A 44,801-nucleotide genomic window follows, 5' to 3' on the forward strand; every position below is an offset into this window, starting at 1 on the left:
TCCAACCTAAAGCGTTCGCTGGACGGTGCCTATCACGCCTTCAAATTCGCCAAATACGCCCAGCGCTACCTGGCAGAGACGATGTGGCGGTTCAACCGCCGTTTCGATCTGACCCGGCTGGTGCCCAGCTTGCTGCCCGCCGCAGCCGCCAGCAAGCCGTGGTCCGAGCGGGCCCTGCGTGATGTCACCATGTTCACCGCTGAAAGTGCGTGCTAATCAGGTGGTGAATTGAGCGCGGCGGTGCTTCTGGCCGAGCGATGCGCCACCTAGTGTCGCGTTCCGTTGATACACGTTGGATATCGCGTACATGGCGCGCCCGGGTGCCGAAGAGATCCAGCTCGACCTGATTCTGGATTGCCGCAGCAATGTGGCAGCGTACCCCGCATTTCAAGCGTATTTTCGGACTTATCAGCCGCCGTTGCTGGCCGTGTGGGGCCAGCACGACCCAGCCTTTATCCCGGCTGGCGCGCAGGCCTACCGCAGGGATCTGCCAAAGGCCGAAGTGCACCTGCTGGACACAGGGCACTTTGCACTGGAGACGCATGCGGTGCAGATTGCCGACTACATCAGTGATGTTCTCTCGCGTACGCTCAGAGCAGCGGGATAACGCGGTCAGTTTGTATCCGCAATGCGGATGCAGCGGCAGGGATGCGTGCAGGCGCAGATTGCAGGGCAATCGGGCATGCTAACCTACTGGGATAACCGCCGAGATATGCCGATGATCGCCTCGCACCGATGGACAGCGTTGTTCGTGCTCGTCATCCTGATGCCGTTGCCTGCGTTTGCAGGGACGCCGGAGGGCGGTTACCGGCAGCCGCCAGAGCCGCTGCTGAGCGTGATGCGCGCGCCGCTCAATCCATCGCCGCGGCCGGATCCTACCGGCAGGACCTTGTTGCTGGTGCAGCGCACCCAGTATCCGCCGATCGCACGGGTGGCCGAGCCCTATCTCAAGCTGGCCGGCGTGCGCGTGGAGCCGCGCACGCATAGTCGCCACGACATGTCCAACGGATACGGCATTCGTTCCTGCCTGGAGGGCTTCAGCCTGGTGGATATCGCCAGCGGCAAGCAGACGGCCGTGAGCTTGCCGGCCGGCGCCTGTCCGGCATTGCCGGTGTGGTCGCCGGATGGGCGCCGGTTCGCCTTCAACAATACGGCGGCCGACCATGTCGAACTCTGGGTGGGAGACGTTGCGACCGGGCAGGTACGCAAGATCGACGGTGTGCAGCTCAATCCTGTGCTTGGCGGCGAGATCCAATGGCTGGGCGGCAGCAGCACCCTGCTGTTGAAGACCGTGCCGCAGGATCTGGGTCCCGCACCGCGCAAGGCGGCGGTGCCGCCAGGCCCGGAGGTCAAGGAAACCATCCAGGGCAAGGGCGAAAGCAGCACCTATGAGGCCCGCGATACGCTGTCCAGTCCGCAGGACGAGGCGTTGTTCACCTATTACGCCACCGCGCAACTGCTCACGGTAGATGCGGCAACCGGCAGTCAGCGCAAGCTCGGGACGCCTGCGGTCTACAGCAACGTCGATGGCGCGCCCGATGGTCGCCACGTGCTGGTAGAACGGTTGAAGCCGCCGTATTCCTACGTCACCACCTATGCGCGGTTTGCCCACGATGTGGCGGTGTTGGACCTGGAAACTGGCAACGAGCGTGTGCTTGCCAATCTGCCGGTCGCGGACCGGGTGCCGGTGCAGGGCGTGCCAACCGGTCCACGCGCCTACGCCTGGCGTGCCAATCAACCAGCCACGCTGGTCTGGGCCGAGGCGCTGGACGGCGGCGACTGGAAAACCAGCGTGCCCGCTCGCGATACGTTGATGACGCTGGCGGCACCGTTCACCGCCAAACCGCGCGCGCTTGCGCGCGTGCAGCAGCGGTATGCAGGCCTGTCGTGGTTTGCAGAAGGCGGGCAAGCCTTGCTGGACGAGTACGACGAGAATCGCCATTGGCGGCGCACCACGCTCGTGGATGCCGACCGCCCCGGCGCTGGCGAGCGCGTGTTGTTCGACCTGTCCACCGACGATCTGTATGCCGATCCCGGCTTGCCCGAAATGCGCGTGCTCGCCAACGGCCAAGCCGTGCTGCGCGAGGCGCAAGGTGCGTTGTTCCTGAGTGGGCAAGGCGCCTCGCCCGCGGGCGACCGGCCGTTTCTGGATCGCTACACGCTTGCCACCGGCAAGAGCCAGCGGCTGTTTCGCAGCGACGCGCATGTGGACGAGGTGTTCTTCGGATTTGCAGGCGACGAGACGTCGCGCCTGCTGACCTGGCATCAGTCGCTGACCGACCCGCCTAACGTGTATGTGCGGACCTTGGGCGAACCGCTACCGGCGCCGGCTGCGGGCGAAGCCGCCTTTGCGTCCACTGCCACGCCGGTGACGCATTTCGCGGACCCGACCCCGCTGGTGAGGCAGATCAAGAAGCGTTTGGTGAGCTACAAGCGCAAGGACGGCGTGGACTTGTCGTTCACCCTGTACACACCGCCCGGCTACAAGGAAGGCACGCGCGTGCCGGCCATCCTGTACGCCTACCCGCTCGACTATGCCGATCCCTCCAAAGCTGGCCAGGTCAGCGGCGCCAGCGAGCGCGATTTCACTCGTCTCAATTACTACCAGCTGCTGCTATTGGCCGGCTACGCCATTATCGACGATGCCGCTTTCCCTATCGTGGGCGACCCCAAGACCGCCTACGACACCTACCTGCAGCAACTGGTCGATGACGCCACCGCCGCGGTGGACAAGGCCGTGGAGTTGGGCGTGGTCGACCGTCAGCGCATCGGCGTCACCGGCCATAGCCACGGCGCGTTGATGACGGCCAATCTGTTGGCGCATACAGATCTGTTTCGCGCCGGTGCCGCCACCAGCGGCAGCTACAACAAGACCTTGACGCCATTCGGATTCCAGAGCGAACGTCGGTCGTTCTGGAAAGCGCCGGACGTCTATGCGCAAGCGTCGGCATTCTTCCACGCCGATAAAATCAACGAACCGTTGTTGATCGTGCATGGCATGGACGATGCAAACCCCGGTACCGAAACCACCCAGGCACCGCGCTTGTTTCAGGCCATTCGGGGCAACGGTGGCACCGCACGCCTGGTGCTCTTGCCCTTCGAACCGCACTGGTACAGCGCACGCGAATCCAATGAAGACCTGGTGGCCGAAATGCTGGAATGGTTCGACCGTTACGTCAAAAACGCACCGCCGCGCGACGCGCAGCACGCCAACGATGTGAGATGACGCGCAACGCACACCAAGGCGGCACTTGCCGGGCTAAAGCGGCTAACAAAACGTCGCGAGCGCTCGTCAGGTGGGCGTGGACGGCGCGCTCAGAACCGCAGTGTACGCATATGGTACATGCCGTTCCGAGCACCGGCCGCGCCCGCCTGACGGCTGCGCAGTCATTTTTCAGCTGCTCTTAGTCTGCCGACAGCGACCCAAGGGTGAAGCCAGACACCGCATTTACCTTGCCGCGCCACAGCACACCGCGGTTGCTGGGCAGTGGCTGGCCGCCGGGCGAGAAGCAACGCGATTCGATCAGGTGGATGAACTGCGGCGGCGTGCTGCCCTGCTGCGCATCGTCTTCGAAGTCGTAGATGCTGGCGTGGCTGGCGAACGCGCGACGGATCTCTTCTTTTTCATCGGCCGGGCCGGGATAGGCAGCAGAGAACTCCTGCGCGAATGCTTCGAAATACCGCTTGCCGCTGACCAACTGGCCGGAAATGACGATGCCTTCGAGAAATAGCGTGACGCCAAACTGCACGTTCGACGTGTTGGCAATGCCGACCAACTTCTGCAGATACCAATCCACGCTCTGCCCATCGAACGCCAGCTTGACGTCTTCCAGCGACGGTTGATTTTGATCTTGGTCTGTCATGTTGCACTCCCTGAGTAGATTCGACGACGCGTTAGACGCAACGCACATGTGGATGGATCGCCATTGGCGTGCCTAAGCATCGCACACCGATCGCCGAAGTTGCCGCGGTTGGGTTCGCTAAGTGTCCTCATGTACGGCCGTCTTGCGACATATGGACGCTTTCATCTGATGCGCGGGCCATGGTGCGGCGCTATGCGCCACCTTTTCCCGGCGGGAGAAGGAAATGGTAGCCCCTCTCACTACGGAGCGAGGCGGCACGGCTTGCGCGGCACTGGCGCGCGTGCCCTGGAGCGCCTGCGCCGCGGAGCGGGGGTGGGGTGAGGGGACGGCGCGAGCCACCCGAGCCACCCGACCCAAGCAGGCATGCAAACCGCCACGCTCGTTACACTTACCCGGCTCACTCCCACACGACACACGCAACATGCAATTGATCGATATCGGCGCCAACCTCACCCACGACTCGTTCGACCGTGATCGCGATGCGGTGCTGCAGCGCGCACGCGATGCCGGCGTGGGGCAGCTGGTGATCACCGGCGCTAGCCGCGAGCATTCGCCACTGGCCTTGCAACTGGCGCAGCAACACCCCGGATTCCTGTACGCCACCGCCGGTGTGCACCCGCACCATGCGGTGGAATGCACCGCCGAATGCGAAGCGGAAATGCGGACGCTGCAGGCGCATTCGCAGGTGGTGGCCGTGGGTGAGTGCGGGCTGGATTACTTCCGCGATTTCGCGCCGCGCCCGGCGCAGCACAAGGCGTTCGAACGCCAGCTGCAGTTGGCTGCCGATAACGGCAAGCCGCTGTTCCTGCACCAGCGCGACGCGCATGAAGATTTCCTCGCCATCATGCGCAGCTTCGAAGGCCGCCTGGGTGCCGCGGTGGTGCATTGCTTCACCGGCACGCGCGAGGAACTGTTTGCGTATCTGGACCGCGATTACTACATCGGCATCACCGGCTGGCTCTGCGACGAACGCCGCGGCGCGCATCTGCGCGAGCTGGTGCGCAACATTCCGGCCAACCGCTTGATGATCGAGACCGATGCGCCGTACCTGCTGCCGCGCACGCTCAAGCCGATGCCCAAGGACCGCCGCAACGAGCCGATGTTCCTGTCGCATATCGTGGAAGAACTGGCACGCGATCGTGGCGAAGATGTGGCCGTGACCGCTGCCAACAGCACGGCAGCGGCACGTGCCTTCTTCCGCTTGCCGGAGCCTGCCGGCGCGAAGGGCAGCTGACAAAATGTAGCGAGCAGTCGTCAGGTGGGTGCGGCCGGCACGCAGGGATTGCAGCGCTCGCGTGCTACATGCCGCACCGAGCACCGGCCACGTCCGACTGGCAGTGGGTGTCATCGTCGTGCCAGCCGTTCCAGACGTGTTGGCGGCCTTGTGCATCGCTCAGCAGGGTGGCGCGTGCGCCGATCCACTGCGCAGCCGCCTGCAAGCGCGACGGTGCCACGTTGAAGGCCAGAGCACGCTGCCCACCGGACGCTGCGCCTGCACGCATTCCAGCGTGGACCAGCCGATGCGGACGGCGTTGCCATGCACGGGCAACGCCAACACATCGCGGTAGAAACGTAGCGTCAGGCCAGGGTCTAGGCAGGGCAGCAGCAGATGACGGAGATGCATGGCAATAAAATTGGTGGAAAGCCGGCATTGAACGACCTCAATCGCGGTTGAGGTCAAGCCGATGTTGCACGTATTTTTGAAAATAGCGCGCCATCATCAGGCTAGGCGAACAGCGCAGAGAACCGCAGCATGCGCGTAAGAGCGGCTAGACAACCGTAGCGAGCGGTCGTGAGGTGGACGCACCCGGCGACCAGGAGCCGCACTCTACGCGTGTGATGCCGATTTCGAGTACCGGCCGCACCCACCTGATGCCTGCACAGTCGTTCCGGTAGCCCAAGCAGTCACGTGACCGACGCCGATCCCAGGTTACGACATCCGCTTGGCAGCGTTGCACTGACCTCGATTCGCTGACCTTGCCCGGTGCAGCAGCATGCGCATGCACGAAATGACCCAGCCATGTGCCAAACCGCTGCGATGACGCCATTGCGCGAAGCGGAAGCAAGCGCCACTGAGCGTTCGTCCGCTACCGCCAAGCACGCTCAGATCAACTCCGCCAACGCCCATAAATGCCGCACCAATGGTGTGGTCTCCAATGCAGCCGGCGCGACGGCCAGGGCCAGGCGCGCCAGCGGCATATGGCCTTCGATATCCAGATAGCGCACGCCGGGGCGCTGCAGCTGTGCAGTGGAGGCAGGCACCACCGAGACGCCCAGTTCGGCGGCCACCAGATTGATGATCGACGACATCTGCGGCGCTTCCTGGGTGATGCGCAGGGTCACGCCGGATTCGCGGCAGGCGGCCAGGATTTCGTCGTACAGGCTGGAGCCGAAGCTGCGCGGAAACAGGATGAAAGGCTCGCCGGCCAGTGCCGCCAACGGGGCGCTGTTGCGCGTGGCCAGGGGGTGCGCGGCGGGGACGGCGATCTTCATCGGCTCGTCGGTAAAGCGCAGCAACTGCAGATCCGCTGGCGTGCTCAGACCGTAGCGCACGAACGCCGCATCCAGCCTGCCTTCGGCCAACCCCACCAGCAGGCTGGCGGTATTGGTCTCGTCCAGCAGCAATTCGACTTGCGGCCACGTGCGGCGGAAATCGCGAATCAACCGCGGCACCACCGGGCTGAAGGCGGCCGAGGCGGTGAAGCCCAGGCGCAACCGCCCGGATTCGCCACGCGCCACCCGGCGTGCGGTTTCGGCAGCGCGTTCCACATCGGCGAGCACGCGGCGCACTTCACCCAGGAATGCCTCGCCGGCCAGGGTGAGCTCGGCCCCGCTGTGGGTGCGCCGAAACAACGGCGTGCCCAGCTCGCGTTCCAGCGTCTGGATCTGCTGGCTCAGCGGCGGCTGGCCGATGCCCACCCGCGCGGCAGCACGGGTGAAGTTGCCTTCTTCGGCGACCGCCAGGAAGTAACGCAGGTGGCGCAGTTCCATCCATCTTTTCCAGATATGACAACTGCCGGAATCATATATTGGACAGGGGGTGGCGGCGGGCGAATACTCGCCATCCTACGTCTCAAGTGCGCGCTTGTGCCTTCCTCCGATCGCCGTCCGGGTCCGCTGCTCCACCCATCCCCCAGTACCGTCGCCGGCGCCGGCGCCGACGCACTCGCAGCGCTGCGCATCCGCCTGGCACTGTTCCTGGCCGGCTTTGCCACCTTCTCGCTGCTGTACAGCGTGCAGCCGGTGCTGCCCGAATTCGCGCGCGCCTTCCAGGTGGACGCAGCGACCGCCTCGCTGCCGTTGTCGCTGGCCACCGGTGCACTGGCCCTGGCGATCTTTTGCGCTGGCGCAGTGTCGGAAAACCTCGGTCGGCGTGGGCTGATGTTCGCGTCCATCGCCATCGCGGCGGTGCTCAACCTGATCGCGGCATTCCTGCCGCACTGGGGCGCCTTGGTCGTGATACGCACCTTGTCCGGCATCGCGCTGGGCGGGGTGCCGGCGGTGGCGATGGTGTACCTGGGGGAAGAATTGCCGGCCAACAAGATGGGTGCGGCCACCGGCCTGTACGTGGCCGGGAATGCCTTCGGCGGCATGAGCGGGCGCATCGTGATGAGCGTGCTGACCGACCACACCGATTGGCGCACCGCATTGGCGGTGTTGAGCGGGTTCGATCTGCTGTGTGCGCTGGCGTTCTTCTGGTTGCTGCCGCCGTCGCGCAACTTCGTGCGCCGGCACGGCATCAACCTGCGCTTCCATCTGAGCGCCTGGGCCGGGCATCTGCGCGACCGCAATCTGCCGTTTCTGTTCGCGCTGCCGTTCCTGTTGATGGGTGTATTCGTGTGCCTGTACAACTACGCCGGCTTCCGCCTGGGTGGGCCGGAATTCGGCTTGAGCCAGAGCCAGATCGGCATGATCTTCAGCGCCTATGTGTTCGGTATCGTCAGCTCGTCGGTGGCCGGTGCAGCGTCGGACCGGTTCGGGCGCGGGCCGGTGGTCACCGCCGGCATCGTGTTGTGCGTGCTCGGCGTGACGCTGACCCTGGCGCGTGTGTTGGCGGTGGTGGTGGCTGGCATCGTGCTGCTGACGATCGGGTTTTTCATCGCGCATTCGGCGGCCAGCGCGTGGGTCAGCCGGCTCGGTGGCGCGCATCGCAGCCATGCCGCGTCGCTGTATCTGCTGGCCTACTACGCCGGCGCCAGCACGATCGGCGCGCTCGGCGGCTGGTTCTGGCAGCACGGTGGCTGGGGCGCGTTGGTCGGTATGTGGCTGACGCTGTTGGCGATCGCTTTTGCGGCGGCCTACATCCTGCGCCAACGCGCCGACGACGCGCGTCCCTACGGGCGCTTTGCGCCACATCCTGTGCGGGGCGAGTGAGGCAGATCGACCGACGCTTCTGGCGTGCCCGCTTGCGGGTGGTTTGCGATGCATAAGACGTGGCAGCCGCCGCACCTTGTGCCAAGGTTGCCAACAGACGCGCACGCCGCCGCTCCAGGTCGGCCAGCTGACGCTCGATCAATTGCAGGCGCGCGCGATGCGTGTGTGCGGTTTCCGGGCACATCTGCGCGCCTTCCACCAGGCGCATGCAATCGGGGAAACCGCGACTGTCGTCCAGACTGAAGCCGGTGGCGATCAGCCGCTGAATCTGCCCCGCACCTGTGCAACGCACGCTGCAGGGAAGACCCGATAGCCATTGGCGCTGCGCGAGGACGTCAGCCATCCATGCGCATCGTAGTGACGAATCGCACGCACGCCGGCGCCGGTCTGCAGCGTCAGCGCGCCAATCCTCAGCAAGGGTTTGGAAGACGCGGCCATGCGGCAAGCATACGTTGCACGCAAGGCTTGACCCTCACCCTGGTGTGAGGCCGGAGGATGGCGGCGCTTCTGGTCTGGAGCTCACCGGATGTCGGTCCGTTCTTCTGCCATCCGCATGCTGCCGGTGCGCTATCTGCTGGTTTGCCTGCTGCTGTGAGGATCTGCTGCAGTTTGTCGAGCAGAGACGCGCCGCACATTGAACGCTGTCGGCAACTCCCCGGCCGGCAGCCCGGGCGGATTGCGATCAGCTGCGCGGCCCTGGTGTGATGCTGTACCGTCTCCAGGCTTGCATCCAGTGCGATGCGTTGCGCGTCACGTGCGCATCGTCACTCCGCCGACGGCGGTGTGATGCTGTGCTATTGCGCGCGCGCCGATCCGGCCGCCGACGTTGCGTCGTAGCGGGCGAACGACGCGCTGCCGGTGCACAGTGCTCCCATCGTTTCCGGAATTGCCAGATGACTGCTGTCCCCGCCCACGACGACCACGCGCTGCAGGACTTCATCGAGCGCCATCAGCGCCTGTTCGTGCTCACCGGTGCCGGTTGCAGCACCGATTCGGGCATTCCCGATTATCGGGATCTGCAAGGCGGCTGGAAGCGTCCGCAGCCGGTGACGTTTCAGGCCTTTATGGGCGAGCTGTCCACGCGGCAGCGCTATTGGGCGCGCAGCCTGGTCGGTTGGCCGCGGTTCGGCCTGGCGCAACCCAACGCCACCCATCACGCGCTCGCTGCGCTGGAAGCGCGCGGCCAGTTGGAAGTGCTGCTCACCCAGAACGTGGATCGCCTGCATCAGGCCGCCGGCAGCCAGGCGGTGATCGATCTGCATGGGCGGCTGGATGTGGTGCGCTGCATGGGCTGCGAACGCCGCATGCCACGTACCGAATTTCAACTGTTGCTCGAGCAGGCCAATCCGGGCTGGGCAGCGCGTGAGGCCGCGCAAGCGCCCGATGGCGATGCCGATCTGGACGATGTGGCCTTCGAGCATTTCGTGGTGCCGCCGTGCCCGGTGTGCGGTGGCGTGCTCAAGCCGGACGTGGTGTTTTTCGGCGAGAACGTGCCGCGCGAGCGGGTGGAGCGCGCATTCGCGCACCTGCAGGCGGCCGATGCGGTGCTGGTGGTGGGGTCGTCGCTGATGGTGTATTCCGGCTTCCGGTTCGTGCAGACCGCCGCGCGCAATGGCTTGCCGATTGCCGCGCTCAACGTCGGGCACACGCGTGCGGACGAACTGCTGACGTTGAAGGTGGAGCAGTCGTGCGCGCAGGCGCTGGCGTTCCTGCACGGGTCGACGGACCTGCTGCGTGCACGTCGCGTCAATGACGCCAGTGCGCGTTCTGCATGACGCAGCGATCCATCGCAGCGGTTGTGCCGGCGCGCGCAGCGCAGTGCAATAGGCACCCATGTCAGCTGTGGATGCCGCTTTGAGCCAGTTGTTCTCTCCCATCACCTTCGGTCCGCTCGCGCTCGCCAACCGGATTGTCATTGCGCCGATGTGCCAGTACTCGGCACAGGACGGCTGCGCCACCGATTGGCATCGCATCCACCTGGGCACGTTGTCGCAATCCGGCGCCGGATTGCTGATTCTCGAAGCGGCTGCGGTGGTGCCGGAAGGGCGCATCAGTTACGCCGATCTTGGTTTGTACGACGATGCGACCGAGCAGGCCCTGGCCGAGGTACTGCAATCGGTACGACGCTGGTCGCCGATGCCGATTGGCATCCAGCTGGCGCATGCCGGCCGCAAGGCGTCGACCGATCTGCCGTGGAAAGGCAGCGAGGCCATCGCACCCGATCATGCGCATGGCTGGCAGACCGTGTCCGCATCGGCGATGCCGTTTCGCGCAGGGCAGCCGGCGCCACAGGCGCTGGATCAGGCGGGGATCGATGCTGTGGTTGACGCCTTCGTCGCATCGGCACAACGTGCCGAGCGCCTGGGCCTGGAGTTGATCGAATTGCATGCCGCGCATGGCTATTTGATGCATCAATTCCTGTCGCCCTTGAGCAACCAGCGCAGCGATGCGTATGGCGGGTCGCTGGAAAATCGCATGCGGTTGACGCTGCGCATCTTCGATGCGGTGCGTGCGGCAGTCTCCGAAAAAATCGCCATTGGCGTGCGCATCTCGGCCACCGACTGGGTCGAAGGCGGGTGGGATGTGCAGCAGAGCATCGCCTTGTCGCAGGCGCTGGATGCACGCGGTGCGCACTACATCCATGTCTCCAGCGGCGGGCTCGATCCACGCCAGCAGATTCCGCTGCAGGCGGGCTATCAGATTCCGTTCGCGCAGGAGATTCGCGCGCAGGTGAGCAGGCCGGTGATCGGCGTAGGCTTGATCACCGAGCCAGCGCAGGCCGAAGCGATTGTGCAGGAAGGCCAGGCCGATGCGATCGCGCTGGCGCGTGGCATCCTGTACGACCCACGCTGGCCGTGGCATGCCGCCGCGGCACTGGGCGCGTCGGTCACGCCGGCACCGCAATACCTGCGCTGCGAACCGCGCGACGCGCGCGGCGTGTTCGCCAACTGATCCGTACCCCCGACGTCATACCGAACAAGGACAACGCATGCCGATAGGATTTCTGGGCTTGGGCACGATGGGCCTGCCGATGGCGCACAACCTGCTGCGTGGCGGGTTCGAACTGAGCGTTTGGAACCGTTCGCCCGAACGCGCCCAGCCGCTACGCGACGCTGGCGCCACGGTGGTGGAGCAACCGTGCGGCGCGGCGCACGGCCCGTTGTTGTTTTCGATGCTGGCCGACGACGACGCAGTGCGCCAGACCCTGTTGGAGCGCGGCGTGCTGGACGCGCTGCCGGCGGGCAGCGTGCACGTCAACATGGCCACCATTTCGGTGGCGCTGGCGCATGCGTTGACCGCGCTGCATGCCGAGCGCGGTGTGGCCTATGTGGCCGCGCCGGTGCTTGGGCGCGTGGATGTGGCCGAGGCCGGCAAGCTCAATATTCTGGCCGGCGGCGATGACGTCGCAGTGGCACGCGTGCAGCCGATGTTCGATGCATTGGGGCAAAAGACCTGGCATATCGGTCGCGCACCGGAGCAGGCCAATGCGGCGAAGCTGGCCGCCAACGTCTGCCTGGCCAGCGCCATCGGTGCCATGGCCGAAGCCAGCGCACTGGCACGTGGTCACGGCGTGGATACCACGCAGTTTCTGGGCATGCTGACCAGCACCTTGTTCGCAGCGCCCGCCTACCAGGGCTATGGCCGCCTGATCATGCAACGCGCGTACTTGCCGGCAGGCTTCACTGCCACGCTCGGTCGCAAGGATGTGGACCTGGCCATCCAGGCCGGCGCCGACAAACAGGTACCGATGCCGTTGGGCGAAGTGTTGCGCGCCGGCCTGGACGAGGCCATCGCGCATGGCGACGGCCATGCAGACTGGGCGGTACTGGCGGAAGTCTCGGCGCGGCGGGCAGGGCAGGTGGCCTGATCACCGCACAGCGGATTTACAGCGGCTAACACAACGTAGCCAGCAGTCGTCAGGTCCGTGTGGACGGCGCGGAGAAATCGCAATGTACGAGCGGGACATGTCGCACCGAGCACCGTCCGCGCCCATCTGACAGCTGCTCGCTACGTTGTGTTGGTCGCCCTCAGCCCTGCGCAAGGCACTTCGCTTCAAAGCACGGCGGCCCACCGCTTGCTCACCTGAACATGCAGCAGACTTTCTAAAATGCCGGTTCACGACAGCCGCCGCTCCAGGGAGGATGCGATGCGACACCTGCATATCACGCTCGGTCCGACCGCACGCACCGCGCGCACTGGCTTGCGCCGGTGGTTCACGATGACCGACGCTCCGGCCATCGCCCAAGGTCCGGTAGGCCCGGACCATCCCGAGCACCCGGACCATTCTCTGTTCGCACAGATCCGCGAAGCGGTGAGCGTGCTGGATGCCGAGTTGGGCAAGCCCTTCGACGAGGCGAGCGAGCGCATGGCTGCGCGTGAGCTGCCGCTGGCCACGCAGCATGGCGTCGATCAGGTGGATCATGTGGTGCTCAGCCGCCAGCTGGGTGAAGTCGGCGAGCATGTGTTTTTGGTGCGTGGCGAGCTGTCCGACCCTGCGCATCTGCGTGCGCACATCACCACGCAGGAAGCCATGGAGACATCGGTGGATGCGTCGCTTGCGCAGCTGGATGAGATCAACCGGCGGCTGATGCTGCGTTTGCCGCCGCGCTGCGTAGGTGTACGGAATCGCGCATGCGGTTGCGCTGCGTGATCGACTACGGCACCACGTCTGAGCGAAGAGTACCTCGTGCAGCACGGAAGTCAGGCGGCAACGAAACTCAGGTCGAACGCTGTCGCGTTGCATACCAGGCGTTGGTGTCCGTTCGCGCCAAAAAGTTACCGATGCAAGCACTGCGTCGGTGATGTCACGCATTGGCTATCATTGCGCCGATGCGCTCCGACTACATCCTCACCCTGTCATGTCCCGACCGCACCGGTATCGTCTATCGCGTGACCGGGCTGCTGTTCGATCTGGCCTGCAACATTCTCGACGCACAGCAATTTGGCGACGACGAAAGCGGCCGGTTCTTTCTGCGCGTGCATTTCCACAAGCCGGCAAAGACCGACATTGCCGCCCTCCAACAGCGCTTCGCGGCGCTGGCCGATGAATTCCAGATGGACTGGCAACTGCACGACGCCCGTCGTCGCGCGCGCCTGCTGGTGTTGGTGAGCAAGCAGGGGCATTGCCTCAACGATCTGCTGTTCCGCATGCACAGCCGCCAGCTGCCGGTGGAGATTGCCGCGGTGGTCTCCAACCACACCGACTTCGCCGCGTTGGCGGCGTCGTACGGCATCGCCTTCCACCATCTACCGGTGAGCGCCGCCACGCGCGCCGCACAGGAAGCGCAGTTGCTCACGTTGGTCGACGAGCTGCAGACCGATCTGGTGGTGCTGGCGCGTTACATGCAGATCCTGTCGCCGCACGTGTGCCGTGCACTGGCCGGGCGCGCGATCAATATTCATCACAGCTTCCTGCCCAGTTTCAAGGGCGCGCAGCCGTATCACCAGGCGCACGCACGCGGGGTCAAGATCATTGGCGCCACCGCGCATTACGTCACCGAAGATCTGGACGAAGGCCCGATCATCGAGCAAGACGTCGCCCGTGTGGACCACGCCATGACCCCGCGCGACCTGGTCCGCGTGGGCAGCGACACCGAATCGCAGGTGCTGGCGCGTGCGGTGCGCTGCCACGTCGAACATCGCATCGTGCTCAACGGACATCGCACGGTGGTGTTTCGTTGAGGCGGGGATTGGGCATTCGGGGTCCGGGATTGGTACAAGCGGCTTGACCGACTACCGTTGCAGTCGTGGGGCTGCGGCTCATACGAATCTCCAATCCCGAATCCCGAATGACGGCTCAACGCGATACCCCGCGCCAGACACCGAGCGGACCCAGTCCTCGCCGTCGGCGAGCTTGCGGCGCAGGTTCTTGACGTGGCTGTCGACAGTGCGGTCGGTGACGCTGCGGTGGTCGGCGGAGAGCCGGCCCATCCGGTGCTCGCGCGAGCACACACGCCCCGGGGCGGCGGCGAGGGTGCGCAGCAGGCGGAACGCAACCTGGGTCAGGTCCAGGGCGCGGCCGTCCACGCTGGCGCGACAGGCGTCCTCGTCGATATGCAGGCCCGGTGCCGGTGCGCCGTAGGGATCGTGGCGATGGCGGGGCAACACCGCCTGGACGCGCGCCGCCACTTCGCGCGGGCTGAATGGCTTGCAGATGTAATCGTCGGCGCCGATCTCCACACCCCGCAGGCGGTCGATCTCTTCCACACGCGCGGTGACCATGATGACCGGCACCGCGCTTTCCTTGCGCAGGTCGCGGCAGATTTCCAGACCGTCGCGGTTGGGCAGCATCAGGTCCAGCAGCACCAGATCCGGCTTCTTCGCGCGGAACGCGCCCAGCGCCTGCGCGCCATCGGCGATCCAGTCGTGCGAATGGCCGCCCGCGTGCAGGTACGCGCCCACCACCGCGGCCAGGCGCGGTTCGTCCTCGACGATCAGCACGTGCCCGATCGGGGGCAGGCTGCTCATGCCGTCAGCGCCGGCAGGCGCAGCACCATGCGTCAACCGCCCAGTGCGCAGGCCTGCGCGTTGATCGCACCGCCATGCGCCTCGGCGATGTTGCGGCAGATCGCCAGGCCCAGACCGCTGCCGCCGCTGGCGCGATTGCGCGAGGCCTCGGTGCGGTGGAAGCGTTCCAACAGGCGCGCGTGCTTGTCCGCCTCCACGCCTGGCGCGCTGTCTTCGACCACCCATTCCAGCAGCGCGCCGCGGCGGACGCAGCGCAGCTGTTCGGTGCCGCCGGCGTCGGTGTAGCGCAGCGTGTTTTCCAGCAGGTTGCCGAGCAGCTGCTGCAGGCGGCGTTCATCGCCATCCACCTGCAGCGGGCCGGCCTCGATCTGCGCCTGCACCTGCAGCTGCGCGCTGACAAAGCGCGCACGCATGCCGTCCAGCATGGTGCGCAGGATCACCGCCAGATCGACCGGTGTGCGCCGACGTCGGTCAGCGACACGTCGTACAGGTCTTCGATCAGTTGGCCGACCTGCTGGTGCAGCGACCCCAGTGAGTTAGGTGTCATCGGCCCGACGCTGTCCTGCAGCGCTTCCAGTTCGGCGCGCAGCACCGCCAGCGGTGTGCGCAGCGCGTGCGAGATGTCTGCCATAAACGCGCCCAGTGCGCGTTCGTTGTGCTCCAGCGTTGGCACACGGACAGGTTTGCTGTCAGGCCTGATCCGCGTGCACGGAACTCATGCGATCTTGCGACGAAGCACGCGAGCGATACTGCGCCATCCACGCCACAGACTGGCCGATACCGCCGAACGGAAAGACGTGCAGGCGGATATCTCCATGCGCGTCCGTCAGGCGGCTGGCGAGGCGATCAACAAAGCGATCCGGCCCTGCGTTGCCGAATAACTTGCCAATCGAGATGCCATAGTTCGATAGCACCGACGCGCAGGCGCCGACACCGCAGCTTGCCGCATAGCGTGCGAGTACGGCGACACTGGCAGGCCCAGGCACGCCCACACGCACCGGATGGGGGATGCCACGCGCGCGCAGCGCTTCCACCCATGTCACCACCATGTCCGCGTCGAACCCGAACTGCGTCACGATCAGGGGCGCCATACCGCGCTCTTGGATGCGGCGGCACTTGCGTTCCAGGACGTCCCATTGCTCTGCCGTGCGCATGATCGGATGTCCCTCCGGGTGGCCCGCTACGCCGATGGTACGAATGCCTGAGCGTTCAAACACGCCCGTCTCGATCAGCGACAAGCTGTCGGCAAACGGTCCCTTCGGAGTGGACGGATCTCCTGCGATCACGAAGCAGCGTGTGACGCCAGCCTCATCGACCAGGCGCGCGACGAATGCCTGCAGTTCCTCAGGCGCGCCGATACGACGCGCGGAAAGATGTGGCATGGGTTCGAAGCCGAGGCTGCGCACCAGTTGTGCTGCGGCCAGCCGCGCAGCGTCGTGTTGGCCTGGCAGGTAGGGAATGAACATGCTGGAGCCAGGCAGGAGCCGCGGCGCCGCTTTGGTCAGCGCACCGATGTCCTTGACGCTGACCTCCAGCGAATAAGCATCGGTGATGGCACGAGTGTGGCTGGGCATGTCGATGGAAATCACGGGTCTTGCGGTCTTTTCATGATGATGGGGTGGCATCGGCGCGGCGCGATGATCAAACGGGAAGGGAAGCTGAAATCCAGCTATGGTCGCCGCTAGCTGACGGAAGGCTTAGAGCAGCTGACAAAACGACTGTGCTCACCGCCAGGCGGCCGCGGCCGATGCTCGGAATCGGCATGTACCACGCGGACACTGCGGTTCTGAGCACGCCGTCCGCGCCCACCTGACGACTGCTCGCTACGTTTTGTTAGCCGCTCTCAGTCGTCCTGCGCGTCATTGCCATAGAACTGCACGCCGAGTTGAATGCGCTTGCGACCGCTGTCCACACGGTGGCGATTGGTATCGCGCAGGGAGTACACGCAGCCGCAGTATTCCTGCTGATAGAAGTTTTCGCGCTTGCTGATCTCGATCATGCGCGAGGCACCACCGCCCTTGCGCCAGTTGTACTCCCAGTAGATCAGGCCGGGATACTTGGCCGCTGCGCGGACACCGCAGTCGTTGATTTGCTGCATGTTTTTCCAGCGCGAGATGCCCAGCGAACTGGTGATCACCGGAAAGCCATGTTCGTGGGCATACAGCGCGGTACGTTCAAAGCGCATGTCGAAGCACATCGTGCAACGCACGCCGCGCTCAGGTTCGTTCTCCATCCCGCGCGCCCGCTCGAACCAGTTGTCCCGATCGTAGTCGGCATCGATGAAGGGCACGCCGAACTGTTCGGCAAAACGCACGTTTTCGTCCTTGCGCAACTCGTATTCCTTGCGCGGATGAATGTTGGGGTTGTAGAAAAAGATGGTGTAGTCGATGCCGGAGGCGAGCATGGCCTCCATGACCTCGCCAGAGCACGGCGCGCAGCACGAGTGCAGCAATACCTTGGTATGGCCGTCAGGCAGTGGAAGTGGCGTGCGCTCGGTAGTGGCGTTCATCAGTTGGGTCCTTGTGTGTAGGCGCTGGCACTGGCTGGCGCGCGCGCCAGTTCGATAAAGGCGCGCAGGTAATCGATCGCGATGTCCGTCGCGCGTGCGCCCAGATAGATCTGCTTGGGGATGCCGCGCGCGCCCAGCCGCACCGGCGCCACGTCCATCCGGGCGGCATATTCCTCCACCAGCCAGCGCGGCATGGCCGCCACACCGCGGCCACTGGCGACCATCTGCATCATGATATCGGTGGTTTCGATGGCCTTGTGGCGCCGCGGCGTGACGCCGGCCGGCAACAGGAACTGGCTGTAGATATCCAGACGTTCGAGATCCACCGGATAGCTGATGAGCACCTCGCGGGTCAGCTGCTGCGGCTTGACGTAGGTCGCCGATGCCAGCGCGTGGCTCTTGGCCACGACCAGCACCTGCTCGTAGTCGAACACCGGCTCGAATGTGAGCCCTGGCTTGAACAGCGGGTCGGGCGTGACCAGCAGATCGATCTCGTAGCCGAACAGCGCGCCAATGCCACCGAACTGAAATTTCTGCTTCACATCCACATCCACGTCCGGCCACGTGGCCAGGTACGGCGCCACCAACTTGAGCAGCCACTGGTAGCAGGGATGACACTCCATCCCGATGCGCAGCGCACCGCGCTCGCCCTGCGCAAACTGCCCCAGCCGCTCTTCGGCCAGATCCAGTTGCGGCAGCACCCGGCTCGCCACTGCCAGCAAATACTGGCCGGCCTGGGTCAGGCGCAGGCTGCGTCCCTCGCGCAACCAGATGTCGGTGCCCAGCTGCTGTTCCAGCTTTTTCATGCTGTGGCTCAGCGCCGACTGGGTCAGATTCAGCACGCCTGCGGCGGCGGTCAGCGAGCCTTGTTGCTCGACCTGCTGGACGATGGTGAGGTGGATACGCTCAAGCACTCAAATGATCCGAATTCATGGATTGTTGAAATAACACCATTTTACTTCATCGAATGTGGGCCCTAGCATCAGGACACATTGTTCAGGCGCTGCCGTGACGACCGGACTCGGACCCAGACATGACCGATCGATTCGGGCCTAAACGTTACCAGCGTACTGCACGACTTCCCAACTGCTCAGGTTGATCCGCATGACTGTCAAAGTGCCACACCCACTTCGCGTCGTTGCAGTCTCCGGCGGGATGCAACGCCCTTCCAAGTCTGTCGCCCTGGCAGAGCATCTGCTGGCGTTGATCGCCGAGCAGCTGCCGTGCGAACGCCATTTGGTCGAAATTGGGGCCTTGGCACCGCAGTTCGCTGGCGCGCCCTGGCGCTCACACCTGCCCGGCTCCGTGGAGCAGGCGCTTGCCCTGGTGGAGCAGGCCGACGTGCTGGTGGTGGCGACACCGGTCTACCGCGGTTCCTTCACCGGGCTGTTCAAGCATTTCTTCGATTTCATCGATCAGGATGCCTTGGTCGACACGCCCGTGCTGCTCGCCGCAACCGGTGGCAGCGACCGCCATGCCTTGATGATCGATCACCAGCTTCGGCCGCTTTTCAGTTTTTTCCAGGCACGCACCTTGCCGCTGGGCGTCTACGCGACCGACCGGGACTTCCTGGACTACCGCGTGCACAGCCAGGCGCTGGCCGAGCGGGCCAGTCTGGCAGTGCAGCGGGCATTGCCGCTGATCGAACTGACGCGGCATGCACGTTCCATCACCGCACAGAACGTGGCCGCAGCCTGAGGGCCAGCTCGCGGTGGCCAGGCCGGCAGATCCGTCGGCGAGCGGGCACCGATCCAACTGCCCGGTCTGCATGCCGCCGGCATTACCACCTGCGCAGCGACAGACGCGCATTCCCATCCTAGACACCAGGCATCAGCTCGCAATGACTCAAGACTTGAACTTCACCATCAAGAGCCTGCGCTTCGATGAGGATTACCGCCCCTCGGCCACGACGCGCAACACGACGAACTTCGCCAACCTGGCCAGGGGCCAGCGGCGTCAGGACAATTTGCGTAACACGCTAGCGATGATCAACAACCGCTTCAACGATCTGGCGCATTGGGATAACGCCAAGCGCGACCGTTATGCGCTGGAGCTGGACATCATCTCGGTCGAAATGAACATCGGTGAGCGCGCGCCGGACGATGCCTTTCCGTTGATCGAGATATTGAAGCCCACCATCGTCGATCAACACACCGGTGCGCGCATCGAGGGCATTGCCGGCAATAACTTTTCTTCCTATGTGCGCGACTACGATTTCAGCGTGCTGCTGCCAGCGCACAACCAAGACGCGTCGGGCTTCAACATCCCGGATGATTTTGGCGACCTGCACGGCAAGCTGTTCAAGCATTTCGTGCACTCGGCCGCCTACACCGCGCGCTTCCAGAAGCCGCCGGTCATCTGCATCAGCGTCTCCACCAGCCGGACCTACCACCGCACCGGAAACCGGCATCCCATCCTGGGCATCGAATACCGGCAGGACGCGTTTTCGTTGACCGATCAGTATTTCGAAAAGATGGGCCTGCAAGTGCGCTATTTCATGCCGCCCAACAGCGTTGCGCCCTTGGCGTTTTACTTCTTCGGCGACCTGCTCGGCGACTACACCAATCTGGAGCTGATCGGCACCATCGCCACGATGGAGACGTTCCAGAAGATTTACCGGCCAGAAATCTACAACGCCAATTCCGCAGCAGGGGCGATCTATCAGCCGAGCCTGAAGCATCAGGATTATTCGTCCACCCAGATCGTCTACGACCGCGAAGAGCGCAGCCAGCTCGCGGTGACGCAGGGCAAATTCACCGAAGAGCATTTCATCCGGCCCTACGGCAACCTTCTTGCGCAGTGGGCGTCCAGCCACGCTTCCTAATCAACCAGAACGCAAGACATCCCCATCATGACAAAGCTGCTCCCCACCTCCACCGCCGGTAGCCTGCCCAAGCCGTCCTGGCTTGCCCAGCCCGAAACGCTCTGGTCGCCCTGGAAATTGCAGGACACCGAATTGAGCGAAGGCAAACAGGACGCGTTGCTGCTGGCGCTGCAGGAACAGCAGCACGCCGGCATCGACATCGTGAGCGACGGCGAACAGACCCGCCAACATTTCGTCACCACCTTCATCGAGCACCTCAGCGGCGTCGATTTCGACAAGCGCGAGACGGTCAGGATTCGCGATCGTTACGACGCCAGCGTGCCGACGGTGGTTGGCGCGGTGAGCCGCCCGCGGTCCGTCTTCGTGGACGATGCCAAATTTCTGCGTCAGCAAACCCGTCAGCCGATCAAGTGGGCACTGCCGGGCCCGATGACGATGATCGACACGCTCTACGATGCGCACTACAAAAGCCGCGAAAAACTGGCATGGGAATTTGCCAAGATCCTGAATCAGGAAGCCAGGGAACTGGAAGCCGCCGGCGTGGACATCATCCAGTTCGACGAGCCCGCCTTCAATGTCTTCTTCGACGAGGTCAACGACTGGGGGGTCGCCACCCTGGAGCGCGCAGTGGAAGGACTCACCTGCGAGACCGCCGTCCACATCTGCTATGGCTACGGCATCAAGGCCAATACCGACTGGAAGCAGACCCTGGGATCGGAGTGGCGCCAGTACGAAGAGTCGTTTCCCAAGCTGCAGACGTCCTCGCTCGACATCATCTCGCTGGAATGCCACAACTCGCACGTACCGATCGATTTGATCGAACTGGTACGCGGCAAGAAGGTGATGGTCGGCGCTATCGACGTGGCAAGCACCACAATCGAAACGCCGCAGGAAGTGGCAGAGACACTGCGGAAAGCACTGCGCTTCGTCGATGCCGACAAGCTTTATCCCGCCACCAACTGCGGCATGGCACCGCTTGCCCGGCATGTCGCGCGCGGCAAGCTCCATGCGCTCAGTGCAGGTGCGCAGATCGTGCGTGGAGAGCTGTCGGCTTAGAGCAGCTGACGCAGCGTTGCGCGAAACGCTGCACGGGCGGGGCACAGGCACGGAATCGGTATGTGCCGTTTGCGCACGTTGTTCCAGCTGATCGTCAGCGGCTGTGCGCAGCCCTTGCGCGAAGTGCTATCGCGCCATCGCCATGCATGGCGCACCGCTGCAGGCCAACGCCTCCCGGCGCACCGCGCATGACACGCGCAACGACCTTAGCCAATGCGCTGCCGGCTCCGGCCTGCCTGCAACGCAGTCAGCAACGGCACCAACACCGAGGTGACGATCACCGCACTGGCCACCAGCGCAGTGGCCGCCGGCGCGGCCGGTGCGAACTGCGGCGCCATGCCGGCAATCAACGCTGGGGTAGCCACTGCGGCACCCGCGGTGCTCGAGGCGGCGACTCCGGCGGTGCCGTCGCCGCCGCCGAGCCAGCGGTCGGCCAGCAGCAAGGGCAGCCCGGTGATCACGATGACCGCCACGCCCAGCAGCACTCCGCTCGCGCCGGTGTGAACAATTGTCGACAGATCCAAGGTGTTGCCCAGCGCGAAGCCGAAGAAAGGCACCAGCGTCTGGGTCGCCTGCGCGAAGAACTGGCGCAATTGCGCATCGAGATTGCCGAGCGCAAAGCCGAGCAACAGCGGCAGCACTGCGCCGACGAACAGCTGTGGTTCGAACGTGGCCAGGCCGCTGGCGCCCAGGATCAGCATGGAGATCAGCGGGCCGGATTCCAGCGACATCAGCACCACGGCACCCGCATCTTCACTGCTGCCGTATTGCTGCATCAACGCTGCATAGAGTCCGCCGTTGGTCATGTCCATCGCCGCGACCAGCGCCAGGACCGACAGACCGGTCAACGGCCCGCTCGGGATACCGCCGATGGGGAGCAGCGGCGCGCACACGACGGCGACCAGCCAGGCCACCGCGATCTTGGTCAGCACCAGGCTGCCGGAACGGCGCAGCACGCGGCCGGATGCGCGCAGCTGGATGGTTGCCCCCATGCAGAAGAACCACACCGCCAGGATCGGGACGGTGCCGCTGATCAAGCCGTTGCTGAAAGATCCCAATGTGCTGCCGGCCTGTGGCCAGAGCGTGTGGCACAGCGCTCCGAGGAGCAGGGGGACCAACATCATCCCGCCAGGAAGTCGCTCTACCGTGGCCTTGATACGCATGCGCGATCCAGTGAGCGCGTAACGCCGCGCGGGGCGGGCAGCATTGCGCAGGCGCCAGCGCGCATGCAGATCCCGGCGCGAACGCATGCGGCCGCATGCGAAAGCGCCAGTGATGGCAGCAGCCATCACCGGCGTTTACTCACGTTGCTCAGTCATTGACCTGCAACTGCAACCGCAGCAAATCGCCTTCCACCACCGGATACGGGGCGGTGCTGACGTCGGTGCGCTTCATCTTCGAAGAGGCGAACACCAGTTCCAGCGCATCCATCGGCTGCCATTCGACGCCGGCTTCCACTTCGTCCAGACGCATGCGCGGGGCATTGGTGTCGAACGTGGAACCGCCGCGGTAGCTCTGCCATTTCACGTACGGCAACAAGGTGCCGTAGGTGACGTCGTGCTTGAACATGGCCTGCACATAGCCGCCGCTCAGCGAACGGGTGCGGATGCGGCGCTGGGCCACATCCAGTTCCGGGCCACGGCCCACCGTCCATTCAGCCTGCAGGCCGAACGGCTGCGGGTAGTAGATGATGTGCGCGGCCACGCGCTGGTCGGTGTAGCCAGTGGGGGCGGTGATGGCCGGAGTGAAACTGAGGCCGCCGATGTTCACTGCCGCCGCCGTCGGCACGAAGCGGCCGGCGTAGGCGTCTGCACCCACTTCCAGATACTGGCCGTTGGCGAACTTGAACGGGTAGGTGGCGTGCACCACCGCGTGCATGCTGTCGTTACGCTCGGCGCGGTTGGCGCCCTGGCCATTGTACACACCGGCACCGATCACGCCGTAATCGCCCGAACCCTTCGATCCCGCTTGACCAGGTCCTGGAACCGGCCCTTGGCCACGGTGGGGCTGTAAAGAACACTGCACCGATATCGCGTTCGTCGCGCAGGCCGGAGTTGAGTGCGTCGGCGCGATCCAGCGAGAGGCGGTTTTGGCTGGATTGCAGGTTTTCCCAGCCGTACGGCATTTTCGACTGGCCCACACGCACGCGGTATTCGCGCTTCTTGTTGAAGAAGATATCGGCGTAGGCATCGCGCAGCTGCGCGAAGTTGGAGGTGGTCGAACCGGTCGGCGTGCTCGCGAAATCCGGCTGGAAATACAGCGACACGTGCTCGTTGAGATCGCCGCTGAGCACCAGACGCGCACGCCGGATACCCAGGCTCTGGTCGTCGCCGATAAAGCGGTCGCCGGGTGCGCGCAGATCTTGTGCATCACCGCCGATGCCCTGCTTGTAGCGAATCTGGGTGTAGCCGCGCAGGCAGAGTTTGTCGTACCACTTCTTGGCAGTGTCGCCGGACTTGGCCGGCGCTGGCGCTGCGACCGGGGTAGCAGCAGCCGGCGTGGCCTGAGCGATGGCGGTGTCGGCGGGCGTGGCGGCGCCTGGCGCAGGCGGCAGCGGTCGTGCAGGCGCGGCCGGCATCGCCGATGCCGGCAGCTTGCCGTTTTCGTCCACCTGCACGAAGGTGCCCAGCTTGTCGCGGCCCGGCGCCGGCTCGGCGAAGATCTGCTTGGTCTTGCGGTCGACGTATAGTTCCAGCTCGGCGGCGAGCGTGCTGCCGCTGGCGCTGAGTGCGCACAGCGTAGTGGCGAGATTGCGTTTTTTCATTGGTCCGGCTCGTGCAGGGGAAACGCGTCGGCGGCTACGTCGATCCGGTGCTGTCAGAGAGCGGCTGCACGGCGTGCAAGCGCCTGCCAGGGCGCCGGTCGTCCGGACGTAGCAGCCATGGCAGCAGTTATATTTCGATTTGAAGTCAGTTCGGTGACGTCGGCGGACGTCCCTGTCGCGGCGATGGCAGTTATGCGACCAGTGTGAGGCGAGCCCAGCTGCGCGCCGCGCGGCGGAGGTGGTCCAGTCGAACTGCATGCGGGGACGCGTGGTCGTGGCATGGCGCAGATCGCGCACCGCCATTCGCGCTTTCGACATTGCGCATCGCCGATGGCTGCGCGGCATTACGCGCAGGATTCGCCAGGGTGTGTGGATGCGGCGGTGTGGGCCTGCGCCACCATCGTGTTTCGGCAAGCCCGCGCGTAGTGACAGCGCAGCTGCACGTTCACGTTGCCATATGCGGCGCCGGGAGTGCGTCGCACAGTGTCCAGGCTGCCCGAGCGTCCAGCGCTATCAGCAAACCAGTGCTTCATCGGCTCGATCACAGCGCCACGCGCAGGCCAACCGAGCTGTGCGCGTTCGTCGATTGGCTGCTATCAAGGCGCCACCGCCGATCGCCTCGCCCGATGCACTTGGCACAGCGTGCTGACGATGATCGCGACACACGCAGCCACGCCGGCCGACTGATCATCGCTGTCGGTCGCAGGCGGTGGCGCACGATCAAGTTCGCCGTGATCGCAAACGGTCACGGCAAACCTTCTCAACGACGAGCGAAGCACTGCGTGCCAAACGGCGCGCCAGCGCAGTGGTACCGGCCGCGACTCAGCCCGCTGCGAGCGCTGCAGCCACTGCATCACGCAGCGGGGTGGTGGAGCGACCACTCAGCCGGCTCAGCGTGTGGCTGTCATCGAACAGGTCGCCGCCGCGCGAGGCCGCCGAGCACTGCGCCAACACCTGTGCGAAGCCAGCCGGCAGGCCGATCTGCACCAGCGCTGCCGCGTAATCGGCTTCCGGCAGATCCTGATAGGCCACCGGCTTGCCCGACTGCTGCGCCACTTCGGCGGCGTACTCGGCCATCGTGAAAGCGGTATCGCCAGCCAGCTCGTAGACCTGGCCGGCCTGCGGGGCATCGGCGGCCAGCACTGCTGCAGCGGCCGCGGCATAGTCGGCGCGCGTGGCGGCGCTGATCCTGCCTTCGCCGGAACTGCCGATCACCGCGCCGTGGGCGACTTCGGCGGCGATCGAGCCGGTGTAGTTCTCGGTGTACCAGCCATTGCGCAGCAACGCGTGCGGCACGCCGCTGTCGCGCAGCAGCGCCTCGGTGGCCACATGCTCGGCGGCCAGCGACAGCGTACTGGTATCGGCATGCAGGATGCTCGTATACGCCAGCAGCTCCACCCCGGCGCGCTTGGCCGCCTCGATCACGTTGCGGTGTTGCGGCACGCGCTGGCCCACCGCATTGGACGACACCAGCAACACCCGGCCCACGCCAGCGAAGGCCGTGTGCAGGCTGTGCGGGATAGCGTAGTCCGCCTGACGCACCGCGATGTCGCGTTTTGCGAACTCAACCAGTGACGCGGTGTCCCGAGCCGTTGCTACGATGCGGCCCGCAGGCACATGCCCGAGCAGCGCTTCGACAACCAGCGCACCCAACTGACCGCTGGCGCCGGTGACAAGAATCAAAGGTGAAGCAGATGTCATGACGCGTTCCTTTAGGTTCTTATAAGAGATTTGATCTACTATCTAGACCTCTGTGTCCGCCAGCATGATGTCAGCGCCGCTCGGACCTCCGCAAGGAGGCAATTTTGCTCCCCCTGGTTACCGTGAGATACCCCTGTGAATGCGATTGCCCTGTTCCCGCCGCCGTCGTCCCTGGAAGGTCCCTTCGATGCCACCAAGTGCCCCGTGCGCGATGTGCTCGACCAAATCGGTGACAAGTGGACCCTGCTGATCCTGCTGACGCTGATCCCCGGCCCGTCCCGTTTCAGCGCCATCCAGCGCGCGGTACCGGACATCTCCAAGCGCATGCTCACCCAGACCCTGCGCAACCTTGAGCGCAACGGCATGATCACCCGCAAGGTCTACGCCACCAAACCGCCGAGCGTGGAATATGCGCTCTCCAAGCTGGGCATCGCGCTGCTCGGTCCGGTCTCGCAGCTACTCAACTGGGCGGGTGAACACCACGCCGACATCCGCGCCGCCCGCGAACGCTTCGATCGCGCGCAGCAGACGGTGGTCACGCTGGATCGTGATGAAGCGATGGCATAGCAGGCATCCTGCAATGTGAGTCGATGCGTTGCCGTGATCGAGCGGCGCTTGGCTGCGCATCGGCTTGACGCCTTGCAGGCAGAAACCCGATGACTGATCGCTTCAGAGCCATTGCCGCTGTGTCGCCAAGGCAGTAAAAGCCCGGCTTGGGCGTTTCGACGACCTGCCGATGAATCAACCTGCTCGCGACATCCTGCAGGCACGTCTCCCCACCCGCTCATAGCCAGCGTCCAACACGCGCGCAGAATTCCGCATAGACGCCAGGAAACCGGACACTCAACTGCCGTTCCTCCGGCCTGATCTGAAAGCGCGTCACGTAAAGCACAAACAGCGCGACTGCCAGGAGTGCCGCTGCGTGGTGCAAATACAACGTCCAGCCCAGCAGGATGAAGGCGTGACCGAGATACATTGGATTTCGGCTGTAACGATAGACGCCGCCAGTAATCAGTTGGGTTGCCAGCGCCGGCCTCAGTGGATTGACAGTCGTACCCGCGCGCTTGAACGCAAGCTTGGGAACGCCATTGAGCGCGACGCCGACACACCCCAGTACAACCGCCACAGGTGTGCGCAGTGGTAGCGAAAATGAAACCGCTGGTACCAGACGCGTGATGGCAAACGCAGCAAGGCCTAGCAACACCATCACGACTGGCGGTGGGATCTTTGTTTCAAGCCAATGCATCGTTGCGGTCGATGATATGTTTCCTCAACGCGTCTGCTCTGAGCTGCCGGATGCATCGGAGATGACGTTGGGTCAGTCTACGGATCTGATCTCGACACCGACTTGAGGTGCCGATTGCGCATGGAAATCCAGATCCACGCCACTCCGGCGCCGAGAAGATTGCCCACCAATCCACCGACCACCCATCGGTCGTCGAGGACGTGTGCCACCACCGCGCCTGCGACAAAACCGGTAAGGCCTAGGCCTGCAACGTTACGCTGCTCACTCCGCCATTGCGCCTGCCTGGCACGCTCGAGGCGCAAGGCCTCCTGCTCCGCAGGATCCCGCGTCAATATCGCCTGAGCTATCGCATCAGCTTCCGATGGTTTCATTGTCGTCACTGCGCCGATTGTTGAAGTGATTGGCGATGTTACGTTAGGGCACTTGCTTGCGCCCAAATGACGCCACCGACGAAAACTCTGCGCGAACAGCGGGCGTACATAGCCGCCACGCCAATGCTGCGTGTATGCCGCCGATTGCCAGTGCACCCACGCCGGTGAGAACCACCGCCATCTGCCGGGTGGCCTGCAAACGTGCCTGCAGTTGTGGCCACTCCGGGCTTTGCAGCGCATCGGCGGGCAACAGCGTTTGTACGCCGTCGAACAACGGCCCGATCAACGCCAGCCCGCCGAAATTAAGTAGCCCGGTCACCAACAACACCGCCACGAAGCCGATTCTTGCCCACTCGCGCCGCTGTAGCAGCGCCCAACTCAACCCGGAGAAGGCCGCTGAAAGCACCATCCCGGCGACAGAGAGCGACATCGCGTGGTCGATCAGCCACTGCCACGAGGGGGGCAGGGTGATGCCTTCTGGCAGTCCTAACGATGCTGCATCTGGCGTCAGCGCGATCATTGCGATCTGCACCAGATTGGCCAGCGCACTGACCACCCCCAGGAACAACGAGACCCACGCCAACGGGGTTACGAAGCCGCCGCGCTGCTTTGCCGATGCTGGTTGCATGGCGCTCATTGCAGCGATGCGATGTGGGCGGCCACCATCCCCCGACCAGGAGGATCCAGCGCAGGTTGCAGTTGCGCGTACCACGCAGGCACTGCGTCGGCTGGCAGGCATTCGCGCAACAGCGCTGTGCTGCGCTCAAGAAAGGCTTCGAGAAACGGCAGCCCGCGCACGTACAGGAAGTGGCTGTCGGTCATCGACATGCCGGCATACGCTTCGCGCAACCATTCCAGGTGCGGCAGCGCGTGCGCACCGTGGCCGGCACGGGTGAGTGCGGTGAGGAAGCTGGTGCGCGCGATGGCGGGCGAGGTCGATCGCTCCTGCGCGTTGAGATCATCGAACGTCAGCAACCACTGCGCACCACGATCGATCTCGTTGCACATCACCGAGGTGGTCGCCAGCTGCAGGGCGTTGTGGGCGGTGGGCTCCAGCGCGCATAGCGCCAGCCAGTACGGATAGGCTTCGCGATAGCGGTCCAAGGCGCTCAACGACAGGGCACACAGGCGCTGCGCGTCCGCACCGAGGTGTAGCTGCGCTTGCGCGGCGTTGTAGGCTTCGATGTGGTCGCTGCGCTGAAACGCCGTCAGCGCCGGCTGCAGTGCGGGGTCGATCTCGGCTGCCGCCGCCTCCGACGCGTCTACGGCAGCGGCAGGTGCTGCGGTCGGTTCTGTGCGCGGCGTGCTTGCCGCAGCGCTCTTGCGTCCAAACAACCGGTCCCACAGGCCCATCGCGTTTCCCTTCCCTGCGCCAGTGGTGAGTGGAAGCGCCGCCATGCCGGCGGCGCACCGGTCATGCGGCGGACCGATGCAGCGGTGCACGCGTGGCGATGGCGCGTTACCGATCCTGCACCAAGCTTAGAGCCACTCGCGTAGCAACAGGTGAGTGCGAAGCAACTGGATTGCGCGCTTGGTTGCTGCGCGCTCTGGCCATGATTGCGCAGGCGCAGCTAAGAGCAGCTAACAAACCGACTGCGCTCACCGCCAGGCGGGCGCGGCCGGTGCTCGGAATCGGCATGTACCACGCGTCCACTGCGGTTCTGAGCGCGCCGTCCGCGCCCACCTGACGGCTGCTCGCGACGTGTTGTTCGCCGCTCTAAGGACACGCGCAACGCCCGGGCGCTGCGCGCGTCGTCCCTTTGCATCGAAGGACCGCCACCCGCAGCTCCACCGGATTCAGGGCTTCACTTGCGCATTGAACAGCTTGAGGATGCGCTTGTACTCGTCCAGCCACGAATCGGCACGCGTAAAGCCGTGGCGTTCCAGGGGGTACAGTGCCAGCTGCCAGTTGTCCTTGTGCAGCTCCATCAGCTTCTGGGTCATGTCGACCGAGTCCTTGAAGAACACGTTGTCGTCGATCATGCCGTGGGCGATCAGCAGATGGTCGCGCAGGCCCTCGGCGTAGTTGATCGGCGAGGAGGTCTTGTAGGCCTCCGGATCCAGCTCAGGCGTGTTGAGGATGTTGGAGGTGTATTCGTGGTTGTACTGCATCCAGTCGCCGACCGGGCGCAGCGCCGCGCCGGCCTTGAAGGTGCCGGGGCTGCGGAACAGCGCCATGTAGGTCATGAAGCCGCCGTACGAACCGCCATAGATGCCGGCGCGCGCGCGGTCGCCCTGTTTGGTGGCGACCAGCCAGTCCAGCCCGTCCAGATAATCTTCCAGCTCGGTGTGGCCCATGTTGCGATAGATCGCGGTGCGCCAATCGCGGCCGTAGCCTCTGGAGGCGCGGTAGTCCAGATCCAGCACGATGTAGCCCTGCTGCACCAGCAAGTTGTGGAACATCTGCTCGCGGAAATACGGCGTGTAGCGCTCGGAGACGTTCTGCAGATAGCCGGCGCCGTGCACGAACATCACGATCGGATACTGCTTGCCCGGCTCGGGAGTGGTCGGCCCGTAATACTTGCCCCACACCGTGCCGGCACCGTGTTTGGACGGCACTTGCACGTACTGCGGCGCAATCCACGGCTGCGCCTTGAATGCGGGCGTACGCGTGTCGGTGAGCACGGTGGCCTGGCCACCGGTGGCCGGCACCACGGCCAGTTGCGTCGGCAGATAGCTACCCGAGTAACTCACCAGCAACTGCTGCCCGTTCGGCGACAGGCTGAAGCCTTCCACGCCGTTCAATGCAGTGACTTCGGTGAGCTGATCGTTGCGCAGGTCGAGCTTGCAGACTTCGTAATCGCCCGGCCATTTCTGGTTGCACAGGAAGAACATGCCGCTGCCATCGGCGCTGGGCACCGGCATCGACACTTCCCATTTGCCGCGGGTGCGCTGGCGCGGTTTGCTGTTGCCTTCCATGGTGTACAACTGCGAATAGCCGGATTCTTCCGACAGCAGCCACAGCGTGCGGTTGTCGGGCAGCCAGCCGAAATCGTTGAAGTCCCAGTTGATCCAGGCGCTATCGCTCAGGCGGTGACGCGGCTGCAGCTTCGCGTTGTCCAGGTCGACGCTGGCGATCCAGCGGTCCTTGTTGTCCACCGCGCGAATTTCCACTGCCACGTTGCGGCCGTCGTCGCTCCAGTGCACTGCCGGCCCGCTGCCGTCGCCATTGCTTTCCACACGTACCGCGCGGTTGCCCTTGAGTGCGTCGCGCTTGGCGGCCTTGCGCAATGCGGCCAACGGGTCGGTGGCAATGCCGGGCAGGGGGTCGAAAGACAGTGACTTGGCCGTGCCCGCACTGACATCCACCAGCCACAGCGCGTGCGCCACCGATGCATTGCGGCCGACGCGGGTGCGCACTTCCTGAAATTCTTCGTAGCCGGATTCGGTGACGTATTTGGGCATTTTGCCGGCCTGCCCTTCTTCGGCGTTCGTGGCCTGGGTCACCACCAGCAGATGGCGGCCGTCCGGCGACAACGCGCTATCGACGATCTCCACCTCATCGCCCAGATACACCGGCGCTGCCGCACGCGTGGCATCGGCGCGGCGCCAGGCGTCGTCCTGCGTGCGCAGCGCGTCGCGTTGCTCCTTGTCGCGGCGCAAGGTGGCCAGCGTGGCCAGTTGGTGCTCGCGCAGCACATCGGGTTTGGGGGCGGCGTCAGGGTCGCGCTCGGCCTTGACCACCGCCACCTGCGCGGTGCCCCCATCGGCGCGCCAGTGGTACCAGTTGTTGCCCGCGCGCCAGATCGCACCGCCGTCGCTGGCGAACTGCGGACGCGATTCGATCTCGTTGCTGCGGGTCAGCTGGGTCAGCGCACCGGAGCGCAGATCGCGCAGGAAAATGTCCCCGTTCCGTGCGAACAGCATGCGCTGACGGGTGGCGTCGTAGCTCGGGTTTGCCGCATCCAGGCCGGCGCGCGCGGTGTCGGCCACGCGTTCGGCCGTGCCGCCGGCAGTGCTCTGGCGATAGGTGTCGCGCACCGGGCTGCCGGCGCGCTTGAGCAGGTATTGCACCTGTTTGCCGTCCCATTGCCACCAGGCCTGGTCCACAGACGGCCCGATCCAGTCCGGGTCGGCCATCGCCTGTTCGATGGTGAGCGGGGCGGCAGACTGCGCATGCGCAGCGGCGGCCAGCAGCAGAAGGGTCAACGGCAACAATCTGGGCATCGGACACGGCGGGACGCAAAGGACAGCGCGCAAGCCTAGCAGTTCGCCTCCGCAGCGGGCTTGGGCCACAGGTCATGCGTACGTGGCGATGTGCAGTGCGGGCGACAACCAACAGCTCGCGATTAGTGGCCACGACCATACCCAGCGCTGTGCAAGGCGTGCAGTGCAGGCGAGCGCAGCGCGTGGCACCAGCGAGGTGCGATGCGACAGCGAAAAAATGAATTCTTCAACGCTACTGGGCTGGCGAAGCCACGCGTGCGCGTGCCGGGCTGGCACAAGCGCAGACGCATCCGGGGAAATTTCGCAGGACTCTGGAAAACGTAGCCGTGCAGAGACATCGCACGACAGCCATCACACCCACAGCGAGCCGGTGCATCGCAGCGGAACCTCTGAACAACGCGTGGCGTTACGAGCGAACCTGGGATTCCGCTTGATCGCGGCGGTCGCTCATGCTGCAAATCAATGACTTGCGAGTTATGGAGACTGCCCCAGCGACTGATCGTAAGCTGGCGAAACAGTTGTTCCGAGGTTTCCTGGGCGCTGCCACGCCGGTGGAGTATCTCCGACCGGCGAGCAGATGATTTGCCGTGCCGCACAACGCGCACGCCGCCTACACACATGTGCAAGCCATCGACACAAGACGCGCTCGCCGCGGTTTGCCGCAGAGGGAACTTCCCGACTTGCCAGCAGCGCGGGTGGCGGACAAGCTAGCGTGCTCTTGCGACCGACGGTTTTCATGTCCAGCCTGCCTGCTCCCCCTATTTCCCATCCGATGGCTGTTGGTGCGCTCGACCGGCCGCTGGCCTGGCGCGCGGGGCAGTCGGTCGATCTGGCCACCTTCATCGCGCATGTGCACGGTCTGGCGCAGCAGCTGCCTGAAGGTAGCCATGCAGTGAATTTGTGCGAGGACCGCTACCGTTTCATGGTGGCGTTCTACGCGTGCGCGCTGCGCGGGCAGGTATCGCTGCTGCCATCGTCGCGTGCACCTGCGGTAGTGGGCGAAGTGCAGGCGCGCCACGCCGATGCGTACTGCCTGGGCGATCTGGACCTGGAGCTCGCGCCGCCGCGGTATTGGCAGCTGCCTGCCGAATTGCCGCAGGCTGCGGGCCCGATTCCACAGTTGGCCGACGACGCGCTGGTGGCGATCGGTTTCACCTCGGGCACCACCGGCAGCCCGCAACCCAATCCCAAGACCTGGGGCAGTTTCCTGACCAGCACGCGCCAGGATCTGGTCGCGCTGGAAAGCCTGTGGGCGCACACCGACGCTGTGCCGCACGTGGTCGCCACGGTGCCGCCGCAGCACATGTATGGCATGGAGTTGTCGGTGCTGCTGCCGATGGTGACCACCCTGGCAGTGCACGCCGAGCGCCCGTTCTTCCCGGACGATGTGGCGCGTGCGCTGGCCGATATTCCCGCGCCGCGTGTCTTGGTGACCACGCCCGTGCATCTGCGTGCGTTGGTCGAATCCGGCGTGGCACTGCCGCCGCTGGCCGGCATCGTGTCGGCCACTGCACCGATGGCGCCGGAAATCGCCGCTGCGGCCGAAGCGCGTTTCGGTGGTGAAGTGCGCGAGATGTTCGGCTCCACCGAAACCTGCGTGTTCGCCGTGCGTCGCACGGCGCTGGAAGCGGCATGGACGCCTTTGCCCGGTGTGCGCCTGGAAACGCAGGCCGCAGGCACGCTGGTGCATGCGCCGCATCTGGCCACACCGGTGCTGCTGGCCGACATGATGGACGTGGCCGACGACGGCCGTTTTCAGGTACGCGGCCGTCAAGCCGATCTGCTGGAAATTGCCGGAAAACGCGCATCGCTGGCCGATCTCACCCGGCGCCTGCTCGCCATTCCCGGTGTGGTCGATGGCACCATCGTGCAACTCGCGCCCGACTCCGGCCAGGCGGTCGGCCGCATCGCCGCGCTGGTGGTCGCTCCCTCCCTGGACGAAGCCCAGGTGCTGGCCGCACTGCGCGTCAGCGTAGACCCGGTGTTCCTGCCGCGCCGTCTGCGCAAGGTCGCCGCATTGCCACGCAACGAAACCGGCAAACTGCCGCGCGATGTGGTGCTGGGCTTGCTCAAGGGTGAGTGAGGCTGGGTAAGCCCGTCTGCAGCTCGCTCACGCCGGCCAGATGAGAGCGGACGGCTCACTGGTCAAGCGCTGGATGCGCGCAGAGTTAGGCCGTGGGGAGCACGTCTGTTGGTGGGTCCGGCTTCGGTCGGTTCGCTTGCATGCGGTCGGCTTCGGGAGTCGTCATCGCCGTTGCTGGGTGCGGCAACTTCGTTGCGTCGCCCTTGTACGTCATTGCCGCGCTGCGCGTGTTGCATTTGGCTTCGCTGGCAACCCGCACCGGGCATCGTTGGGCAAGCTCCATCTGGCAAGCTGTGGCACACTCGGTCCAGGCGGCAGTGCTGGGGAGCATGGTTGCACCATCCAACCTTTTTCGGCCGCTCACTGCCTGACAACTCTTCGAGCCGAAGAGTGCTTTGCAACTCGGTTTAATTCAGGCGTTAGGCGGTAGGACGGATCTTTGAGGGGGATTGATGCCATACGAGCTAAAGGATCGCTTGGTCATTGGGGTTGCATCGAGTGCTGTGTTCGATTTGCGGCACTCGGATGCCGTGTTCAGGAGCCAAGGCGAGGAACAGTATCGGAAGTATCAGGAAGAGAACCTGGGCTCCCCGCTGCCTAAGGGAATAGCTTTCCCCTTCATAAAGCGCCTTCTTGCGCTCAACGACCTCAGCCCAGATCCCACGGATCCTTTGGTCGAGGTCGTGCTTCTCTCCCGCAACGATCCAGATACTGGCCTGCGGGTGATGAAGACTATTGAGCACTACGGCCTAGGGATGACAAGAGCGATCTTCATGCAGGGGCGGTCGCCCTACGAGTACATTCCTGCTCTCAACATCGCACTCTTCCTGTCTGGACATAAGCCAGATGTCGAGGCTGCAATTGGCCTTGGCCATCCCGCCGGGCAAGTGCTCGATTCAGAGTTTGACGATGATGAAGATGATAAGACTCTTCGCATAGCGTTCGACTTCGATGGTGTCCTCGCGGGGGACGAATCAGAATCGGTGATGCAAGCCTCCGGTCTCTCGGCGTTCCACGACCACGAAGTGAAGAACGTGATGCAGCCTCACAATCCCGGGCCGCTTAAAGAGTTCTTGGTTCGGGTGTCAAAGATTCAGTCCGTTGAGGAGGTGCACCGGGAGCAGAATCCCGATTACCAAAATCGAGTCCGCGTTTCTATCGTAACTGCACGTAATGCCCCCTCCCACGAGCGCGCACTTAAAACTCTTAAAAGTTGGGGCGTCATGGCAAACGATGCATTCTTTCTCGGCGGAATTGAGAAGGGCAAGGTCCTCGGAGTGCTGAAGCCGCACATCTTCTTCGATGACCAGTCTGGCCATCTGGAGTCGGCAAGCGCGGTTGCCCCTTCGGTTCACATTCCCTTCGGCGTCACAAATCAGCCGAAGCTCGGTGGTGAGTCGCCTGCAGTCTAACAACTCATGTACGGACTCCCATTGCAATAGCGCACAGCGTGAGCGTCGATGGGCGAAGCGGATCGGTTGCAGTCGTATAGACGGCCTTGGGTTGCGCATTGAGTGCTCGGGCCATCATGAAATCCGCAGAATGATGGTCGTCTCTGCCTGGCGCATGCCGCGTCCCGCACTCCGCAATGCGCGTGTCAGTGGATCGCCGGCCTGCGGGTCGTCCCGGGCGGCAGCATCCGCACGTACAGCATCCTTCAGCCATGCACCCCATCGATCTCCACCGCCAGCTCATCGCGGCAGATCACTGCGTGCAGCAGCAGGCGTGGCACCGCGTCGCCGAAGCGGGCGTCCAGTGCCTGGGCGACCTTGGGCAGGTCGTCGCGTTCGCGCACATAGACTTTCAGGCGGGTGCCGGCACCGAACTGCGCGGGTAACGCCGACGCGTGCAGGCGCGCGGCGCCGAGCAGGGCGTCGAAGTTGGCGAAGGTTTCTTCCAGCTGCGCCAGCAGTTGGCCGGTGTGCATCGAGGCGTGGCCCACCACGGCCGCGGTGCCTGACAACAGCAGCGGCATGTCGCTGCCGGCCGGCGGCAACATGGCGCGCGCGAAACTCGGCGGCTGCGGGCCGTACTGGCGCGGGTAGTTGTAAGCGCTCACCTGCCGCGGGTTTTCCAGCGGCATACCGGCATTGGCGGCCGCCAACCAGTAAATCTGGATGATGCGCTCGTCATCGCAACGGCCCACGGCGGTGGCGGCCGGCAATTGCGCCGTGTCGAATGCGCCCAGTCCGCGTGCACGGCCCACGCAAAACTGGCGGTAACGTTCGCGGTCGCCGCTGCCCAGGGTGATGGCGTCCAGGTAATTCCAGATACGCAGCAACCGCGGCGTCTGGCTGCCGCTGACAAAGGCGGTGATTTCCGCATACGCCTTGGCGGCGGCTTCTTCGATATCGAGGTCCTGCTCGTCGATCTCGATCACGCCAAAATGCAAATGACCGTCGCTGGACCAGGCGATATTGCCCTCGCGGCCGCTGCGCACCGGCGCAGCGGTGCGCCAAACTTCCAGCACGCTGGCCTGATACGGCTGCAACGGCACGCGCAGATAGCGCGGGTCGTGCAGGCGCGGCGCCGCATCGCCGAAGCCGAACACGGCCAGCACCTGCGGGTCGGCCAGCAACACGCCGGGGTCGGTCTGGTCAACATAGTCGACCTGCAGGCGGGGATGGCGCACGGCGTGCGTGGTCTGGGCCTGGGAAGCGGTCATTGAGCGTCTCGTTGTTGCGTGTCGCGTTGCAAGGTGTCGCCCTCGAAGCCGAGCTTGGCCTGGCGCCGGCGGTGGCGCCACGACTGCCAGGCGCGCGGTAGCATCGACAAAGTGGTGAGTGCGTACAGGGCACGGAAGGCGCGTAGGCGAATGCGGACTTTGGGGCTGTCGAACACGTCGCCGGCCAACATTGCCACCACCGCCTGTTCCACCTGCCAGGTGTTTTGCGGCTGCGCGAACAAGGTGCGCATGGTGGGTGAGGTGAAGCGGTAGATGAACCACTTGAATTCGTCCACGCCGCGGGTCAATTCGCGTTGTAAGGCACGCTGCAGTTTCGCTTCCGACTGCGGGGCGCGTAGTGCGGCATCCACCATGGCTGCGCCGCGTTCGGCGCCGTGCATGGCCAGAAACACGCCGGAGGAAAACATCGGGTCGACGAAGGTGTAGGCATCGCCCAGCATCAACCAGCGCGGCCCTGCCATGCGCGTGCATTCGTAGGCGTAATTGCCGGTGGCATGTACCGGTGCCACGCGCTCGGCGTCGAGCATGCGCGCGTTGAGTTCGGGATTGAGCGCCAGCGTGCGCATCAAAAAGGCCTCGCTGTCGCCCTTACGGGTTTTCATGTACTCGGGGTAGCAGACTGCGCCCACGCTCATGATGTCCTCCGGCAGCGGAATCAGCCACATCCAGCCATGCGCATGCCGGTAGATGCTGATGTTGCCGGCATCCTCGCCCGGGCGCCGCGTCACGCCGCGGAAGTGGCTGAACAACGCGGCCGATTGATGCTTGGCGTTGGCGCGTTTGAGCTTGAGGCGGGTGCCCAGAAAGGTATCGCGGCCGCTGGCATCGAGCAGATAGCGCGGGCGGAACTGCTGTACGCCGCCGTCGACCGTGCGTGCCTGCAGCAGCGGTTGTTCGCCGTCGAACGCGACCTGCTCCACGCTGACCTGTTCGCGTGCATCCACGCCCGCCGCGCGCGCGCGCTGGAACAACACCTGGTCGAATTGCGCACGCGGCACCTGGAAGGCGAAATCGGCCTTGGCATCGAGCGCGTGCGAAAAACGAAACGTGTTGTAGCCGCCGCTGTCGTTCGGGAAATCCGCGCCACGCTTGAGCACGCCGATGGCGCGCACATCGGCGAGCACGCCCAGGCGTTCGAGAATCGGCATGTTCATCGGCAGCAACGATTCGCCGATATGAAAGCGCGGATGCTGCTCCTTCTCGAGCAGGGTAACGGACCAGCCGAGCTCGGCAAGCGCGATGGCCGCAGTGCAGCCAGCCGGGCCGCCGCCGACGATCAGGACATCCGGACACTCCGGTCCGGGAGCCGGCCCGGCTGCCGGCATGGCGGTCGGGGTGTGGCGAACAGCGTTGGAAGTCATCCTGGAACGAACCTGCAGCGGGCGAGCGTCATGCAGTCATGATAACCTGCTCTGCCGCCCTGACAGCCCGCGGGCCGCCGATCCATGTGTGAACAACGCCGGCAGCACGTGCAGGCGTCGGTCAGACCGCGCGGCAGATGCTCGGATTGGCAGTGACGGCAACGTACACTACGGCCGACGCGACGCCCACGCACTCCGATGGTCGCCCGCGCTGCTGTTGCTTCTTCCCACTCTTGCCGCCCTACCCTGACCTGTGGAAATCCTGGATGTCCTCGCAAACCGCTGCCGAACGTGAACTGGCCGAACTCCTGGTCGAAAGTCTGAACCTGGAAGACGTCCAACCCGCCGACATCGATCCGGAGGCGCCGTTGTTCAACACCGGGCTGGGGTTGGACTCGATCGATGCGCTGGAACTGGCGCTGGCGATCAGCAAGCGCTACGGCTTCCAGCTGCGTTCGGACAACGACGAGAACCGTCGCATCTTCGCGTCGCTGCGCGCATTGTCGGCGCATGTCGAAGCCAACAAGACCGTCTGATCTGCCGACTGCGCCATCCCCCGACGCACCTGCATGGGTGCTGGGCATGGGCGTTCTGCTGGCGGTGGCGTATTCGCCGTTGGCGCATTGGGCCAATGCCAGTCACCGCCCGGAGGTGGCCGCCATCGCCGGTGGTTTGCTGGTGCTGATGGTCTTGATCGAACCGATGGTTGCGCGCCGGGCCTGGGCCTGGGCGCTGGCACTGCTGCTGCTCGCCGGATTGGGCGTGCTGTGGCATTCGCCGTACGCGATGGTGGTGCTGGCGGCGCCGCCGGTGGTGTTTACCGGTTGGGTCGCCTGGTTCTTCGGGCGCAGCCTGCGCCACGGCCGCACGCCGCTGATCACGCGCATTGTGGAAGGCCTGTACGGCCAGGCCGGCATGCCGGTCACGCCCGAACAACGCCGCTACACGCGCCGTCTCACGCTGGCCTGGGCATTGCTGCTGTGCGGCCTGACCCTGGCCAATCTGGTGCTCGGCCTGTGCGCCGAACCCAGCGGCGTGCTGACGCAGTTGGGCTATGCCTCGCCGCTGCCGATCAGCGATGCGCGCGCCTCGTTGTTCGCCAATCTGCTCTGCTATGGCGTGATTGGCGGTTTCTTCATTGGGGAATATCTATTGCGCGGCCGCTGGTTTCCACAGCGTCCCTATCGTAATCTGCCAGACTTCTTGCGTCAGATGGCGCGGCTCGGGCCGGACTTCTGGCGCGATCTGCTGCGCTGAGTGCGTGGCCAGGGGTAGCGACGTACGTGCATACTTTCGGGGACAAGACAAAGATGCCGTTGGCAAGGATGCCGTCGCGCCTGGCGTGGGCTGTGTTCAACCTGTTGCAATTGGCATTCACGCTGGCCTTTACCGCTGGCGGGATCGTCTACGCATTGGCATTGATGGCGATCACGCGCGATGCCGACCGGATGTTGCGCATGGGGAGCTGGATGTGGGCGCCAGTGCTGTTCCGCGGCGCGGGAGTCACGGTCATCGTGGAAGGGCGCGAGCGGGTGGATTGGTCCAAGAACTATCTGTTCGTGAGCAACCACCAGTCGATCATCGACATTTGCGCGCTGTTCTACGCCTTGCCGGTGCCGCTGCGCTTCTTACTCAAGGAAGAAATGCTCAAGGTGCCGTTCGTGAACTGGTATGCGCGCGCTACCGGCATGCTGTTTCTGGACCGCGACAGCCGCAGGGCAGGGGCACTGGTGCGACGTCAGGTGGCTGCGTTGTTGCGCCAGGGCAAACAGTTGTGTCTGTTTCCCGAAGGCACCCGCAGCCGCACCGGCGCATTATTGCCATTCAAGGTCGGGCTACTGCAGGCTGCTATCGATGCTGGCGTGCAGGTGGTTCCGGTGGCGCTGGACGGCTGCGGCAGGGTGTTGCCGGTCGATGGCCTGTTCAGGGTGCGCCCCGGCATCATCCGCGTGCGGATCGGTACGCCGATCGCTGTGACCGGGCCGGATGCGCCGGATCGCCAACAATTGACCGAGCAGGCACACAAGGCCGTGGCTGCAATGCTTCACCCCAGGATCTGAGTTCCACGCTTATGGATTTCGTTGTGCCGCATGATCATCCCTGCCTGCCCGGACATTTCCCGGGTCGTCCCGTGGTGCCTGGCGTGGTCGTGCTCGACCATGTGCTGCAGGCGGTGGAAGCACTGCATGGTCCACGCGCGGCCGCGCGCCTGCCGCAGGTGAAGTTCGTGCAGCCGTTGCTGCCCGGCCAGACCGCCTCGGTCACACTGGAAGGCGATGGCCCGCGTTGGCGCTTCCGTGTGCAGCGTGCCGATGTAGTGCTGGTCAGCGGCGAACTGGTGGCGGAGGCGGGGACATGAGCAAGCACTGGAAACAGCGTCCGGAAGGCGGTGGGCGCTTTGCGCTGTGGCTGATCCGCGGCATCGCACGGCACGGCGGGCGTGTAGTGGGACGCGCGCTGCTATATCCGATCACGCTGTACTTCCTGCTGGTGCGCGCGCCTGAGCGCGCCGCCTCGCGTGCCTATCTGGCGCGGGTACTCGGCCGCCCGGCCACGCTGCGCGATGTGGCGCGGCACATTCACACCTTCGCCTCGACCATCCTCGATCGGGTGTACATGCTGTGCGGGCAGATGCAGCGCTTCCGCGTGGATATCTCCGGCCTGGATCAACTGCATACGCAAATGGATCGTGGCCGCGGCGTGCTGATCTTCGGCTCGCATCTAGGCAGCTTCGATGCGCTGCGCGTGCTGGCCACCGAGCGCCCGGACGTGCAGGTCAAGGTGGTGTTGGACAAGGCGCACAACCGCGCCATGACCGACCTGCTGGGCGCGCTCAACCCGCAGCTGGCCGCCAACATCATCGACGCCGGCATGGATGCGACCTCGATCGTCATGGCGATCAAGGAAGCCACCGACGCCGGTGCGCTGGTGGCGCTGCTGATCGATCGCCCGCGCGAAGGCGACCCGGCGCTGCCGGCGATGTTCCTCGGCCGCAATGCCATGTTCCCGACCTCGCCGTGGCTGATCGCCGCTGCGCTCAAGGTGCCGGTGGTGCTGGCATTCGGCCTGTATCACGGTGGTAATCATTACGAGCTGGCGTTCGAAACCTTCAGCGAAGGCCTGGACGTGCCGCATCGTCAGCGCGCCCCCATGCTTGCGGTACTCATGCGCGATTACGCTGCCAGGCTGGAACATTACACTTGCTACGCGCCGTACAACTGGTTCAACTTCTACGATTTCTGGAACACCCACCATGCCGATGTGCCGCACCCTGCCGTGGATGCTGATACTGCTGTTCAGCGCCGCACCGCTATGCGCCGCACCGCCTGAGACGCTCGACGTCGGGCAGGTGCTGGAGCGCCTGGCGCGCCCCGCACCGGTCAGCACCGAATTCGTCGAACTGCGGGGCTCTTCCTTGCTGAAGACGCCGTTGCGCGTCGAGGGCCACTACCGTCGCCCGGATGCGCAGACGCTGGTGCGCGAAGTCAGCGCGCCGTACCACGAAACCACCACGCTGACTGGCGACGAAGGCGTGCTGGAACGCGAAGGCAAATCGCCGCGTCGTTTCTCGTTGAGCCGTGTGCCCGAACTGGCCGGCTTGAAGTCCGGCTTCGGCGCGCTGTTGTCCGGCGACCGCGCGCTGCTGGAGCAGCACTACAGCGTCAGTGGGCAGGGCCAGCCGCAGGCCTGGCTGCTGACGTTGCAGCCCAAGGACGCCGCGGTGGCCAAGCAGGTGCGCCAATTGCGTCTGTACGGACGCAAGGACGAACTGCGGTGTATCGAAAGCGTGCCGGCCAAGGGCGACGTGCAGCGCACGCTGCTGGCCGGTGCGGCGCGCGAAGCGGCCGGCGTGACCGATGCCACCGCGCTGACAACGCTCTGCCACGGTTCTGGCGCGTGACCGCGCGCGTGATGGGTGCGCCGGTCGTCTCTAAACACATCGCACCATTCGCAGCTGAAACGCGCACGTTGCCGATAACGACCGATGCCGCGCCTGCGGCCGGCGTGCGTTCGGCCGCTGCAGCAGGACACGCACACCATGGCGCTTGAGTTGAACGCAAACCGCCGCATCGGCCTGGCGCTGCTGTGGCTGGCATTGCTGGCGGTGGCCGGATTCTGGTTGAGCGAGACGCTCAAGGTTACCGGGGATCTACGCAAATTCATGCCCGCCCCGCGCACGCCGGCGCAAAAACTGTTGATCGAAGAACTCGGCGAAGGCCCTGGATCGCGGCTGCTGCTGATGGCGTTGTCCAATAGCGACCCCGTCACCTTGGCCGAGCAGTCGCAGCAACTGCAGAAAGCACTGGCCGCACAGCCGGAGCTGTTCGAGCTGGTCGGCAACGGTGGTAACGCCGGGTTGGAGGCGATTCCCAAGCGCTTGCTGCCGTATCGCTATCTGCTCAGCGACAGCTTCGACAAGACTCCGCTGGATGCGCCCACGTTGGAAGCGGCGTTGCAGGCGCGCGTGCAGGATCTGGGCTCGCCGGCGGCAGCCATGGTGGAGCCGTTGCTGCCGCGCGACCCCACGATGGAAATCCTGCATCTGGCCGAAACCCTGCAGCCGGCAGCGATGCCGCAGACGCGCAATGACGTGTGGTTCGATCGTGCCGGCACGTCGGCGCTGTTGATCGTGCAGACGCGCGCGGCCGGCTTCGACCCCACCGGCCAGCAGCTGGCCTACGACGCCGTGCAAGCGGCCTTCGCGAAAGTCAGCAAGGGCACGTCCACGCGCTTGACGCTGACCGGGCCGGGTGCATTCGCGGTGGAAATCACCGCGCGCACCCAAGGCGAGGCGCAATGGATCGGCACGCTGGATACGGTGGGCCTGGTGCTGTTGCTGCTGGTGGCCTACCGCAGCTGGAAGATTCCGGTGCTCGGCGTGTTGCCCCTGGCCAGCGCCGGTCTGGCCGGCTTGGGCGCTGTCGCAGTGCTGTTCGACGGCGTGCACGGCATCACCGTGGCGTTCGGGTTCACCCTGATCGGCGTGGTACAGGATTATCCGATTCACTTGTTTAGTCATCAGCGCCCCGGTCTGGATCCGCGCGAAAACGCACGGCATCTGTGGCCGACGTTGGTCACCGGCGTGGTTTCCACCTGCATTGCCTATGTGACCTTCCTGTTTTCCGGTGTGGACGGTTTGCGGCAGCTGGCGGTGTTCACCATCGCCGGCCTTGCCACCGCCGCGGTCACTACGCGCTGGATGCTGCCGGCCTTGATCGATCCGGCTCCGCGCGACTATGCCGATTCGCGCCTGCTGGCCGTGCTGTGGCGTGGCGTGGCACGCTTGCCGCGGCCACGCATCGTCAGCCTGGCGGTGATGGCCGTGCTCAGCATTGCCGTGATCGTGCTTGCGCCGGGGCAGTTCTGGCAGAACGATCTGTCGAAGCTGACGCCGGTGCCGCCCAAGGCATTGGCGCAGGACATGCACCTGCGTCAGGAACTGGGTGCGCCGGATGTGCGTTACGTGCTGGCGCTACCGGCCGCGAACGATGAGGCGGCACTGCAGGCCAGCGAGCAGTTGCGCCCGCGCCTGGATGCATTGGTGCGCAATGGTGACTTGCTCGGTTACGACATGGCGGCGCGCTATCTGCCCAGCGCCAAGACCCAGCATGCGCGGCAGGCGGCGTTGCCCGACGCCGCGCAGGCGCGTGCGTTCACCGAGACTGCTGTCGCCACCACGCCGTTCCGCAGCGATGCGTTTGCGCCGTTCCTGCAGGATCTGGACGCCGCCAAGCGCGCCGCACCGCTGCTGCCGAAGGATCTGACCGGCTCGCCGCTGGCGACCTCGGTCGGTGGTTTGTTGCTGGGCCGTGGCGATCGCAGCACCGCACTGGTGTCGTTGACCGGCCTGCGCGATCCGGCGGTCCTGGCGGCTGCCGTGCAAGGCAGTGGCGCGCAATTGCTGGATCTGAAGGAAGCCTCCGAATCGTTGGTGGCTGCCTACCGTGGACGCGTGCTCGGTGCGCTGGTATTGGCCGCCTTGTTGCTGGCGGTGACCGTGGCGATCGCACTGCGTAGTCCGCGCCGCATCGTGCGGGTGTTGCTGCCGATGGCGCTGACCACGGTGCTGATCCTGGCGATCCTGCGCGGCACCGGGGTGGAGCTCAATTTGTTCCATCTGATCGCGCTGATCCTGGCCGCCGGCCTGGGCCTGGATTACGCGCTGTTCTTCGATCACGCCGGCGACGATCACGCCGACCAGCTCCGCACGCTGCACGCATTGATCGTGTGCAGCCTGATGACCCTGCTGGTGTTCGCGTTGTTGGCCGCGTCCAGCATTCCGGTCTTGCGTGCGATCGGCAGCACGGTGGCGCTGGGCGTGTTGTTCAATTTCATTCTGGCCTTGCTGGTATCGCGCGAACCGGCGCTGGAACGCACCGCGAATGGAGAGCCGCATGCAGGGACGTGACGCGATTGCCACGCTGATTCCACACCAGGGCAGCATGTGCCTGTGGGAAGACGTGATCGAGTGGGATGCGCAGCGCATCGTGCTGCGTAGTCACGCGCATCGCAGCGATGCGCATCCGTTACGTTCCAACGGGCGCCTGCGTGCACTACATCTGTGCGAATACGGTGCGCAGGCCATGGCCGTGCATGGCGGTTTGCTGGGCCGCGCATCCGGCAAGCCGGTACGCCCGGGCATGCTGGTGGCGCTGCGTGGCGTGGAGTTGCACGTGACCCATCTGGAAACGCTGCCGGAGGCGATCGACTGCGAAGCGCAGGTGCTGATGCAGGGCGAGGACAGCCAGCAATACAGTTTTCGCCTGACGCATGGCGAGCAATTGCTTGCCGAAGGGCGTGCCACGGTGATGCTGGGCGCTGCGCAGGCGTAGCGCGTTTGATCAATAGGCCGGCTCGGTGCCGGCGCTATTTGCGGTCGATTCAGAGCAGCGAACAAAACGACTGCGCTCACCGCCAGGCGGGCGCGGCCGGTGCTCGTAATCGGCATGTACCACGCGTACACTCCGGTTCTGAGTGCGCCGTCCGCACCCACCTGACGACTGCTCGCTACGTTTTGTTAGCCGCTCTTACTAATAAGTCAGTAAATTAGGGAGCGGATGTTGACGTCATGCTGTCCAACCATCCATGAAGAAGAGAGACGGACGTTTGGTATCGCGGGCGGCGCTGGAAGAAATGCGCCTGATGGCGTTGCAACGGATGGGCGAAGGCGAATCGCCGGCCGAAGTGGCCGCGTCGTTCGGATTGCATCGCGGCTGGGCGTACAAAGTGCTGGCGCGAGCACAGGAGGGCGGCGCTGGCGCATTGATGACGCGTAAGGGCAGCGGTCGCCCGCGGACGTTGACGCCGGCGCAGGAGCGCCAGGTGTT

Annotated in this window: 38 protein-coding genes, 7 other RNA genes and 5 pseudogenes; 29 read left to right on the forward strand and 21 right to left on the reverse strand. The window is 64.8% G+C overall.

Annotated features, from left to right (window positions below; genetic code table 11):
- From WJW29_RS17715 to WJW29_RS17725, 3 genes and pseudogenes are all read left to right on the forward strand, one after another.
- On the forward strand, positions 1-216 hold a 216-nt coding region (locus tag WJW29_RS17715; RefSeq protein ID WP_146767563.1), incomplete at its 5' end, for a transposase.
- A gap of 70 nt (positions 217-286) precedes the next feature.
- Positions 287-607: pseudogene (locus WJW29_RS17720) on the forward strand (alpha/beta fold hydrolase); the annotation flags it as partial.
- Between the two features lie 111 nt (positions 608-718).
- Positions 719-3,226 carry a prolyl oligopeptidase family serine peptidase gene (locus WJW29_RS17725; protein WP_011260655.1) on the forward strand — a complete coding sequence of 836 codons (2,508 nt, stop codon included), beginning with the start codon at positions 719-721 and terminating at the stop codon, positions 3,224-3,226.
- A gap of 40 nt (positions 3,227-3,266) precedes the next feature.
- Here WJW29_RS17725 and WJW29_RS17730 read toward each other — a convergent pair.
- Positions 3,267-3,345: non-coding RNA, sX9 sRNA (locus WJW29_RS17730), on the reverse strand.
- A gap of 59 nt (positions 3,346-3,404) precedes the next feature.
- Positions 3,405-3,863, reverse strand: a complete 459-nt coding sequence (gene gvpU / locus WJW29_RS17735) for a gas vesicle accessory protein GvpU (RefSeq protein ID WP_012443823.1) — start codon at positions 3,861-3,863, stop codon at positions 3,405-3,407.
- A 421-nt stretch (positions 3,864-4,284) separates the two neighbouring features.
- Here gvpU and WJW29_RS17740 point away from each other — a divergent pair, with 421 nt between their 5' ends.
- The gene (locus WJW29_RS17740) at positions 4,285-5,097 is read left to right on the forward strand and encodes a TatD family hydrolase (protein ID WP_011409682.1); all 813 of its coding nucleotides are present in this window, start codon (positions 4,285-4,287) and stop codon (positions 5,095-5,097) included.
- Here WJW29_RS17740 and WJW29_RS17745 read toward each other — a convergent pair.
- The 3 genes and pseudogenes from WJW29_RS17745 to WJW29_RS17755 all read right to left on the reverse strand — a co-directional run bounded on the left by WJW29_RS17745 (position 5,092) and on the right by WJW29_RS17755 (position 6,854).
- A non-coding RNA gene (locus WJW29_RS17745) (sX9 sRNA) lies at positions 5,092-5,167 on the reverse strand. The genes WJW29_RS17740 and WJW29_RS17745 overlap by 6 nt on opposite strands.
- A 66-nt stretch (positions 5,168-5,233) precedes the next feature.
- Positions 5,234-5,487: pseudogene (locus tag WJW29_RS17750) on the reverse strand (hypothetical protein); the annotation flags it as partial.
- 479 nt (positions 5,488-5,966) lie between these two features.
- The gene (locus tag WJW29_RS17755; protein WP_011260651.1) at positions 5,967-6,854 is read right to left on the reverse strand and encodes a LysR family transcriptional regulator; all 888 of its coding nucleotides are present in this window, start codon (positions 6,852-6,854) and stop codon (positions 5,967-5,969) included.
- Between the two features lie 96 nt (positions 6,855-6,950).
- On the opposite strand from WJW29_RS17755, the gene WJW29_RS17760 reads away from it, so the two are divergent.
- Complete coding sequence (locus WJW29_RS17760; protein ID WP_041182322.1) at positions 6,951-8,237, forward strand: MFS transporter; 1,287 nt, start codon at positions 6,951-6,953, stop codon at positions 8,235-8,237.
- Between the two features lie 64 nt (positions 8,238-8,301).
- Here WJW29_RS17760 and WJW29_RS17765 read toward each other — a convergent pair.
- Positions 8,302-8,675 (reverse strand): annotated as a pseudogene (locus WJW29_RS17765) (MerR family transcriptional regulator); the annotation flags it as partial.
- A 455-nt stretch (positions 8,676-9,130) separates the two neighbouring features.
- On the opposite strand from WJW29_RS17765, the gene WJW29_RS17770 reads away from it, so the two are divergent.
- The 3 genes from WJW29_RS17770 to WJW29_RS17780 are packed head-to-tail and all read left to right on the forward strand — an operon-like array spanning position 9,131 to position 12,105.
- Positions 9,131-10,012 (forward strand): NAD-dependent protein deacetylase, encoded by an 882-nt coding sequence (locus WJW29_RS17770; RefSeq protein ID WP_011260648.1) that lies wholly within the window; start codon positions 9,131-9,133, stop codon positions 10,010-10,012.
- Positions 10,013-10,070: 58 nt separating this feature from the next.
- Complete coding sequence (locus tag WJW29_RS17775) at positions 10,071-11,189, forward strand: NADH:flavin oxidoreductase/NADH oxidase (RefSeq protein WP_011260647.1); 1,119 nt, start codon at positions 10,071-10,073, stop codon at positions 11,187-11,189.
- A gap of 37 nt (positions 11,190-11,226) precedes the next feature.
- Positions 11,227-12,105: an NAD(P)-dependent oxidoreductase gene (locus WJW29_RS17780; RefSeq protein WP_011260646.1), complete on the forward strand. Its 879-nt coding sequence runs from the start codon at positions 11,227-11,229 to the stop codon at positions 12,103-12,105.
- Positions 12,106-12,128: 23 nt separating this feature from the next.
- Here the strand turns inward: WJW29_RS17780 and WJW29_RS17785 are convergent.
- Positions 12,129-12,204: non-coding RNA, sX9 sRNA (locus WJW29_RS17785), on the reverse strand.
- Between WJW29_RS17785 and WJW29_RS17790 the strand changes: the two genes are divergently transcribed.
- The 3 genes from WJW29_RS17790 (at position 12,188) to purU (ending at position 13,919) form a co-directional block, all read left to right on the forward strand.
- Positions 12,188-12,261: non-coding RNA, sX9 sRNA (locus WJW29_RS17790), on the forward strand. The genes WJW29_RS17785 and WJW29_RS17790 overlap by 17 nt on opposite strands.
- A gap of 195 nt (positions 12,262-12,456) precedes the next feature.
- Positions 12,457-12,888, forward strand: a complete 432-nt coding sequence (locus WJW29_RS17795) for an XVIPCD domain-containing protein (protein ID WP_042465793.1) — start codon at positions 12,457-12,459, stop codon at positions 12,886-12,888.
- Positions 12,889-13,067: 179 nt separating this feature from the next.
- Positions 13,068-13,919 (forward strand): formyltetrahydrofolate deformylase, encoded by an 852-nt coding sequence (gene purU / locus WJW29_RS17800; protein WP_011409678.1) that lies wholly within the window; start codon positions 13,068-13,070, stop codon positions 13,917-13,919.
- A gap of 78 nt (positions 13,920-13,997) precedes the next feature.
- On the opposite strand, the gene WJW29_RS17805 is transcribed toward purU, so the two are convergent.
- From WJW29_RS17805 to WJW29_RS17815, 3 genes and pseudogenes are all read right to left on the reverse strand, one after another.
- Positions 13,998-14,705, reverse strand: coding sequence for a response regulator (locus WJW29_RS17805; protein ID WP_011409677.1), 708 nt, complete (start codon positions 14,703-14,705; stop codon positions 13,998-14,000).
- A 32-nt stretch (positions 14,706-14,737) separates the two neighbouring features.
- Positions 14,738-15,369: pseudogene (locus WJW29_RS17810) on the reverse strand (ATP-binding protein); the annotation flags it as partial.
- Positions 15,370-15,394: 25 nt separating this feature from the next.
- Positions 15,395-16,279, reverse strand: coding sequence for a methylenetetrahydrofolate reductase (locus WJW29_RS17815; protein WP_011409675.1), 885 nt, complete (start codon positions 16,277-16,279; stop codon positions 15,395-15,397).
- A gap of 188 nt (positions 16,280-16,467) precedes the next feature.
- Between WJW29_RS17815 and WJW29_RS17820 the strand changes: the two genes are divergently transcribed.
- Positions 16,468-16,544: non-coding RNA, sX9 sRNA (locus WJW29_RS17820), on the forward strand.
- Between the two features lie 4 nt (positions 16,545-16,548).
- Here the strand turns inward: WJW29_RS17820 and WJW29_RS17825 are convergent.
- The gene (locus tag WJW29_RS17825; RefSeq protein ID WP_011260641.1) at positions 16,549-17,214 is read right to left on the reverse strand and encodes an epoxyqueuosine reductase QueH; all 666 of its coding nucleotides are present in this window, start codon (positions 17,212-17,214) and stop codon (positions 16,549-16,551) included.
- Positions 17,214-18,128: a LysR family transcriptional regulator gene (locus tag WJW29_RS17830; protein ID WP_011409674.1), complete on the reverse strand. Its 915-nt coding sequence runs from the start codon at positions 18,126-18,128 to the stop codon at positions 17,214-17,216. The genes WJW29_RS17825 and WJW29_RS17830 overlap by 1 nt, the downstream gene beginning before the upstream one ends.
- 190 nt (positions 18,129-18,318) lie before the next feature.
- On the opposite strand from WJW29_RS17830, the gene msuE reads away from it, so the two are divergent.
- The 3 genes from msuE (at position 18,319) to WJW29_RS17845 (ending at position 21,094) form a co-directional block, all read left to right on the forward strand.
- On the forward strand, positions 18,319-18,912 hold the full coding sequence (msuE, locus tag WJW29_RS17835; RefSeq protein ID WP_011409673.1) for an FMN reductase: 594 nt from the start codon (positions 18,319-18,321) through the stop codon (positions 18,910-18,912).
- A gap of 142 nt (positions 18,913-19,054) precedes the next feature.
- Positions 19,055-20,038: a DUF1852 domain-containing protein gene (locus WJW29_RS17840; protein WP_011409672.1), complete on the forward strand. Its 984-nt coding sequence runs from the start codon at positions 19,055-19,057 to the stop codon at positions 20,036-20,038.
- Between the two features lie 27 nt (positions 20,039-20,065).
- On the forward strand, positions 20,066-21,094 hold the full coding sequence (locus WJW29_RS17845; RefSeq protein ID WP_011260637.1) for a methionine synthase: 1,029 nt from the start codon (positions 20,066-20,068) through the stop codon (positions 21,092-21,094).
- A gap of 206 nt (positions 21,095-21,300) precedes the next feature.
- On the opposite strand, the gene kdgT is transcribed toward WJW29_RS17845, so the two are convergent.
- The 3 genes and pseudogenes from kdgT to WJW29_RS17860 form a co-directional block, all read right to left on the reverse strand.
- Positions 21,301-22,257 (reverse strand): 2-keto-3-deoxygluconate transporter, encoded by a 957-nt coding sequence (gene kdgT / locus WJW29_RS17850; protein WP_011260636.1) that lies wholly within the window; start codon positions 22,255-22,257, stop codon positions 21,301-21,303.
- Positions 22,258-22,405: 148 nt separating this feature from the next.
- A pseudogene (locus tag WJW29_RS17855) lies at positions 22,406-23,858 on the reverse strand (OprO/OprP family phosphate-selective porin).
- Between the two features lie 822 nt (positions 23,859-24,680).
- Positions 24,681-25,559 (reverse strand): SDR family oxidoreductase, encoded by an 879-nt coding sequence (locus WJW29_RS17860; RefSeq protein ID WP_011409669.1) that lies wholly within the window; start codon positions 25,557-25,559, stop codon positions 24,681-24,683.
- 135 nt (positions 25,560-25,694) lie between these two features.
- Here WJW29_RS17860 and WJW29_RS17865 point away from each other — a divergent pair, with 135 nt between their 5' ends.
- Positions 25,695-26,126 (forward strand): helix-turn-helix domain-containing protein, encoded by a 432-nt coding sequence (locus WJW29_RS17865; protein ID WP_011260634.1) that lies wholly within the window; start codon positions 25,695-25,697, stop codon positions 26,124-26,126.
- A gap of 217 nt (positions 26,127-26,343) precedes the next feature.
- Here the strand turns inward: WJW29_RS17865 and WJW29_RS17870 are convergent, their stop codons facing one another.
- The 3 genes from WJW29_RS17870 to WJW29_RS17880 all read right to left on the reverse strand — a co-directional run bounded on the left by WJW29_RS17870 (position 26,344) and on the right by WJW29_RS17880 (position 28,574).
- The gene (locus WJW29_RS17870; RefSeq protein ID WP_011409668.1) at positions 26,344-26,805 is read right to left on the reverse strand and encodes an isoprenylcysteine carboxylmethyltransferase family protein; all 462 of its coding nucleotides are present in this window, start codon (positions 26,803-26,805) and stop codon (positions 26,344-26,346) included.
- Positions 26,806-27,219: 414 nt separating this feature from the next.
- Entirely contained in the window at positions 27,220-27,813 is a 594-nt protein-coding gene (locus WJW29_RS17875; RefSeq protein WP_011260633.1) for a hypothetical protein, read from the reverse strand.
- Positions 27,810-28,574: a hypothetical protein gene (locus WJW29_RS17880; RefSeq protein ID WP_228329591.1), complete on the reverse strand. Its 765-nt coding sequence runs from the start codon at positions 28,572-28,574 to the stop codon at positions 27,810-27,812. Before WJW29_RS17880 ends, WJW29_RS17875 begins: the two co-directional genes overlap by 4 nt.
- Positions 28,575-28,813: 239 nt before the next feature.
- Here WJW29_RS17880 and WJW29_RS17885 point away from each other — a divergent pair.
- A non-coding RNA gene (locus tag WJW29_RS17885) (sX9 sRNA) lies at positions 28,814-28,890 on the forward strand.
- A gap of 83 nt (positions 28,891-28,973) precedes the next feature.
- Here the strand turns inward: WJW29_RS17885 and WJW29_RS17890 are convergent.
- Positions 28,974-31,334, reverse strand: a complete 2,361-nt coding sequence (locus WJW29_RS17890; protein ID WP_012443849.1) for a S9 family peptidase — start codon at positions 31,332-31,334, stop codon at positions 28,974-28,976.
- A 745-nt stretch (positions 31,335-32,079) separates the two neighbouring features.
- Between WJW29_RS17890 and WJW29_RS17895 the strand changes: the two genes are divergently transcribed.
- Both WJW29_RS17895 and WJW29_RS17900 read left to right on the forward strand, forming a co-directional pair.
- Positions 32,080-33,426 carry an AMP-binding protein gene (locus WJW29_RS17895; RefSeq protein WP_041182320.1) on the forward strand — a complete coding sequence of 449 codons (1,347 nt, stop codon included), beginning with the start codon at positions 32,080-32,082 and terminating at the stop codon, positions 33,424-33,426.
- Positions 33,427-33,878: 452 nt separating this feature from the next.
- Entirely contained in the window at positions 33,879-34,838 is a 960-nt protein-coding gene (locus WJW29_RS17900; protein ID WP_011409666.1) for a 5'-nucleotidase, read from the forward strand.
- A 245-nt stretch (positions 34,839-35,083) separates the two neighbouring features.
- Here WJW29_RS17900 and WJW29_RS17905 read toward each other — a convergent pair whose 3' ends face one another.
- Entirely contained in the window at positions 35,084-36,091 is a 1,008-nt protein-coding gene (locus WJW29_RS17905) for a pteridine-dependent deoxygenase like protein (protein ID WP_011409665.1), read from the reverse strand.
- Positions 36,088-37,437: an NAD(P)/FAD-dependent oxidoreductase gene (locus WJW29_RS17910; protein WP_011409664.1), complete on the reverse strand. Its 1,350-nt coding sequence runs from the start codon at positions 37,435-37,437 to the stop codon at positions 36,088-36,090. Before WJW29_RS17910 ends, WJW29_RS17905 begins: the two co-directional genes overlap by 4 nt.
- A 302-nt stretch (positions 37,438-37,739) precedes the next feature.
- On the opposite strand from WJW29_RS17910, the gene xanC reads away from it, so the two are divergent.
- The 10 genes from xanC to WJW29_RS17960 form a co-directional block, all read left to right on the forward strand.
- Positions 37,740-38,009 carry a xanthomonadin biosynthesis acyl carrier protein XanC gene (xanC, locus tag WJW29_RS17915; protein ID WP_011260626.1) on the forward strand — a complete coding sequence of 90 codons (270 nt, stop codon included), beginning with the start codon at positions 37,740-37,742 and terminating at the stop codon, positions 38,007-38,009.
- A 37-nt stretch (positions 38,010-38,046) separates the two neighbouring features.
- Positions 38,047-38,730, forward strand: coding sequence for a ketosynthase (locus WJW29_RS17920; protein ID WP_080493953.1), 684 nt, complete (start codon positions 38,047-38,049; stop codon positions 38,728-38,730).
- 53 nt (positions 38,731-38,783) lie between these two features.
- Complete coding sequence (locus tag WJW29_RS17925; RefSeq protein ID WP_011409662.1) at positions 38,784-39,533, forward strand: lysophospholipid acyltransferase family protein; 750 nt, start codon at positions 38,784-38,786, stop codon at positions 39,531-39,533.
- A 71-nt stretch (positions 39,534-39,604) separates the two neighbouring features.
- Positions 39,605-39,832, forward strand: a complete 228-nt coding sequence (locus WJW29_RS17930) for a hypothetical protein (protein ID WP_228329590.1) — start codon at positions 39,605-39,607, stop codon at positions 39,830-39,832.
- Complete coding sequence (locus tag WJW29_RS17935) at positions 39,829-40,803, forward strand: acyltransferase (RefSeq protein WP_011260623.1); 975 nt, start codon at positions 39,829-39,831, stop codon at positions 40,801-40,803. Before WJW29_RS17930 ends, WJW29_RS17935 begins: the two co-directional genes overlap by 4 nt.
- Positions 40,727-41,374, forward strand: coding sequence for a LolA-related protein (locus WJW29_RS17940; protein WP_011409661.1), 648 nt, complete (start codon positions 40,727-40,729; stop codon positions 41,372-41,374). The genes WJW29_RS17935 and WJW29_RS17940 overlap by 77 nt, the downstream gene beginning before the upstream one ends.
- Before the next feature lie 138 nt (positions 41,375-41,512).
- Positions 41,513-43,882 (forward strand): MMPL family transporter, encoded by a 2,370-nt coding sequence (locus WJW29_RS17945; RefSeq protein WP_042465789.1) that lies wholly within the window; start codon positions 41,513-41,515, stop codon positions 43,880-43,882.
- Positions 43,869-44,306 carry a phosphotransferase gene (locus WJW29_RS17950; protein WP_011409659.1) on the forward strand — a complete coding sequence of 146 codons (438 nt, stop codon included), beginning with the start codon at positions 43,869-43,871 and terminating at the stop codon, positions 44,304-44,306. Before WJW29_RS17945 ends, WJW29_RS17950 begins: the two co-directional genes overlap by 14 nt.
- A gap of 114 nt (positions 44,307-44,420) precedes the next feature.
- Positions 44,421-44,497, forward strand: a non-coding RNA gene (locus tag WJW29_RS17955) — sX9 sRNA.
- Between the two features lie 62 nt (positions 44,498-44,559).
- A partial coding sequence (locus WJW29_RS17960; RefSeq protein WP_143704901.1) for a helix-turn-helix domain-containing protein occupies positions 44,560-44,801 on the forward strand: 242 nt, incomplete at its 3' end.

The organism is Xanthomonas sp. JL1, from assembly GCF_038405005.1.

What these genes read in the sequence shown, in the direction of transcription:
- WJW29_RS17725 (WP_011260655.1), top strand. Translation starts at nt 719, where the DNA reads ATGATCGCCTCGCACCGATGGACAGCGTTGTTCGTGCTCGTCATCCTG.
- gvpU (WP_012443823.1), bottom strand. Translation starts at nt 3,863, where the DNA reads ATGACAGACCAAGATCAAAATCAACCGTCGCTGGAAGACGTCAAGCTG.
- WJW29_RS17740 (WP_011409682.1), top strand. Translation starts at nt 4,285, where the DNA reads ATGCAATTGATCGATATCGGCGCCAACCTCACCCACGACTCGTTCGAC.
- WJW29_RS17755 (WP_011260651.1), bottom strand. Translation starts at nt 6,854, where the DNA reads ATGGAACTGCGCCACCTGCGTTACTTCCTGGCGGTCGCCGAAGAAGGC.
- WJW29_RS17770 (WP_011260648.1), top strand. Translation starts at nt 9,131, where the DNA reads ATGACTGCTGTCCCCGCCCACGACGACCACGCGCTGCAGGACTTCATC.
- WJW29_RS17775 (WP_011260647.1), top strand. Translation starts at nt 10,071, where the DNA reads ATGTCAGCTGTGGATGCCGCTTTGAGCCAGTTGTTCTCTCCCATCACC.
- WJW29_RS17780 (WP_011260646.1), top strand. Translation starts at nt 11,227, where the DNA reads ATGCCGATAGGATTTCTGGGCTTGGGCACGATGGGCCTGCCGATGGCG.
- WJW29_RS17795 (WP_042465793.1), top strand. Translation starts at nt 12,457, where the DNA reads ATGACCGACGCTCCGGCCATCGCCCAAGGTCCGGTAGGCCCGGACCAT.
- purU (WP_011409678.1), top strand. Translation starts at nt 13,068, where the DNA reads ATGCGCTCCGACTACATCCTCACCCTGTCATGTCCCGACCGCACCGGT.
- WJW29_RS17805 (WP_011409677.1), bottom strand. Translation starts at nt 14,705, where the DNA reads ATGAGCAGCCTGCCCCCGATCGGGCACGTGCTGATCGTCGAGGACGAA.
- WJW29_RS17815 (WP_011409675.1), bottom strand. Translation starts at nt 16,279, where the DNA reads ATGCCCAGCCACACTCGTGCCATCACCGATGCTTATTCGCTGGAGGTC.
- WJW29_RS17825 (WP_011260641.1), bottom strand. Translation starts at nt 17,214, where the DNA reads ATGAACGCCACTACCGAGCGCACGCCACTTCCACTGCCTGACGGCCAT.
- msuE (WP_011409673.1), top strand. Translation starts at nt 18,319, where the DNA reads ATGACTGTCAAAGTGCCACACCCACTTCGCGTCGTTGCAGTCTCCGGC.
- WJW29_RS17840 (WP_011409672.1), top strand. Translation starts at nt 19,055, where the DNA reads ATGACTCAAGACTTGAACTTCACCATCAAGAGCCTGCGCTTCGATGAG.
- WJW29_RS17845 (WP_011260637.1), top strand. Translation starts at nt 20,066, where the DNA reads ATGACAAAGCTGCTCCCCACCTCCACCGCCGGTAGCCTGCCCAAGCCG.
- kdgT (WP_011260636.1), bottom strand. Translation starts at nt 22,257, where the DNA reads ATGCGTATCAAGGCCACGGTAGAGCGACTTCCTGGCGGGATGATGTTG.
- WJW29_RS17860 (WP_011409669.1), bottom strand. Translation starts at nt 25,559, where the DNA reads ATGACATCTGCTTCACCTTTGATTCTTGTCACCGGCGCCAGCGGTCAG.
- WJW29_RS17870 (WP_011409668.1), bottom strand. Translation starts at nt 26,805, where the DNA reads ATGCATTGGCTTGAAACAAAGATCCCACCGCCAGTCGTGATGGTGTTG.
- WJW29_RS17875 (WP_011260633.1), bottom strand. Translation starts at nt 27,813, where the DNA reads ATGAGCGCCATGCAACCAGCATCGGCAAAGCAGCGCGGCGGCTTCGTA.
- WJW29_RS17880 (WP_228329591.1), bottom strand. Translation starts at nt 28,574, where the DNA reads ATGGCGGCGCTTCCACTCACCACTGGCGCAGGGAAGGGAAACGCGATG.
- WJW29_RS17895 (WP_041182320.1), top strand. Translation starts at nt 32,080, where the DNA reads ATGTCCAGCCTGCCTGCTCCCCCTATTTCCCATCCGATGGCTGTTGGT.
- WJW29_RS17900 (WP_011409666.1), top strand. Translation starts at nt 33,879, where the DNA reads ATGCCATACGAGCTAAAGGATCGCTTGGTCATTGGGGTTGCATCGAGT.
- WJW29_RS17905 (WP_011409665.1), bottom strand. Translation starts at nt 36,091, where the DNA reads ATGACCGCTTCCCAGGCCCAGACCACGCACGCCGTGCGCCATCCCCGC.
- WJW29_RS17910 (WP_011409664.1), bottom strand. Translation starts at nt 37,437, where the DNA reads ATGCCGGCAGCCGGGCCGGCTCCCGGACCGGAGTGTCCGGATGTCCTG.
- xanC (WP_011260626.1), top strand. Translation starts at nt 37,740, where the DNA reads ATGTCCTCGCAAACCGCTGCCGAACGTGAACTGGCCGAACTCCTGGTC.
- WJW29_RS17925 (WP_011409662.1), top strand. Translation starts at nt 38,784, where the DNA reads ATGCCGTTGGCAAGGATGCCGTCGCGCCTGGCGTGGGCTGTGTTCAAC.
- WJW29_RS17935 (WP_011260623.1), top strand. Translation starts at nt 39,829, where the DNA reads ATGAGCAAGCACTGGAAACAGCGTCCGGAAGGCGGTGGGCGCTTTGCG.
- WJW29_RS17940 (WP_011409661.1), top strand. Translation starts at nt 40,727, where the DNA reads ATGCCGATGTGCCGCACCCTGCCGTGGATGCTGATACTGCTGTTCAGC.
- WJW29_RS17945 (WP_042465789.1), top strand. Translation starts at nt 41,513, where the DNA reads ATGGCGCTTGAGTTGAACGCAAACCGCCGCATCGGCCTGGCGCTGCTG.
- WJW29_RS17950 (WP_011409659.1), top strand. Translation starts at nt 43,869, where the DNA reads ATGCAGGGACGTGACGCGATTGCCACGCTGATTCCACACCAGGGCAGC.